The organism is Pelagibacterium sp. 26DY04 (genome assembly GCF_031202305.1).
In the GTDB taxonomy this organism is placed as follows: Bacteria; Pseudomonadota; Alphaproteobacteria; order Rhizobiales; family Devosiaceae; genus Pelagibacterium.
In genome coordinates this window covers 1137614-1194598 of the sequence record NZ_CP101731.1, presented here as the reverse complement: position 1 = coordinate 1194598, position 56985 = coordinate 1137614, and the positions used below count along the sequence as shown (strand labels likewise).

At 64.8% G+C, this 56985-nt stretch carries 54 protein-coding genes (2 of these 54 only partly in view); 12 read left to right on the top strand and 42 right to left on the bottom strand.

The window, feature by feature from the left end; all coding sequences use genetic code 11:
- Positions 1-605: the start of a glycoside hydrolase family 2 protein gene (locus NO932_RS05660; protein WP_309210124.1), read on the bottom strand. Its footprint begins 1867 nt before the window's first position; only the first 605 of its 2472 coding nucleotides appear in the window; its start codon is at positions 603-605; the stop codon falls past the left edge of the window.
- A gap of 127 nt (positions 606-732) precedes the next feature.
- Here NO932_RS05660 and NO932_RS05655 point away from each other — a divergent pair, with 127 nt between their 5' ends.
- Positions 733-1215 carry an isoprenylcysteine carboxylmethyltransferase family protein gene (locus NO932_RS05655; protein WP_309210123.1) on the top strand — a complete coding sequence of 161 codons (483 nt, stop codon included), beginning with the start codon at positions 733-735 and terminating at the stop codon, positions 1213-1215.
- A 5-nt stretch (positions 1216-1220) separates the two neighbouring features.
- Here NO932_RS05655 and NO932_RS05650 read toward each other — a convergent pair whose 3' ends face one another.
- Both NO932_RS05650 and NO932_RS05645 read right to left on the bottom strand, forming a co-directional pair.
- A complete protein-coding gene (locus tag NO932_RS05650) occupies positions 1221-3107 on the bottom strand; it encodes an ABC transporter ATP-binding protein (protein ID WP_309210122.1) in 1887 nt (628 codons plus the stop codon).
- Positions 3108-3170: 63 nt separating this feature from the next.
- Entirely contained in the window at positions 3171-5036 is a 1866-nt protein-coding gene (locus tag NO932_RS05645; RefSeq protein ID WP_309210989.1) for an ABC transporter ATP-binding protein, read from the bottom strand.
- 539 nt (positions 5037-5575) lie between these two features.
- Between NO932_RS05645 and NO932_RS05640 the strand changes: the two genes are divergently transcribed.
- Positions 5576-7186, top strand: coding sequence for an ATP-binding protein (locus NO932_RS05640; RefSeq protein ID WP_309210121.1), 1611 nt, complete (start codon positions 5576-5578; stop codon positions 7184-7186).
- On the opposite strand, the gene NO932_RS05635 is transcribed toward NO932_RS05640, so the two are convergent.
- The 8 genes from NO932_RS05635 to ccmI all read right to left on the bottom strand — a co-directional run bounded on the left by NO932_RS05635 (position 7183) and on the right by ccmI (position 17962).
- A complete protein-coding gene (locus NO932_RS05635; RefSeq protein WP_309210120.1) occupies positions 7183-10080 on the bottom strand; it encodes a bifunctional [glutamine synthetase] adenylyltransferase/[glutamine synthetase]-adenylyl-L-tyrosine phosphorylase in 2898 nt (965 codons plus the stop codon). The genes NO932_RS05640 and NO932_RS05635 overlap by 4 nt on opposite strands.
- A 15-nt stretch (positions 10081-10095) precedes the next feature.
- A complete protein-coding gene (locus tag NO932_RS05630; protein WP_309210119.1) occupies positions 10096-11514 on the bottom strand; it encodes an ATP-binding protein in 1419 nt (472 codons plus the stop codon).
- Positions 11507-12178 carry a response regulator transcription factor gene (locus tag NO932_RS05625; RefSeq protein WP_309162055.1) on the bottom strand — a complete coding sequence of 224 codons (672 nt, stop codon included), beginning with the start codon at positions 12176-12178 and terminating at the stop codon, positions 11507-11509. Before NO932_RS05625 ends, NO932_RS05630 begins: the two co-directional genes overlap by 8 nt.
- Before the next feature lie 103 nt (positions 12179-12281).
- Complete coding sequence (locus tag NO932_RS05620; RefSeq protein ID WP_309210118.1) at positions 12282-13808, bottom strand: Do family serine endopeptidase; 1527 nt, start codon at positions 13806-13808, stop codon at positions 12282-12284.
- 184 nt (positions 13809-13992) lie between these two features.
- On the bottom strand, positions 13993-14457 hold the full coding sequence (locus NO932_RS05615) for a cytochrome c-type biogenesis protein CcmH (protein ID WP_309210117.1): 465 nt from the start codon (positions 14455-14457) through the stop codon (positions 13993-13995).
- A complete protein-coding gene (locus NO932_RS05610) occupies positions 14454-16430 on the bottom strand; it encodes a heme lyase CcmF/NrfE family subunit (protein WP_309210116.1) in 1977 nt (658 codons plus the stop codon). Before NO932_RS05610 ends, NO932_RS05615 begins: the two co-directional genes overlap by 4 nt.
- Before the next feature lie 6 nt (positions 16431-16436).
- Positions 16437-16880, bottom strand: coding sequence for a cytochrome c maturation protein CcmE (gene ccmE / locus NO932_RS05605; RefSeq protein WP_309210115.1), 444 nt, complete (start codon positions 16878-16880; stop codon positions 16437-16439).
- 2 nt (positions 16881-16882) lie between these two features.
- Complete coding sequence (gene ccmI, locus NO932_RS05600; protein WP_309210114.1) at positions 16883-17962, bottom strand: c-type cytochrome biogenesis protein CcmI; 1080 nt, start codon at positions 17960-17962, stop codon at positions 16883-16885.
- Between the two features lie 139 nt (positions 17963-18101).
- On the opposite strand from ccmI, the gene NO932_RS05595 reads away from it, so the two are divergent.
- Both NO932_RS05595 and NO932_RS05590 read left to right on the top strand, forming a co-directional pair.
- A complete protein-coding gene (locus NO932_RS05595) occupies positions 18102-19160 on the top strand; it encodes a hypothetical protein (RefSeq protein WP_309210113.1) in 1059 nt (352 codons plus the stop codon).
- A complete protein-coding gene (locus NO932_RS05590; protein WP_309210112.1) occupies positions 19157-21133 on the top strand; it encodes an FAD-dependent oxidoreductase in 1977 nt (658 codons plus the stop codon). Before NO932_RS05595 ends, NO932_RS05590 begins: the two co-directional genes overlap by 4 nt.
- Here NO932_RS05590 and NO932_RS05585 read toward each other — a convergent pair.
- The 28 genes from NO932_RS05585 to NO932_RS05450 all read right to left on the bottom strand — a co-directional run bounded on the left by NO932_RS05585 (position 21128) and on the right by NO932_RS05450 (position 45587).
- Complete coding sequence (locus NO932_RS05585; RefSeq protein WP_309210111.1) at positions 21128-22321, bottom strand: hypothetical protein; 1194 nt, start codon at positions 22319-22321, stop codon at positions 21128-21130. The two genes, NO932_RS05590 and NO932_RS05585, sit on opposite strands and share 6 nt — an antisense overlap.
- Positions 22322-22504: 183 nt before the next feature.
- The gene (locus tag NO932_RS05580) at positions 22505-22975 is read right to left on the bottom strand and encodes a hypothetical protein (protein WP_309210110.1); all 471 of its coding nucleotides are present in this window, start codon (positions 22973-22975) and stop codon (positions 22505-22507) included.
- 92 nt (positions 22976-23067) lie between these two features.
- The gene (locus NO932_RS05575) at positions 23068-24435 is read right to left on the bottom strand and encodes a HAMP domain-containing sensor histidine kinase (RefSeq protein ID WP_309210109.1); all 1368 of its coding nucleotides are present in this window, start codon (positions 24433-24435) and stop codon (positions 23068-23070) included.
- Positions 24435-25094, bottom strand: a complete 660-nt coding sequence (locus NO932_RS05570) for a response regulator transcription factor (protein WP_309210108.1) — start codon at positions 25092-25094, stop codon at positions 24435-24437. The genes NO932_RS05575 and NO932_RS05570 overlap by 1 nt, the downstream gene beginning before the upstream one ends.
- A 23-nt stretch (positions 25095-25117) precedes the next feature.
- Entirely contained in the window at positions 25118-25417 is a 300-nt protein-coding gene (locus NO932_RS05565) for a hypothetical protein (RefSeq protein ID WP_309210107.1), read from the bottom strand.
- Between the two features lie 46 nt (positions 25418-25463).
- A complete protein-coding gene (locus NO932_RS05560; RefSeq protein ID WP_309210106.1) occupies positions 25464-25811 on the bottom strand; it encodes a type II toxin-antitoxin system PemK/MazF family toxin in 348 nt (115 codons plus the stop codon).
- Positions 25801-26037 carry an AbrB/MazE/SpoVT family DNA-binding domain-containing protein gene (locus tag NO932_RS05555; RefSeq protein WP_309210105.1) on the bottom strand — a complete coding sequence of 79 codons (237 nt, stop codon included), beginning with the start codon at positions 26035-26037 and terminating at the stop codon, positions 25801-25803. Before NO932_RS05555 ends, NO932_RS05560 begins: the two co-directional genes overlap by 11 nt.
- Before the next feature lie 57 nt (positions 26038-26094).
- Positions 26095-26850 (bottom strand): glycosyl hydrolase 108 family protein, encoded by a 756-nt coding sequence (locus NO932_RS05550; protein WP_309210104.1) that lies wholly within the window; start codon positions 26848-26850, stop codon positions 26095-26097.
- Between the two features lie 113 nt (positions 26851-26963).
- Positions 26964-27905: a DUF2793 domain-containing protein gene (locus tag NO932_RS05545; protein ID WP_309210103.1), complete on the bottom strand. Its 942-nt coding sequence runs from the start codon at positions 27903-27905 to the stop codon at positions 26964-26966.
- Positions 27902-31654, bottom strand: a complete 3753-nt coding sequence (locus NO932_RS05540; RefSeq protein ID WP_309210102.1) for a glycoside hydrolase/phage tail family protein — start codon at positions 31652-31654, stop codon at positions 27902-27904. Before NO932_RS05540 ends, NO932_RS05545 begins: the two co-directional genes overlap by 4 nt.
- A gap of 483 nt (positions 31655-32137) precedes the next feature.
- Positions 32138-32557, bottom strand: a complete 420-nt coding sequence (locus NO932_RS05535) for an NlpC/P60 family protein (RefSeq protein WP_309210101.1) — start codon at positions 32555-32557, stop codon at positions 32138-32140.
- Positions 32554-33432: a DUF2163 domain-containing protein gene (locus tag NO932_RS05530; RefSeq protein WP_309210098.1), complete on the bottom strand. Its 879-nt coding sequence runs from the start codon at positions 33430-33432 to the stop codon at positions 32554-32556. The genes NO932_RS05535 and NO932_RS05530 overlap by 4 nt, the downstream gene beginning before the upstream one ends.
- Positions 33429-34025, bottom strand: coding sequence for a DUF2460 domain-containing protein (locus NO932_RS05525; RefSeq protein WP_309210096.1), 597 nt, complete (start codon positions 34023-34025; stop codon positions 33429-33431). Before NO932_RS05525 ends, NO932_RS05530 begins: the two co-directional genes overlap by 4 nt.
- A 309-nt stretch (positions 34026-34334) precedes the next feature.
- On the bottom strand, positions 34335-34883 hold the full coding sequence (locus tag NO932_RS05520) for a phage tail tape measure protein (RefSeq protein ID WP_309210094.1): 549 nt from the start codon (positions 34881-34883) through the stop codon (positions 34335-34337).
- A gap of 1 nt (position 34884) precedes the next feature.
- Complete coding sequence (locus NO932_RS05515) at positions 34885-35079, bottom strand: rcc01693 family protein (RefSeq protein WP_309210093.1); 195 nt, start codon at positions 35077-35079, stop codon at positions 34885-34887.
- A complete protein-coding gene (locus tag NO932_RS05510; RefSeq protein ID WP_309210092.1) occupies positions 35076-35390 on the bottom strand; it encodes a gene transfer agent family protein in 315 nt (104 codons plus the stop codon). Before NO932_RS05510 ends, NO932_RS05515 begins: the two co-directional genes overlap by 4 nt.
- 9 nt (positions 35391-35399) lie before the next feature.
- Positions 35400-35813 (bottom strand): phage major tail protein, TP901-1 family, encoded by a 414-nt coding sequence (locus NO932_RS05505; protein WP_309210091.1) that lies wholly within the window; start codon positions 35811-35813, stop codon positions 35400-35402.
- A 1188-nt stretch (positions 35814-37001) separates the two neighbouring features.
- Positions 37002-37409: a DUF3168 domain-containing protein gene (locus tag NO932_RS05500; RefSeq protein ID WP_309210090.1), complete on the bottom strand. Its 408-nt coding sequence runs from the start codon at positions 37407-37409 to the stop codon at positions 37002-37004.
- On the bottom strand, positions 37410-37739 hold the full coding sequence (locus tag NO932_RS05495) for a phage head closure protein (protein WP_309162087.1): 330 nt from the start codon (positions 37737-37739) through the stop codon (positions 37410-37412).
- An 8-nt stretch (positions 37740-37747) separates the two neighbouring features.
- Positions 37748-38326: a phage head-tail connector protein gene (locus NO932_RS05490; protein WP_309210089.1), complete on the bottom strand. Its 579-nt coding sequence runs from the start codon at positions 38324-38326 to the stop codon at positions 37748-37750.
- 788 nt (positions 38327-39114) lie between these two features.
- Positions 39115-40347, bottom strand: a complete 1233-nt coding sequence (locus NO932_RS05485; protein WP_309210088.1) for a phage major capsid protein — start codon at positions 40345-40347, stop codon at positions 39115-39117.
- Between the two features lie 247 nt (positions 40348-40594).
- Positions 40595-41074 carry an HK97 family phage prohead protease gene (locus NO932_RS05480; protein ID WP_309210087.1) on the bottom strand — a complete coding sequence of 160 codons (480 nt, stop codon included), beginning with the start codon at positions 41072-41074 and terminating at the stop codon, positions 40595-40597.
- Positions 41071-41208, bottom strand: coding sequence for a hypothetical protein (locus tag NO932_RS05475; RefSeq protein ID WP_309210086.1), 138 nt, complete (start codon positions 41206-41208; stop codon positions 41071-41073). Before NO932_RS05475 ends, NO932_RS05480 begins: the two co-directional genes overlap by 4 nt.
- The gene (locus NO932_RS05470; protein ID WP_309210085.1) at positions 41208-41396 is read right to left on the bottom strand and encodes a hypothetical protein; all 189 of its coding nucleotides are present in this window, start codon (positions 41394-41396) and stop codon (positions 41208-41210) included. The genes NO932_RS05475 and NO932_RS05470 overlap by 1 nt, the downstream gene beginning before the upstream one ends.
- 466 nt (positions 41397-41862) lie before the next feature.
- Complete coding sequence (locus NO932_RS05465; RefSeq protein WP_309210084.1) at positions 41863-43020, bottom strand: phage portal protein; 1158 nt, start codon at positions 43018-43020, stop codon at positions 41863-41865.
- A 106-nt stretch (positions 43021-43126) separates the two neighbouring features.
- Complete coding sequence (locus tag NO932_RS05460) at positions 43127-44380, bottom strand: DNA-packaging protein (protein WP_375142873.1); 1254 nt, start codon at positions 44378-44380, stop codon at positions 43127-43129.
- Positions 44381-44414: 34 nt separating this feature from the next.
- Entirely contained in the window at positions 44415-44834 is a 420-nt protein-coding gene (locus tag NO932_RS05455; RefSeq protein WP_309210083.1) for a hypothetical protein, read from the bottom strand.
- 219 nt (positions 44835-45053) lie between these two features.
- The gene (locus tag NO932_RS05450; protein ID WP_309210082.1) at positions 45054-45587 is read right to left on the bottom strand and encodes a DUF4142 domain-containing protein; all 534 of its coding nucleotides are present in this window, start codon (positions 45585-45587) and stop codon (positions 45054-45056) included.
- Between the two features lie 202 nt (positions 45588-45789).
- Between NO932_RS05450 and NO932_RS05445 the strand changes: the two genes are divergently transcribed.
- Complete coding sequence (locus tag NO932_RS05445; protein ID WP_309210080.1) at positions 45790-48471, top strand: PQQ-binding-like beta-propeller repeat protein; 2682 nt, start codon at positions 45790-45792, stop codon at positions 48469-48471.
- A 5-nt stretch (positions 48472-48476) separates the two neighbouring features.
- Here NO932_RS05445 and NO932_RS05440 read toward each other — a convergent pair whose 3' ends face one another.
- Entirely contained in the window at positions 48477-48983 is a 507-nt protein-coding gene (locus NO932_RS05440) for a hypothetical protein (protein WP_309210079.1), read from the bottom strand.
- A gap of 83 nt (positions 48984-49066) precedes the next feature.
- On the opposite strand from NO932_RS05440, the gene NO932_RS05435 reads away from it, so the two are divergent.
- The 6 genes from NO932_RS05435 (at position 49067) to NO932_RS05410 (ending at position 54793) form a co-directional block, all read left to right on the top strand.
- Positions 49067-49864 carry an ion transporter gene (locus NO932_RS05435; protein ID WP_309210078.1) on the top strand — a complete coding sequence of 266 codons (798 nt, stop codon included), beginning with the start codon at positions 49067-49069 and terminating at the stop codon, positions 49862-49864.
- Between the two features lie 93 nt (positions 49865-49957).
- On the top strand, positions 49958-51436 hold the full coding sequence (locus tag NO932_RS05430; RefSeq protein WP_309210077.1) for an alkaline phosphatase: 1479 nt from the start codon (positions 49958-49960) through the stop codon (positions 51434-51436).
- A gap of 128 nt (positions 51437-51564) precedes the next feature.
- Positions 51565-52002 carry a hypothetical protein gene (locus NO932_RS05425; RefSeq protein ID WP_309210076.1) on the top strand — a complete coding sequence of 146 codons (438 nt, stop codon included), beginning with the start codon at positions 51565-51567 and terminating at the stop codon, positions 52000-52002.
- A gap of 176 nt (positions 52003-52178) precedes the next feature.
- The gene (locus NO932_RS05420; protein WP_309210075.1) at positions 52179-52856 is read left to right on the top strand and encodes an ABC transporter ATP-binding protein; all 678 of its coding nucleotides are present in this window, start codon (positions 52179-52181) and stop codon (positions 52854-52856) included.
- Positions 52853-54181 carry an FtsX-like permease family protein gene (locus NO932_RS05415; RefSeq protein WP_309210074.1) on the top strand — a complete coding sequence of 443 codons (1329 nt, stop codon included), beginning with the start codon at positions 52853-52855 and terminating at the stop codon, positions 54179-54181. Before NO932_RS05420 ends, NO932_RS05415 begins: the two co-directional genes overlap by 4 nt.
- A gap of 54 nt (positions 54182-54235) precedes the next feature.
- Positions 54236-54793 carry a copper chaperone PCu(A)C gene (locus NO932_RS05410; protein ID WP_309210073.1) on the top strand — a complete coding sequence of 186 codons (558 nt, stop codon included), beginning with the start codon at positions 54236-54238 and terminating at the stop codon, positions 54791-54793.
- A gap of 36 nt (positions 54794-54829) precedes the next feature.
- On the opposite strand, the gene NO932_RS05405 is transcribed toward NO932_RS05410, so the two are convergent.
- Positions 54830-55162, bottom strand: coding sequence for a nuclear transport factor 2 family protein (locus NO932_RS05405; RefSeq protein ID WP_309210072.1), 333 nt, complete (start codon positions 55160-55162; stop codon positions 54830-54832).
- A 58-nt stretch (positions 55163-55220) separates the two neighbouring features.
- Positions 55221-55685: a TlpA disulfide reductase family protein gene (locus tag NO932_RS05400; protein ID WP_309210985.1), complete on the bottom strand. Its 465-nt coding sequence runs from the start codon at positions 55683-55685 to the stop codon at positions 55221-55223.
- Positions 55686-55800: 115 nt separating this feature from the next.
- Here NO932_RS05400 and ilvA point away from each other — a divergent pair, with 115 nt between their 5' ends.
- On the top strand, positions 55801-56985 hold the 5' portion of the coding sequence (ilvA, locus tag NO932_RS05395; RefSeq protein WP_309210071.1) for a threonine ammonia-lyase, biosynthetic. 330 nt of this gene lie beyond the right edge of the window; 1185 of the gene's 1515 nt are visible here — the first part of the coding sequence; it begins with the start codon at positions 55801-55803; its stop codon lies beyond the right edge, outside the window.

Genomic DNA, 56985 nt, shown 5'->3' with positions numbered 1-56985 from the left:
CGAGCGAGAGGGACACGCCGCAGCTCCATCCGGCCATAGACCCCGATGGGCATTAAACAGATGCCCCAGTCCCAGCCCGCGTGGCAGGCTGCCTTGCGCACGAAATTAAGGTGGGCCACCTTCTGGTTCATGGCCGCATAGGGAATGGCAAACGGGTGCGCGTCGGCGCGAGCCTGAGCCACTTCGGGAACGGCGGCAAACGCTATGGTAAGCGTATTCTCGCCCGGCCGGACCTTGCCGGTGACGTCGATATCGTAGCGGATGAACTGGTTCTGCGTCTCGGCGATCGCCTCACCATTGAGCAGCACCGTGGCAAGGCAATCGACTTCGGAAAGCGTCAGCGTAAGAAAGCCGTCGGCCATATCGGCGGGCACATCAAAAGCGCGCTCGACCGTCCACGGGGTTTTGTACACCCAAGCGACCGCATCTTCATTCTGCCCGAAATAGGGATCGGGAATTTCGCCTGCTTCGAGCAAGGCGGTGTGCACGTCGCCAGGCAGGTGGATGTCCCCGCGCCAACCGCGTTCCGGCGCTGTGAGCGTGAAGCGTCCGCCAAGGTCGATGGTCTTGTAATCGATTGCAGTCCTGGGGTGGACATCGGCCATGGCGTTCTCCTCCTGGTGCTTGGGGCTGATTGTCGTGAGCGGCGAACGCCCATCCGAAAGCCTTCTACTCTACCCTCATCTCGCGCTAAAAGAGAAATCGGCGCAAGCAAACGCGCAGGAGGACACCATGCCCGAGCCCGAACGCGACAATCCGGGGCTGCCGCACCTGCCACCGACCTATCCGGTGCTGTTTCTCGTCGTGGCCGTGATCCTCGATTGGCTCTTTCCCATCGCCATTCTTCCCGCGCCAGCGTTCATGTCGTTAAATACCTTGGCCGGCGTTGTTCTTGTCGCCTTTGGTTTGGGGCTGGATTTCTGGGCCTATCGCGTGATGCAGGCAGCAGGAACGCATGCGGAGCCGTTCAAGCCCACGACGACCATCGTGTCGCACGGGCCATTCAGCTTTACGCGCAACCCGATGTATGTGGGGTTCCTTCTGGCCTACACCGGGCTGACGCTGATCTTTGCGCTCGAATGGGGGCTCTTTGCCCTACCCGTGCTGTGGCTGGTTCTCGACCGCGTGGTCGTTACGCGCGAGGAGGCATATCTCATGCGCAAGTTTGGCGCGACCTATGCGCATTATCTGACGCATACCCGCCGCTGGCTTTAGCTTGGCTATTCGGCGGCATTTTCGAGATCGAGGAAGCCGCCGGATTGCCGCCCCCAGAGCCGCGCATAGTGGCCGCCGCGCGCCAGCAACTCCTCGTGCGTTCCCTCTTCTACGATCCTTCCATGATCGAGGATCACGAGGCGGTCCATGGCGGCGATGGTCGAAAGACGGTGAGCGATGGCGATCACCGTCTTGCCTTCCATGAGCCGATCGAGCTGGCTCTGGATCGCCGCTTCGACTTCGCTGTCGAGCGCCGATGTGGCTTCGTCGAGCACCAGGATCGGCGCGTCCTTGAGCAGCACGCGCGCAATGGCGATACGCTGGCGCTGCCCGCCCGACAGCTTGACCCCGCGCTCGCCGACCTGGGCGTCATAACCGGATCGCCCGCGATGGTCCTGGAGCTGCATGATGAACTCATGGGCTTCGGCACCCTTGGCGGCCGCGATCATCTCCTCTTCGGAGGCATCAGGCTTGCCGAACATGATGTTGGCCCGGACCGAACGGTGCAGCAACGCTGTATCCTGGGTGACGACGCCAATATTGGCGCGCAGGGATTCCTGGGTGACCTTGGACACATCCTGCCCGTCGATCAGAATACGGCCGCTCTCGACATCGTAGAAGCGCAGCAGGAGATTGACGAGCGTCGACTTGCCGGCCCCCGAATGGCCGACCAGCCCGACCTTTTCGCCCGGTGCAATGGAGAGGTTGACGCCTTCGATAATGCCGCTCTCGCGGCCATAATGGAATTTGACGTTGTCGAAATTGACCGCCGCTTCGGTCACCTGCAGTGGCTTGGCATCGGGCGCATCGGTGAGATCGAGCGGCTGGGCAATGGTCTCCATCGCATTCTGGGCGACACCGAAATGGCGCATCATGCCGTTGAGCTGCCCCATAAGGCGCATCTGCATCATGTTGAGGCGCAGAACGAGGCTGAGGGTGAAGGCAATGGCGCCTACGGTTATGGCATTCGTCGTCCAGAGGTGGATCGAAAGCGCACCGAAAGCGAGAATCATAACCGCGCTCAAAAGACCCATGACGGCACGAAGCCCGCTCCCCAGCCGAGCCAGACGGGTCGCCGAAGCCAGGAACCGCTCGAAGCCCTTCTTGACGTAGGTGTCGTTATCCTCGGCGCTGCCGAACAAGCGCAACGTCTGGATGTTGGCGAAACTGTCGGTGATCCGGCCATTGAGGACCGAGGCATTCTCGGCGTTTTCGGCAGCGCGGTTGCGCATGCGCGGCACGAAATAACGCGCCATGGCCAACACCGTGCCGATCCAGATGACCACCAGCGCGGCCATGCGCCAGTCGAGCTGGGCGAAAAGGAAGATCGTCGTGCCGGCAAAGATCGTCAGCGCCCAACCGATCTGGATGACGCTGGCGACGAAATCGTTGAGCGACTGGGCGGCCTGGGAAACCTTGGTGACCAGCCGGCCCGCGAAATCATCGTTGAAGAACCGGATCGACTGACGCGAGACATAGGCATAGGTCTGCCAGCGCACCATGGTGGTGAAGCCGCGCCCGATGGTTTGCTCTTCAACGAGCGCCTGGAGCGCCGGCGCGATGAAACGGCCGACAACGACCACGCCCAGCATCACCGCCAGTTCAGTGCCATGCGCAGCAATAAAGCCGGTCCATCCACCGGCTGCATCGCTGGATTCGAGCAGGTCGATAAGCCGGCCCATGTAGAAAAAGAACAGGGCCTCAAACAGCGAAGTGAGGCCCGTGAAAGCAAGAACCGCCAGGTAAGGCGCCTTGGCCTGGCTGATATAGTACCAGAGAAATGCCCAGATCGTGTCGGGCGGCTGCACGTTACCCTTGCGGCCGAACGGATCGATCCATGTTTCGAAAACGCGGGAAATGCGCGCGGGCAGGCTGAGAGAGTCTTGCTTCATATCCGTCAAAATAAGACCTCTCCAGAATATATCAAGATATATCTTTAAGCCTGCCCGCCACGCTCATTGTGCAGCAACCTCTTCGGCCTCGGCATCGATGAAACCACCCGATTGCCGCGCCCACAAGCGGGCATATGTGCCGCCGGCAGCCACCAGTTCGGCATGCGTGCCCTGCTCGACCACCCTGCCTTCCTCGAGGATGATCAGCCGGTCCATCGCCGCGATGGTCGAAAGCCGGTGAGCGATGGCGATCACCGTCTTGCCTTCCATGAGCATGTCGAGCTGGCTCTGGATGGCGGCTTCAACCTCGGAATCGAGCGCCGACGTTGCCTCGTCCAGCACCAGGATCGGAGCATCCTTGAGCAGAACGCGCGCGATCGCAATGCGTTGCCGCTGCCCGCCGGAAAGCTTGACGCCGCGCTCACCCACGTGAGCGTCATAACCGGTGCGGCCCTTGGCATCGACGAGGCCGAGGATGAAATCATGGGCCTCGGCTTGCCGAGCCGCCGCATACATCTCCTCGTCGGTCGCATCCGGCCGGCCATATTTGATGTTGTCGCGCACGGAACGATGCAGCAGCGAAGTATCCTGGGTCACAACTCCGATATTGGCACGTAGCGAATCCTGGGCCACCGACGCAACGTCCGTGCCGTCGATGAACACATGCCCGCTCTGACGGTCATAAAAGCGCAGCAGCAGGTTGACGACGGTCGACTTGCCCGCACCCGACCGTCCGACAAGGCCGATCTTCTCGCCCGGGCGAATGTGCAGATTCAGCCCTTCAATCACCTTGGTGGACCCGTCATCGCCCTTTTTGCCGTAGTTGAAGGCGACATCCTTGAAGGCGATCTCGCCCTTGACCCGTTCGAGCCGCGGCGCGTCGGGTTCATCGGCGACCATGGCCGGGAGCGAGAGCGAATTGATGCCATCGCGCACCGTGCCGATGTTTTCGAACAGCGCCGACATTTCCCACATGATCCACTGGCTCATGCCCTGAAAGCGCATGACGATGGCGGCCGCAGCTGCGACCGCGCCTGCGGTCACCGTGTCGCTGAGCCAGAGCTGGATACCGACGAAGCCCACCGCGAACAACAGCAACGCGTTGAGCACGGTGATCGCCTGGTTGAGGATGGTGACGTAACGCATCTGGGCGTGGACGGTCTGGAGGAACTCATCCATCGCCTCATGGGCATAACTCTCCTCCCGGCTCGAATGGGAGAACAGCTTGACGGTCGCGATATTGGTGTAGCTGTCAACGATGCGGCCCGTCATCATCGAGCGCGCGTCGGCCTGGCGCTCGGAAATGCGCCCCAGTTTAGGCACGTAGTAATAGATGAGCCCGCCATAGGCGACGATCCAGACGACAAACGGAAGCGCCAACCAAATGTTGTTCATCGCCGCGAGCACCACCGCGCCGATGAAGTACACGACGACGTAGTTGAGCACGTCGAGCAGCTTCATCACCGTTTCACGCACGGCCAATGCCGTCTGCATCACCTTGGTGGCGATCCGGCCGGCGAACTCGTCCTGGAAGTAGCTCATCGACTGGCGGATCAGGTACCGGTGCGCCATCCAGCGGATACGCTGCGGGAAATTGCCCAACAGCGTCTGATGGATGATGAGATTGGAAAGCAGTCCAAGCACCGGCAGTACGACAAGCACGAACAGGCTCATCCACAGCAGCGTCGGCCCCTCATCGGTAAGGAAGGTCTCCTTGTTCGCTCCCGACAGCCAATCGATGACGCTGCCGAGAAAGCCGAACAACGCGATCTCGCCCAGGGCAACCAGGGTCGTGAGCACCGCCATGATGGCGAGCGGAAGTTTGACGCCCTGCATGTAGCGCAGACAGAACGCGACGATGGATTTCGGCGGCTGCGCGGGCGGCTGTGGCGGATACGGGTTGAGAAGATTTTCGAACCAGCGGAACATCGGAATTACCCGAGGGAAGAGAAGCGGCATTACCGTCGACGCCTTCCCACATGCGCAGACGGAAATGGGTCAAATAATTTAGCAAGCCTGAACTTGATAAATTCGCCGGTGGCGATCGTCAAGCCCATGCCGGAGACAAGGACGGCCCATCGCAGCCGCCCCCGACACCGGGAGAGCGCTTCGCGAGCCAATCAGATTACCACCTTCGAGCGCGAGTCGCATGGCACTGGCATGACAGAAGCCGCCCGAGGACCGCCGCGCAGTGGCACCGTTAACAAAGTGGAAATATTTTTCACAGGCGCTAAGTGACTCTGCCGACTCTACAATTTCCAGGCAAGCGGCAGGCGGCAAAAAATGCCTATGGACAAGAGTCAATGTGTTGATTCAAAGTCTTAGCATCACTCAATCGGTGGGGGCAGCCGCGAAAACCGGCTGGTTCAAGCATGGGATCGGCGGAGACATCCGGCGTCAGCGGAAAGGGATTCGAGGCACAGCCATCAGGTGCCACCCGTCGGATTTTGGCACTGCCCGAACTCTCATTGCCCACTCTTGCCGCACTCGTCGTCACCATAGCATCGGCTGCATCGTTCCTCGCTTTCGACATGGTGCGCACCGAGGCGGATTTAAGGGACCGAGCGGCACTTATAGCCACGCTTGCGGCAACGCAGATCAGTCCCGAGCAGCTTGACGCCTTGCCGCAAGACACCATCGCCATTCCACCCGCACTGGCCAGCGACGCCCATCTGGCCGTCAGCGACAGCCTGGGTACGGTCGTGTTCAGCACTGCGCCGGGGAGCGATCCCTTCAGCCTCGCAGACTACATCCATGCCGCCGCGCCTTTAGCCGACGGCGCAGGGCGGATCTCCGTCTTCGTTCCGAAAGGCAAGATCCTCGACAATCTGATCCTGAGCCATGGCTGGATCATCGCCGCACTGTTGACGGGGCTTTTCCTTCTGTTCCGCGATCGAGGCCGAAACGCTGGATCGGTCAACAACCTGAACCGCCTCATGCTCCCGGCGATCGAGGCCGTACCCTACGGTCTTGCGCATTGGCGCGAGGATGGGCGCCTGGTTTGCGCCAACCCCGCCTTTGGCCGCCTGCTACGGCTGCAATCGATCTGCACGACACCAGGCACGCCCTACTCCGCCGTCAGCCGAACCATCTCAGGCAAGATTTCCGCACGGCCGGTTCTTGATGTGGCGCGCCAGCGTGTCGTCGAAGTCGAGCGCAGCGACGGAACCGTAATCATGCTGGACGAACGCCCCTGCCCCTCGGGGGGGTTCGTGACCATCGTGACCGACATCACCGAACGCAAGGCCGCCGATCGCATGCTCAGCGCCATCCGCGAGGAGCAAAAGAGCCTCGCCCGGCGCTACCATGAAGAAAAGATAAGGGCGGAAGCATCGAGCCGTGCCAAAACCAGCTTTCTGGCCCATCTCTCCCACGACATTCGTACCCCGCTCAATCACATCATCGGTTTCGCCGACATGATCCGGCTCGAGACCTTCGGCCCGCTGGGCGATCCCAAATACAAATCCTACGTTGCCGACATCAAGCGCGCCGGCGAAAAGCTGCTGTCTTCGTTTGCCGAGATCCTCGAATACGCCGAGCTCGAAGGTGGCCGCAAAGCGTTAAAGCGCGAGCCCGTATCGCTAAGAGACCTGCTTTCCGGGTGCTCGGCGCGGTTTGAAAGCCGCGCGGCGCGAGCCGGCGTGAGGCTTGAAATCGCTGGCGAGGCGCGCGGCTGGCTTTCGGCGGATCGACACTATCTCGATCGCATGCTGGCCAACCTCATCGACAACGCCTTGCGCTTCACGCCCCAGGGCGGGCTCATCCGGGTAGCCGCCTGGCCGGCCGGCGACGGGGTCGTGCTCGAGGTCACCGACACCGGCACGGGAATGACCGAGGAGCAGATGTCGCGGCTCTCCCAGCCCTTCGCCCTCTCGGACGCTGCGTTCGCCCGCCAGCATGCAGGCATCGGCCTGGGGATCGCCATTGCCCGCGCCATTGCCGAACACAGCGGCGGAAGGCTGGCCATCGATTCACTCGAAGGGATCGGCACCACTGTGGCCATATCGCTCCCCTTGGCGCGGGGCGGGGAAATCCCGCAAGCTCCTGTTGCCATCATGCCCGACCGGGCTGCGGCCTAGCCCTTCATTTGAGCATAGAACTGCGCCGCAGCCGCGCTCACTTCGTCCCGCATCGCGGCTATGTCGGCCTCAAGGCGCGAGAAGTCCGGATAATTGGTTCGCCGCGCCACCAATTCCCGAAACGCGGGCGTCCATCCCTCATCCTTGAGCGGATCGATGAGGCAGGCGCTCATCAATTGCAGGATGTTGCTGTAGGTCGTGTGGATTTCGGCCAGCCGCTCGCCTTTGGCCAAAATTCCCGTTTCGCTTAGCTGCAGCAGCACGCGGACCGGTGGAGCTTGGGGAATACCAAGCGCTTCACCTTCGAGAAGCTGAGCGGTCTGGGCAATGAATTCGAGATCGACCAACCCACCTTGGTGGAGCTTGAGATCGAAGGGATGCCGCGGCGGGCGCTCCTTGGCCATGAGGGCGCGCATATCCAGAACGTCGCCGACGATCTTTGCCCGATCGCGCGGCAAGGCCATGATTTCTGCAATCTCGCCCTCGACGGTCTGAGGTAGATCCTTGTCACCGATGAAAAGCCGAGCCCGGGTCAGCGCCAAATGCTCCCAGGTCCATGCCTCGTCGCGCTGATAGGCGCGGAAGCGCCTGAGGCTGGTCGCCAAGGGTCCGGCATTGCCCGAGGGGCGCAGGCGCATATCCGCCTCGTAAAGCACGCCCTCGGCAGTGGGTGCCGAAATGGCGGCGATCAGGCGCTGGGTCAGGCGCGTGAAATATGTCGAAACGTCCAGCGCCCGTTCGCCATCCGAGCCCGCGCTTCCCTCGGGCACGTCATAGAGCAGAATAAAGTCGAGGTCGGATGTCAGCGTCATTTCCCGGCTGGCCATTTTGCCGAAAGCCAACAGGCCAACGCGGGCGCCGGGCACCGCGCCGTGACGTTCGGCGAAATTCTCCCGGACGGCCGCAAAGAGGCGCGCAAGCAGCGTTTCGGCCAAAGCCGTGAACTGCCGCCCGGCCTGTTCAGCCGACAGCGCGCCGCCCACCAGACCTGCCGCGATCAGGAATTTCTGCTCCTGACCGATGATGCGGGCCCTGTCGATCAGATCCTCGAAGCTGCGGGCCTCGGCAAGGAACGCATCGACGCTGGCGACCAGCGACTCCGAAGTCGCGATATAGCCGACAAAGGATGGATCGATCAGCCCATCCACCACATGGGCGCGATGGATCACCGCTTCGGCCAACCGAGGGGCGGAGGACATGAAATCGAGCAAAAGCTGGCGCAGATAGGCGTGATTGCGCAGCAGCGCGAACATCTGGACGCCCGCCGGAAGGCGCGTCAGGAAATCGTTAAAGCGAGAGAAAGCCACATCGGCATTGCCGCTCTCGGCAAAGGTCTTGAGAAGCCCCGGAATGAGTTCGGTCAGATGCTCGCGCGCCTTGGCGGCACGCGTGGCGGCATAGCCGCCATAGTGCCATTTGCGGATGGTTGCCGACACAGCGGCAGGGCTGGAAAATCCCAGGCCAGCCAGAGTTTCCAGCGTATCGGGATCATCGTCGCTGCCGGTGAAGACGAGATTGCCCAATTCGCCCGAAAGGCTCTCGCCTTCCGAAAATAACTCGGCGTAATAATCCGAAACGCGCGACAATGCGGTCCGATAATCGGTTTCAAACTGCTCACGCGTTTCATAGCCCATCAGCAGGGCGATCTCGGCGACACCGTCCTCGGTTTCCGGCATCACGTGGGTCTGCTCATCGCGCAGCATCTGCAGGCGGTTTTCCACCGCGCGCAGGAACCAGTAGGTCTGCTCGAGATCCTGCGCGGTGTCCTCCCCGATCCATTTGCCGGCGACCAGCGCCGCCAGGGCCTCGACCGTGGGCCGCACGCGCAGATCGGGGTCGCGGCCGCCGGCGATCAATTGCTGGGTCTGGACGAAAAATTCGATCTCGCGGATACCGCCGCGCCCGAGCTTGACGTTGTGCCCCAGCACGCGCTCGGCGCCGACCTTGCGGTGAATATTGATCTGGCGCTTCATCGCCTGGATGTCGGCGATCATCGCGAAATCGAGATGCTTGCGCCAGATGAACGGGACAAGCTCCTTAAGGAACCTGTTGCCGAGCGCCAGATCTCCGGCGCATGGCCGCGCCTTGATCCAGGCAGCGCGCTCCCAGTTCTGTCCCCGCGATTCATAATAGCCCAGCGCCGCATCGACCGAGATCGCCACCGGCGTCGATCCCGGATCGGGGCGCAGGCGCACATCGGTGCGGAAGACATATCCGTCCGCCGTCCGGTCCTGCATGATCGCTACCAGCCGGCGAACGATGCGAACATAGAACTTGTTGTGATCCGCATCGGACGGCAGCACCCCCTGATGCGGATCATAGAAGGCGACGATATCGATATCGGAGGAATAGTTGAGTTCCTGCCCGCCATGCTTGCCGAGCGCGAAGATGGCGAGGCCGGAATGGGCGGCATCGGCTTTCTCGGGCGGCAGCGCCAACCTCCCATCCCGCGCCGATTCAGCCATCAGGAAGTCGATGGCTGCCTCAAGCGCGGCATCGGCGAGGTCGGACATGCAGCGTGTCGTCTCGCGGGCCGACCATACGCCACCAATCTCGGCCACCGCAGACAGGAGCGCCCCCCTGCCCTTACCTATCCGCAGGCGCCGTACCAGCTCCGCCTCGTCGGTTGATCGACCGGCGCCGCGCATGTCTTCGATCAGCGCCACGAAGCTTTCTTCGGGCTCCCGCCGCAGCGCGCCAGCGAACCATTGCGCGTGCCGTACCGCCAGGTCACGCAGGTATGGGGCTGTCACAAAGATCGGAGCGAGTGTCGATGCCGCCGCTTCAACGGCGGCACGGTCCTTCGGATCGTTTAGGGCAGCGAGCACGTCGGCGCAGCCGCGTTCGTCGGCACCGCCTGGCAGCGGGCGCAGTTTTTGGCCAAGTGCCGTCATAGTCTCGCCGTCCCGCTAGAGAGGAAAAGTGATGACCGCTTTTGCACCCGGCTCATTGTTTTCGAACCGGACAGTGCCACCGTGGAGGCGCACGACTGCAGAAACGAGCGCAAGCCCCAGCCCGGCACCCGCTTCCGTACGGCTGGCCTCCAGTCGCGCGAAGCGTTCGAAAACGCGCTGGCGCTCGCTTTCCGGTATGCCGGGGCCCGTGTCGGCGACTTCAATGACGATCCTCCCGGTTTCGCGCTTCGCGGCCAGCGTGATGCTGCCCCCGTCCTCGGCGTTCTTGCCGTACTTTATGGCGTTTTCGACAAGATTCACAAGGGCTTGCCCGATCAGTTCGCGATTTGCCTGCATGCGGATTCCCGGCTCGATTCGTGTCTGCAGGCTGATACCGGCGTCTTCGGCGACGGGCGTATAAAGCTCGGCGACGTCGGCGGCGGCCTCGCTGATGTCGATATTGGAAAATGCTCCGGTCGACGTCCCCGCCTCGGCCCGCGCGATCAATAGCAGGGCGTTGAACGTGCGGATGAGCTGATCGGATTCGGCGATGGTCGTTTCCAGCGCGGCCCGCTGGGCAGCCGGATCGGCGTTCTCGCGCAGGGCCGCTTCCGCTTTGTTGCGGAGGCGCGTGAGCGGCGTCTTGAGGTCGTGAGCAACGTTGTCGCTTACTTCCTTGAGCCCAATCATCAGCCGCTCGATCCTGTCGAGCATGGCATTAAGGCTCGTCGCAACCGCGTCGAACTCGTCATTGCGGCCGGTCACAGGAACGCGCTCGGATAGATTGCCCGAGATGATCTTGTTTGAGGTGCCCGTTATGCCGTCGATGCGCCGCAGCACGTAGCGGACCGTAAAGCCGCCCGCCAGCACCGACAGCAGAATGATGCCCAGCGTGCCGGCAAAGAAAGTGCGCAGGATGATGGCGTTAAAGCCCCGCCGCTCCCCCACATCGCGGCCGATCACCAGGCGCAGGCCATTGGGAAGCTCCAGCGATTCGACAATCGCCGTCCCTTGCGTCGGCACCTGCTCTTCCGGGCCGCCATAAATCTCGCGGCCGCGCTCATAGGCAAGCTCGAACCGTCCCGGTTCGGCGAGAACCGCCGGAGGAAAATCGGTGACGTTGCCGGCGATCATGACGCCGGTAGGGTCGCCCAGATAGTAGATGCCCGGCCCCGGCCGGTCGGCCAGCCGCTGCACCGCAAAGGCAACGGCGCGGATACCGGACTGCCGCGACAGCAAGCGGATCTGCGCGATCTCGCGCTCGACGCTGCGGAACTGCTCGCGCTGAAGCTGGATGGTGCTCTGATAGGCGATCAGCGCCAGAAGAACGATGGCAAAGCCCACGAAGATGGCGATGAACATCGCCGTGAGGCGAACCGTGGTCGTCCGCCACAGGTTGCGAAGGCGAAACGAGCGCTGTGGCGCGTCACTCACGGATCACATATCCCGCGCCGCGCACAGTCTGCAGTAATTGGCGCTCATGGCCTTTGTCCACCTTGGCGCGCAGCCGCGACATGTGCACGTCGATCACATTGGTCTGGGGGTCGAAATGATAGTCCCAGACGTTTTCGAGCAGCATGGTACGGGTGACGACCCGCCCCGCATTTTTCATCAGATATTCGAGAAGGCGGAACTCTCGCGGCTGCAGCACGATCTGCTCGCCGCCCCGCTCGACCTTGCGCGAAAGCCTGTCGAGCACGAGATCGCCCACCTGATAGGACGTCGCCGCCTCGCTCGGGGCCGAACGGCGCGCCATGACTTCGATCCGCGCGAGAAGTTCGGAGAAGGCATAGGGCTTGACCAGATAGTCATCGCCGCCAGCGCGCAATCCGGTCACGCGGTCGTCGACTTCGCCGAGCGCAGAAAGGATCAGCGCCGGCGTCTGGTCGCCTTCGGCGCGCAGGGATTCGATGATCGACAGGCCATCGCGGCGCGGCAGCATGCGATCAACGATCAGGACATCGTATTCCATGCCTGAGGCCATGGCGAAGCCGGTCTCACCATCGCTCGCGTGATGGGCGATATGGCCGCATTCATCGAGCGCCTGAATGAGATAGGACGCTGCTTCGCGATCGTCTTCGATGACCAGGATTTTCATGGATTGCCCCCGATGCCCCAAGCCGCCGGCGAGGCGATACACCCTCACCGGCAAGCGAACAGGAACAGCATCGGGGCCGAGCGTAGCCCGGCCCCGATCGTTATTATTCTTGCTCTTGTACTTCGGCCTCGAGCGGGATGCCCACAAAGCGTGCGACGCCATCGCGGGAGATGCGCAGCGAGATCGCCGATTTGCCCTCCTCGCGCGCCGCATCGAGAGCGGCAACGAGGTCTTCAGGCTGGGAAATGGCACCGCCATTGGCCTGTTCGATCACATCGCCGGGCATGACGCCGCGCGCGGCGGCCGGGCCCTGCGGATCGACGTCCTCGATCACCACGCCTTCCCCATCGGGATTGGGAGCAACGGCAACACCGATATAGGAGTTGGTCGCCTCAGGATCGGCCTGCTCCTCCTCGGCGGGAGTTTCGGGCGCGGCTTCCTCTTCCTCGAGACGGTCCAGGGTAACGGTGATGTCGAGTTCCTCGCCACCGCGGATCACGCCGAGCACCACATCGGATTCGGGCGAACGCTGGGAGATGACGCGCGAAAGCTCACGCGCATTTTCAACGCCCTCGCCATCGACCGAGACGATCACGTCGCCCGATTCGATGCCGGCATCAGCGGCCGGGGCCCCTTCGATCGGCTCGGTGACCAGTGCGCCATTGGTGTTGGCGAGCCCGAGCGCGTCGGCAAGATCCTCATTGAGATCCTGCAGCGAGACGCCAAGGAAGCCGCGGGTCACAAAGCCATTCTCCTGGAGCTGGGAGATCACGCTCTGGGCGAGCTGGGCGGGAATGGCGAACGCGATACCCACATTGCCGCCCGAGGGCGAGAAGATGGCGGTGTTGACGCCGACGACCTTGCCCTCGGTATTGAACGAGGGGCCGCCCGAATTGCCGCGGTTGACCGCCGCGTCGATCTGGAGGAAGTCGTCATAGTAGGAGGCGTTGATGTCGCGGCCACGGGCCGAGACGATACCGGCGGTCACGGTGCCGCCGAGACCGAACGGGTTGCCCACGGCAACGACCCAGTCGCCCACGCGGGCTTCATCGGTCGCAAATTCCACGAAGGGCAGATCGTCCCGCTCTTCATGAATCTTGAGCAGAGCCAGATCAGTGCGCGGATCGGTGCCCACCACGTCGGCGGCCAGTTCGGTATCGTCCTCAAGCAGCACCGACACTTCGGTGGCGTCCTGGACGACGTGATTGTTGGTCACGATGTAACCGTCGGGCGAAATGATGAAGCCCGAACCCATCGCCTGCATGAATTCGCGCGGACGGTTGGGACGGTCGTTGGGCCCGTTGAACGGTTCCTCGAACTGATCGAAGAAGCGGCGCAGGGGGTGGTCTTCGGGAAGATCGGGGAATTCGAACTGGAAGTTCGGCCCGCCCTGGATCTGCTGCATGGGCGCTTCGACGCTCACCTGGACCGAGACGACAGCCGGCGAAACCGATTCAACGAGGTCTGCAAAGCCGGTCATCGGCGGGTTGCCCACCTCGGTGCCCACCTGCTGAGCCTGGGCGGGTTGCGTGTTCACGAAACCGGCACCGAGCGTACCGGCAGCCGCAACCATCGCCAGCGCGGAGGCGGCGACCAGCTTGCGGGTCGGTGTAGAAAGCATTTTGGCCATGGAAAAGTCCTCTCTCATACACACCTTGGGTTTGGTGTTGCGGTGTATGTAGTAAGTCGCGTCTTTCCGCGCAGTTGCGCCTACATTAAAACTTCGTAATGGAGCGGGCGGAAGTGTGGCTTTGAAAAAGCCGTTGGCGGCAGGCGCACTGCCCCGCCGGTTGGCCCCATCGCATGAGGACCGCTCAGCTCTTGCGAAGCTTCTCGAGCGCCCTGGCCTCTTCGGCAGACAGCCCCTCAGGCGCAGGCACGGGCTTTCGGCGGCGCACCGCCCAAATGACCAGCGCGATCAATCCACCGATCAGAAGAATGGGAGTGGCGACCCAGAGAATGATCGTATGGCCGGCAAAGACCGGGCTGAGCAGCACGAACTCGCCATAGCGCGCCACCACGAAATCATAGACTTCGGTGTCGGTATCCCCAGCCACCAGCCGCTCGCGAACCAGCACCCGCAGGTCACGCGCCAGCTCGGCATCGGAATCGTCGATCGACTGGTTCTGGCAGACGAGGCATCTCAGGTTTCCCGAGATGGAACGCGCCCGTTCTTCGAGCACCGGATCGCTCAGAACCTCGTCGGGCTGCACCGCCCCGGCCGCCATGGGCGCAAGGAGCGCCGCAAGCATCAGCAATCCCGCAACGAGACGCTTCATTCCGCCGCCTCCGCTGCCCGTTTCCTGGCCCCAGCCGGCGCGCCGATCCGCATGCGGCGATCGCTGAGGGAAAGGAAGCCGGCCCCGGCCATGATGACCGCGCCCAGCCAGATGAGCAGCACATAGGGCTTGTGCCAGAGGCGCACCGCGCGCCCATCCGCGCCGAACCGCTCGCCGAACTGCACATACATCTGGCTAAAGCCGTAGGTCCGGATACCCGCCTCGGTGGTCGGCGTGCCGCTCACCGCATAGACCCGGCGTTCCGACGTCAGCGCGCGTTCCCCACCCCAGGGCGAGGTGATGGTGAAGCTGCCCTGCTCGGCAGTGAAGTTGGGGCCGCTCACCTGGGCCTCGCCCTCATAGGTTACGGTGTAACCGGCAATTTCCATGGCTTCGCCGGGACGCATGGAAGTTACGATCTCGGTCTGGAACGCCGTTGCGCATACAATGCCGATGACAGACACGCCGACGCCGAAATGGGCGATCGCCGTCGACCACGCGGTCCGGGGCAGTCCCTTGAGCCGCGCCCAGCTCTGGCCGAGTTTGACGCGGCCAATCGCGGCACGATCGGCCAGTTCGGCGATCGCACCCACCATCACCCAGATGCCGATGCCGAGCCCGATAGGCGCCAGGCTGACCGGGAAGCCCATGAACCCGAAGACCAGCAGGGTCAGCACGACGGTCACGATGATCGCCGCCATCAGTCTCTGACCGACGGCGACGAGGTCGCCGCGCTTCCAGGCCAGGAACGGCCCGAACGGTATCAACAACAGCAGCGGCACCATGAGGGCCCCGAACGTCAGGTCGAAGAACGGCGCGCCCACAGTGATGCGCTGGCCGGTCAGCGACTCGAGAACCAGCGGATAGAGCGTGCCGATCAGCACGCCGGCCGTTGCCGCCGAAAGGAACAGATTGTTGAGGATGAGAGCGCCTTCGCGGCTGATCGGCGCGAACAATCCGCCATGCCTCAAGGCCGAAGCACGCAGCGCAAAGAGGGCAAACGCGCCGCCGATGAACAGGCCCAGCATGGTCAGGATCACCATGCCGCGGGTCGGGTCGGACGCAAAGGAATGCACCGATGTCAGAATGCCCGAGCGCACGAGGAACGTGCCGAGCAGGCTGAGCGAAAAGGTGATGATCGCTAGAAAGATCGTCCAGATTTTGAGCGCGCTGCGCTTTTCCATGACGATGGCCGAATGGAGCAGCGCGGTGCCCGACAGCCAGGGCATGAAGCTGGCGTTTTCCACCGGATCCCAGAACCACCAGCCGCCCCAGCCCAGCTCGTAATAGGCCCAGTACGAGCCCATGGCGATGCCAAGGGTCAGGAACGCCCAGCTCGCCAGCGTCCAGGGCCGCACCCAGCGCGCCCATGCCGCATCGATCCGGCCGGAAACCAGTGCGGCAACGGCAAAGGAAAAGCAGATCGAAAAGCCGACATAGCCGAGATAGAGCAGCGGCGGATGGATCGCGAGCCCGATATCCTGCAGCACCGGATTGAGCTCGGTCCCATCAATCGGCGCGGGATCGACACGCCAGAAGGGATTGGAGGTGAAGAGCACGAACCCCGAAAACGCGGCCACCATCAGGCCCTGATTGGCCAGCACCAGCGTCTTGAGATCGCCCGGCAGATTGCGCCCGAAAGCGGCCACCGCGGCGCCGAACAGCACCAGGATCAGCACGAAAAGCAGCATCGAGCCTTCGTGGTTACCCCAGACGCTGGTGATCTTGTAGAGCATCGGCTGGAGCGAGTGGGAATGGGCCACCGCAAGCTCCAGCGAAAAATCGGAAACCGCGAAGGCCTGGACGAGCGCGGCAAAGGCCAGTCCCACCAGCGCGAACTGCAGCACCGCCGCCTGGGACACGAAACGCTGGACCAGCTCGCTTCCGCGCCAGAACGCAAAGCCGATGCCGGCCTGCGCGATGGCGAGAACGAAAGCGAGAATAAGCGCGAAATGTCCCAGCTCGATGGTCATGGCCGATTATCCTTCCTCGCCCTGCCAGACGCCCTGCTCCTGCAGGGAATCCGCCACTTCGCGGGGCATGTAGTTTTCGTCGTGCTTGGCCAGCACGTTGGTGGCCAGGAAGCTTCCGTCAGCCTGCAAGCTGCCTTCGGCCACCACGCCCTGCCCTTCGCGGAACAGGTCGGGCAGGATGCCGGTGTAGTGGGCGGTCATCTGGCCGGCTCCGTCATGGACGACGAACGTATTGCTTTCGCCTTCCTGTTCCCAGCTTCCCTCGAGCACCAGCCCGCCGAGCCTGATGGGCGTGCCCGGGGCAATTCCCGCCTCGGCGATCTCGGTGGGCGAATAAAAGAACACGATCTGGTCGCGCAGCGCGGTCAGGATCAATCCCGCCGCCAGCGCGAGCACCAGGCCCAGCCCGGCTATGATGCCAAGGCGCTTTTGCTTGCGTGTCCAGGCCATCTCTACTCCGTCAATCCAATCTCGCGCCCGAAATCCTCGAGCGCAACCCGGTCCTGCCCCGAAAGTGCGGCGAGCGCGCGTTCGAGGTCCTCGCGCGCCGCGTCCTCGCCGTCAAGCTCAAGCCGCGAGCGGACGAGCTGCGCCCATTCCTCGGCGGTGCCGCCCTCATCATAGAGCCGCGCCGCCAATCCATCCACCATGCCGCGAATCATCACGTCCATGGTCGCATCGGGCTCGCTGTCGCCCAGCGTTTCGCCCTCGATCCCGGCCTGGGCCGTAGCCAATCCGGCTCGCGCGGTGCCGATCCAGGCCTCCTCGCCTGTGCCGAGCGCCAGCAATTCCTGCCACAGCGAAACGGCTTCCTGGTATTCCCCGGTTCCGGTCAATACACCTGCGAGATAGAAGCGCGAGCGGATGTGCGTCGGATCGGCCGCCACGGCGCTTCGCAGCAATTGAAGCGCCTCGTCGGTCGGCTCGCCGTTGTTGTCCATGATCAGGGCTTCGGCCAGGCTCGATTGCCGATCGGCGGTCGGGGGTTCGAGCGCCAGCACGCGCCGCCATGCATTGGCGGCCTCGGCAAAACGCCCCTGTTCCATATAGATCGGCGCCAGCACCAGCCAGCCGCGCACGTCGTCGGGCGTCTGAACCATCTGCGCCTCGACGGTCGCGATCGCCGCTTCGAGATCGAGTTCTGCTTCCGCCGGCAAGTCTCGGCTGGCGAGCGGCATCGCAGGCAGATCGGCGCGGCCGATCCATGCGTAAAGCCCCAGGCTGACCGCCGCGACCACAGGCAGCGCCGCAAGAACAATGGCCCTGCCCCCACCCAGCTTGGCCGGGGAGGGATTTTCCTTCTCATATCGGATGACTTCGCGCGCCAACTCGGCGCGTGCGGCGGTCGCCTCGCTCTCGGACAGCCGGCCCGCAGCAAGATCGGCATCGATTCCGTCGAGCTGGTCGCGGAAAAAGGCGTGCGAGGCGTCCGTCGTCTCCGCCGTTTCCCTGGCTCGGCCGACGCCGCGCAGGCCGAGGATCAGCACGCCAATGATGACGAGAACCAGCAATATCGCGAAAATCCAGAACAAGTGTGAGGCTAACCCTTGAAAACCAATGAGATACCGTTTCTATAGGCCAATCCCGCGCGGATTGCAGTCAGGGAATTGGCGCGTTTTTGACGCACCCGCTATCCGCCGCGCGGCAGGTTGAGAGGCCGGCCCGACGCTTATGACCGAGCAATCGAAAACCATTGCCGTGGTCGGCGCCTCGCCATTCGCGTGGCTTCTAGCAGGCCTGTTGGCTGCTGACCACTCACGAGCCGTTGTGCTCCTCGGCCCACCCCCCAATCCACACCTCCTGCGTGCCGTCCCTTCCCTCACGCTTGCGCCGATCGCCCGTCCGCAGACGTGGTCGCTGCTGCGCGCCCACACCCGCCCGGCCGTTCGACGGCTGATGCGAATTGCTCCGGGTATCGGCGAGCGAATAGACATGCAGCTCAGCGCCCGCTCGGCGGATGCCGCCATCGCGCTGGGCCACATCTATCGCACCGCCGACGGCTTCGGCTTTCCCATCGACCCGCCCGTCAGAACCGGCTCCGCTTCCGTTCTCACCCTGCGCGACGTCAGGGCGTTCAATCTCTCGCTTCTTCTTTCCGCCGCCCCCGCCTGGCTCGCCTCGGTCAACGTCGCCCTGGTCAATTCGACGGGCGCGCTCAAGCTCAAGCGCGACGGCAGTGCGAGCTTCGGAACCACGACAATCGATCAGGTCGTCCTGGCCGATGACGCGGCGATCATCGATTGGCTCGAACCCGATGAAATCGCCCATTTCGCCCGTATAGAGCAATGGATCGGCATCGAAACCGCGCCCCAGCGCCACCATCGCTACCGGGTGGGCCTGGACCTCGATAGCGGCGCGATCTTCGCCCAGGCCGGCGATGGTATCGTCCGCGCGGCGGCCCGGGACGACGACGCGCTGGGGATAGCGCGCATCGCCTCCGCCCTGCCGTTCGATCCCGCCCCCCGCCTCGCGGCCCGCGCGCATTTCCGGCGTCTCGCTACTCATGATGGCGCTCCCGTGCTGGGCCCGACCCGACGCGGGCGACTGTTCGTCGTCGCCGGCCTCGGCCCGCTCGATATCGTTCTGGCGCCGCTTGTTGCCACCATCATTGCGGAAAAAGCGACAGGTACGGACGCCCAGTGGGCAGCCGCGCATGGCACCGACCGCAGGCAGCCGCGCCGCGATGTCGCCGAAGTGGTGCCCGGACACCTTCCTGGGGGTGGAGCATGAGCAAACCGGTCCGGCTCGGTGGGCAGTTGCCGCCCGAATTCTCCCGTCCCGTGATCGACCGGTCGCGCCCTCTGCGCTTCCGGATCAACGGTTACGCCATCGCCGGTTTCGAGGGGGACACGGTATTGTCAGCGCTGCTTGCCAGCGGGGTCGGCTCGGCCGGCGTTTTCGCGGGGCACCCCATCGCCCTCGATGAACATACCGCACCCGCCATCGCGCCTGCGGGCCAGGAGGATCGGTCCGATCTCGCCATGCCCATGGCCCTTTGCCCGGCGATAGACGGCGCGTCGCTGGTAACCCTTGGCCCAGGACCGGACAGGCCCGCATCCGTGCTCAGGCGCCTCCTCATGCGCCGGCGTGATTCTCTTGGGCTTGTCTATCGCTCCGGATCGGCAGATCCGGGGAGTTGGATCGATGTGCCGGCTACCCGCACGATCACCACCGACATCGCCGTCGTGGGCGGAGGCGTGGCGGGTCTTTCCGCTGCCCTTGCCGCGGCCCAACGCGGTCTACGGGTCTGCCTCGTTGAAAAGGAAGCCACCCTGGGCGGGCTGTCGGTGTTCTTCGGCAAGGCCGATGGCGAACCCGCGCCCGAGGATATGATCGGCGAACTCACCACCAAGATCGGATCGTCGGGATTGGTGACCCTGCTTCTGGGCACCCTGGCTTTCGATTTGAGCAATCACCGGATCGAGGCCGTCCGTGTTATCCGAAACGGCGCGGCCCCCCAGCCCGAGCGTATCTCCATCACCGCCGAAACCGTCGTGCTCGCCACCGGCGCTGCTGGCCGTATACCGATCTTTGCGGGCAACCGTCTCCCCGGTGTCGTCGAAGCAAGCTTTGCCTGGCGCATGGCTGCTCGCTACAATGTCTGGCCCGGCGATAACGCGCTCATCCACACTGCCACCAATGTCGGCTACCGCATGGCTTTGCTGGGCGCGGCCAGCGGCAAGGAGATCCTGCGCACTTCCGATCCTCGTATCGATCCGCAAACGCGTTTCATCGAATTCTGCAAGGCCTACGGCTATCGCCTCGGTTGGGGCGTGGCCGTCGCCGGCGCCATGCCGTCGGGCCGAGGTCTCGCGGTTGTCACGGCAGATGCTGAAACCGGTGCCATTACTGACGATCCTGCCGTTTGCGACCGCCTCATCGTTTCAGGCGGCTGGCAGCCCGATCTTGATCTTTGGGTGAAAGCCGGCGGCGAGGTTGCCTGGGCCGGCGGCACGCAGCGCCTCTCCCCCAGCGGAACGCTCGACCGCATCGTGCTCGCCGGCAGCGCCGCGGGCTATGCCAGCCTTGCCGGGTGCGTCGATCATGGACGCATCGCACTCGAAGTCGCGCTGGGCGGTCTGGACCGGCCGGCGGACGACCCCCAGATCGACCCAATATTCGAAACTCCGGACGGGGTCTTGACCGTTGCCGGACCCGTCCGGTCCAACCAGCCACCCGCCTTTGTGGCGCCCGGTGCCACGCGCGTGCTTGATGCGCCCCGCACGCGCGGTTGGGGCAGCCTCGCCGCGCTGGCCTCGGGAAAGCCGCTTCCGCCCTGGGGCGCGCTCACGCCGCTCGAATTGGCCGGCGCCATAGCGGCAGGGCAGTTCAATCCCGCCTTTGCCGCCGCCCTGAGCGCCGAACGCTGCGTCCTGCCCCGTGCGCTTGTGCCCTCGGATGCGCCCCATCCCCCTCACCGGCATGCCGCAGAGGGCGTTCCGCCCTATCTCGAACACCGGTTCGCAAGCGCGCAAGTGCAGAAGACGCTGGTATCGGACGAACCGCGCCGGTTCGATCCCGGCTGCCTCGTCTTCGCCAACACCGATCACTATTCCCCGCTCGATGCCGTGGGCGTCATCCTTTCGGGAGAGCCCGGCGCCCTGCGCGCATTGGTGGCGGAAGGCCGCATATCCGACGACGGCACGGTCTATATCCGGGACGGCCAAAAGGCCATCCCTGCCCGCTTCGATCGATCGCTATAGCGGTGCGGTCCGCCGTTCGGCGTTGTCGCGGGCCCGGCGCAGAATCTCGGCATACTCCGCATTGAAACGGATTTCGGCCATCTTGATCCCTGCTTCAACCCGTTCGCGCGCCGCCGCGTCACCGGGATTGGCGCGGTAGTGATCGAGCGCGCGGGTCACCAGCACCTCCACCGCCTGCCCCGTCTCGGTCCAGGCTTGGTCGAGCAACGCATTGACCGCTAGCGAATCCCGCGATTGCCGCACGGTCGTGAGCAGATAGAGCCCGTTCAGCGCGGCAAGAACCTGATCGGCGTCGACCCGGTCGTTGCCGTCGCGCGGCCGGCGCAGGGCCTGACTCACATTGATGGTGATTTCCTTCATCGGCCGTTCGAGCCGCTCCGAAAGCTTGCCGATGAGATCGGCAATGATCGCGCCCCATACCGACCGCCGCTCGATCTCCAGGGTGGAGTTGATCGCGCGCATAAGGCGGTGAAATCGGTCGATCGATCTGCAGACGAAATCGATATCGGAAAAGAGATTGGACTGACCCGCCAGCTTGCCGATCTGGCCTTGGGCATGGCTGAGCACCGCCTCGACAAGCGGTGAATAGCCGGCATTGGTAATGCGGCTTTCCGAATTTCCGCCTGCGATGACCACCGCTGCTGCCATGGCCCGGCTCGGATTGGCCATCTGGCCGACCATCGCCTGCATCCACAGTGCGCGAGTTATGGGGTTGGTGATCGAGATCGACTGAAGCGCGGCCGCCAGTGTCGCTTCATCGGCGATGGTCCCCACCGCCACGCCGAACCGCTCCGCCTGCACCAGCAAAGGCCGACGGCGCATGGCCACGATGACGCTCGGCAGTCGCCTGCGCGCCTCTTCGCCGCCCATCTGCATGGAGTTGCGCCGTTCGAGTTCGCGATCCTCTTTTTCGGCCGCTGCGTTCTCCTTGAGCCGACCGAGCAGGTCCGGCAGCACCTCATCGAAGGCCTGGAGCGGATCGGCGCCCGCTTCGATGGCATCGCCCAGCCGAGCCGCCTCGGCCTGGGCGATGTCGCGCGCCATCCAGGCCCATATCGAACTGGCCGCATCGCGTTCGATCGCTCCGGAAAAGAAATGGAACACCGGCGGTTCCACCAGCACGCCCGAGAGTGCGGCCAGAAATGCGTCCCGCGCGGCATTCATCCGGCTGTCTTCACCAGCGGGCATCCGCTGTGAACTCTTCGCGCCATGAAGTTTGTCGGCAAGAGGCATGAAAATTCGAGCTGAGTTGGGAGCGGGGAATCGAAGCTCCGACTCTAGACGCAGGCGGTAAAAAAATCTTTGTGGCGCCTTAAAAAAATCGGGCGCCGCAATCGCGACGCCCGATATCGGTATTGGTACGGGTCGGATTTAAGCCGTAACGCTCCAGGCGCCGTCGACTTCGCGGCAGGCCGTGCCAGACCGGGTGTAGGTCTGCCCGTTGAGCGTCACGCGATGGGAAAATTCGCGGCAATCGAGATTGTTGACGCGAACATAGGGGCCCACCGAAACCTGCCCCGAGGCGCCGCCGGAGGACCAGGTGCGCGGGGCGCCGGGACGGCCGAACTGGAGCGCATAGAACTGAGCATCGTTGGCTGCGCTGCGCTGGGCGGTGCTGAGCTGGCCGAGCGCGGCGCCGTCGATATAGTCAAAGCTGCCCGGATCGAGACGCGCCTGCTGGATCGGCGTCGAGTCGGTCGGCTGTACGGGCTCGGGCGCAGGCGTCAGGACCGCCGGCTGCGGCGTGGCAACCTGGCTGGGCGCCTGGAACGTCGTCGTGCGGCTACAGCCGGCCACCACCAGCGCCAGCGAAACAAGTGCAATGGCCCTCAACATTTTCATTTCGCAATACCTTTCAATAACGGACGTATTCCGGTCCTCGTCGTTTCTCTTGTCGGCCATTAAGGCCAAATTGCGTTCGGCACGGGCACCTCTCAGCCCTGTGTCCGGGCCGCCGTTCGCGCAGCCGGCAGCCGCAGGGTAGCATTAAGACCACCAAGGGCCGATCGGCTTAGCGTCAAATCTCCGCCGTAGATGTCTACCAGTTCCTTGACGATATCGAGCCCCAGCCCGCTCCCGGGCGTTTTTTCATCCAGTCTGACACCGCGGCGCAACACTTGCTCCGCTTCTGCGTCCGTCAGACCCGGTCCATTGTCTTCAACGACAATCGTGACGCTCCGGTTCCCGGAATCCCCGCTCTCCCGCGCCGAAAGCCGCACTTCCGAACGCGCCCATTTGCAGGCGTTGTCGAGGAGATTGCCCGCCATCTCCTCGAGATCGCTTTCGTCGCCCCGGAACCAGGGCACAGATTTGGGCAGATCCACGGCAAGATCGCATTGCTTGTTGAGCTTGGCCATTACCCGCCCCAGCCTTTCGAGCACCGCCCGCGTGTCGGCGCGCTTGCCGACCACGCTCGAGCGCGCGGCGAGCCGCGCCTTGTCGAGATAGGTGGCAACGATCCGGCTCATATTGTCGGTTTCGTGCAGTACCGATTTTGCCAGCGTGGACTTGCCGCCATCGGCCTCGTTGCGCAGCACGGCAAGGGGTGTCTTGAGTCCATGGGCGAGATTGCCCACCTGGGCCTGCGCCCGCGCGATGATCTGGGTGTTGGAGCGCAGTAATTCGTTGAGTTCTTCGGCGAGCGGCGCGATCTCCTGGGGGTATGCGCCCTCCACGGTGGGTCTGTCGCCCTCGCGCACCGCCTCGATCGCCTCGCGCAGCCGCTCGATGGGCCGCAGGGCAAAGCGGGCGATCATGCCGCTCATGGCGGCAAGAATGATACCGACAACGGCCAGAACGATGATCGCCTGCCCCCGGAAGGCATCCACGCGACCTTCCACGTCGGAATAATTTCCCGTGACGGTGATCACGAACCGCCCGATTTCATCGAGCGTGATCCAGCGCTCCACCGCCCTAAGCGTCTGGCCGTAATCGTCGGCAATAAGGCCCGACCGCGTGCCTTGCGCGTTGAAAGCGCCGGCCAGTTCAGGCAGCACCGTTCCGACCATGGAGGGAGAAAAATTGACCAGCGCTCCGGCTTCATCGCGCACTTGCCAGTACCAGCCGGAGGTCGGGCGCGAAAAGCGCGTATCGGAAAGCCCGATCTCGCTTGAAGCCGGCGAGTCCTCTTCCAGAGTCTGCCCCACCAGCGATGAAATCTGGAAATCGAGGCTTTCGTTGAGGTCGCGGTCGAGTGCCTGGGAATAGAGCTCGGTCAAAAGAAAGGCGGTCGCGACCAGCGCGACGACCAGCCACCCGGCCGACAGCCAGAACAGCCTGAAGGCGATGGAGCCCTTCTTCATCAATCCGCGAGAATCTGATAGCCGAGACCCCGGATGGTCTGGATGAGGTCCTCGGGCAGCTTCTTGCGCAAACGTCCAACGAACACTTCGATGGTGTTGGAATCGCGGTCGAAATCCTGATCGTAAAGATGCTCGGTCAATTCGGTGCGCGAAATCACCTTGCCCCGGTGCATCATGAGGTAGGCGAGCAGGCGGAATTCGTGGCTGGTCAGCTTGATCGCCTGCCCGTCCACGGTGACCCGGCCCGCCTTGGTGTCGAGCCGCACCGATCCGGCGGTGATTTCGTTCGAGGCGTGCCCTGCCGCCCGCCGCACCAGCGCCCGCAGCCGCGCCAGCACTTCTTCCATATGGAAGGGCTTGGCCACGTAGTCGTCGGCGCCAGCATCGATGCCCTGAACCTTGTCGCTCCAGCGATCGCGCGCGGTCAGCAGCAGCACCGGCATCATCCGGTTCTCGCGCCGCCAGGCTTCGAGCACGGAAATCCCATCCATGCGCGGCAGCCCGATATCGAGCACCACCGCGTCATAAGGCTCGGTATCGCCCAGGAAATGGCCTTCCTCGCCATCGGTCGCCGTATCGACGACATAGCCGGCATCTGTCAGCGCCTGGCAAAGCTGCCTGTTGAGATTTTCGTCGTCCTCGACAACAAGGATACGCATATTTTGCCCGCCCGCTCTTTTATCTATTGCGCGCTCAGTGTCAGATTGCGCGCCTGCCCATCGGCTTCGAGCACCGCAAGCACATAAACCGGGCCGCCGCCCTGCTCGCACACCTTGACGCTCAGCACCTCGGTTGAAGGATCGATCCCCTCGCGCGAAAGCACCGCCGCCACCGGCTGAATACGCCCCTCGGCCAGCGCCGCTTGAATGGCGGAATTGTCCCAGCACGCCCCCTGCGCCGCAACAGGCATCGCTGCCAGCGGAGACAGGAGGCTCAAGGCCAGGACCAGCGATGTGAGTCGGATCAGGAGGGTGCTTTTCATACGCCCAGTTTTAGCGATCGATTGCTGAACTGCAAATGAACGTTGGTCACTCTCCCTCGAGCAGGGCGTTGACACGCGCAAGAACTGCATCGCCAACCTCAGGGCAGGCGCAGATATACTCTGCGTTTCGCGCCTGCCAGGAGAGCGACTTCAAGTGATCGGAGAGAATGGCCCCGCCCACCTTGTACCCTTCCGGCATCAGCACCTCGAAAGGATAGCCCTTGACCTGGTTGGTCATCGGGCAAACCACGAACAACCCGGTCAACCGGTTGTAGTTCGCTGGCGAAAGCACGAAAGCAGGCCGCCTGCCAGCCTGCTCCCGCCCCGCCTGTGGATCGAAATCGAGCCAGACGACATCGTACCGGTCAGGTACGTAGGGACGGCTAGATTTCATTGCCGACCGCTTTACCGGTGGGCGTTTCGCTGTGCAGATTGTCTTGGCTGACCTCGGCCAGCAGATCCGCCAGCTTGATGCGCCCGCGAGCTGGCCGCACGACAAGCGCACCGTCTTCCACCGAGAGATCGACCTTCGACCCCTCGGTCACGTTGAGCGTTTTCGCCATGGCGGCGGGAATTCGCAGCGCGTAGCTGTTTCCCCATTTGGCGACCTGGCTGTCCATGTTCGTCTCCAAGTTCGATATCCACTGTATATACGTTGGATATCTCGGAAAGACAACTCACACCTTCCCCAGTTCGCTCTTGAGCCCCCGCCGCAAAAAGATCACCGCGAACGCTTCCATGATCAGTTGCGCGCCCGAATACTCGCCGAAAGCGGGAACCTCGATCCCCAGCGCCTGCGCGATGCCGGCCGCCAGCATCAGCGCGCCGACAATGTAGGTCTTGTAGCCATCGAGAAAGGCCATGTCGTAAACTCCATCGGTTGGTTGAGAAGGAACAAGAAGCGCGATATCGGCGAGCGCCGCCGCGCGCACATCGGCGACCCGGTTCGTCCAGCCGCGCCCGAAGGCCGCCCAGTGCGCCAGCCGCTGCAGGAAGCCCATCCGCTGGTCGCAAAGCGCCTCGACCAGCGCGCGCGGGTCGCGCTTTTGCACGGCGGCGAGGGTTATCGGTCCGACGAACCCGTCCTGCACCACGCCCACCAGCGCCTGCAGCGTCTTCACCGCGCGGTCGGGTCCGGAATTGACCGCGTAATCGAACACGGCCAGGTCCACCCCCGCCGGCAACGATCCCGCCTTGCAGCGCTCCCAATAGAGCGCCTTGTAGATCGCCGACGCCTCGTTCCGCGTCAGTGCCTCGACCTCGCTCCTGGGCAAATCCCACCAGGGTTCGATTCCCCGCCAGCGGGCCAGCGTCTTGTGGGTGATCCCCATATTGGTGGCGCCGCCGGGGTCGGAGGGATGGTCGACGAACCCACCTTCATGTTTCAAAATCTGCGCAAGGCAACGGGTCCAGCGCGAAGCCGGCATAGGCATTTTCTCCTCGTGATTGTGTTTGGATAGGGCCGGCGCTTCACCCCCACACCGTCATCCCGGCCTCGAGCCGGGATCCAGTAACCGGCAGCGCCGGGGCCGTGCGCCGAACGCCGTTAGCCATTGTCCGAAAAGGACAATTCGATCCAGTCGGCCCCGCGCCTGACAAGCATCAGGCTGTCCTCGAAATTGTCGAGCACACGGTCGCCCCCGAGCTTCAAATTTCCCGCCCCGTCGCGAAACGTCAGCGTTCGCCCCGCCGAGCCGGTGACGATCAGCACCGCCCCGTCAAATCCCCCCGAGACCGTCTGAACCTCGCCCGAAGCCCCGCTCTCGGGCGCCGGCACCACATACCCGGTCGGCGCCGCCAGGACGCCGCCGGCGACGGTCGGGAAACTCACCGTGCAACCGGCAAAGCTGCCGAACGTCGCAAAGCCCGAGCCCGCCGACAGCGTCATCGCCGTCGCGAACGCCGCCCCATCGCCACTGACCTTGAACGCAAAGTCGTCATTGCCGGAAAGCCCGATCTCGGCCCGTCCCGACCAGCCGGATTGGAAAATGACCGTCGCGCTGTCAGCCTCCGCCTCCTTGTTGAGCGTCAGCCGCACATCGCCATTGCCGCCCTCACCCGCGGCGACGGCGGTAAACAGCGCCGCCTCGGAGCGCACCGCCAGCCGGTTGGTCCCGTCCGGGTCGGTTCCGACTCCGAGGCCGTCGACACTGTGCAGCAGCGGCCGCCAGCCGCCCCAGCGGAACACCACCGGCCGCCCCATGCCCTTGTCCCAGGCCAGCCATCCTTCGGCGGGCGTTGCGAACCGCCATCCGCCGTCGGTCCAGGTGGCGATCTCCCCGTCCCGCCCCTGCCAGGCACCCGTCGCGCTAGCCCCGATGGCGTAGGCCGCCTCCGCCGGCTCCTCCGGCGGCACGGTTTGCGCAAGGCCGTCGAGCCGCAATTGCACCAGCGCGTCGAGCAACAACACCGCCTCATTGTGCGTGATGTGCTTTTGCGCCTGTTCGGACGCAATCAGCGGCAATCCAAGCCGCTCGGTTTCACTCATGAAAACACTCCCCGTGCCCTATGGCCCGGCCCCAGCACCGGACTGATCTGCTCGACGGCGAACCCGAACGTCGCCGGCAAACTCCCGAAATCCGCGATCTGCTCGACGGCCGAATAAATCAATTCAGCCCCGCCCACCGTCATCGCCCGCACCTGTGCACCCCCATCGAGGATCGAAACCCGATACCGCTCGGGCGAAAAATCGAGCGGCACGTCTGCAAAGGTCCAAGCGTTGCCATCGATCCGGCTGCGCCGGACCCAGCTCAGCCTCACATCTCCGCTCGCCACATCGCGTCTGGCGGCAAGGTGGGCCGGCGCCAGCGGAAGCGCCGCACCGAAATCCACATCCACGGCAAGCTCCACCCCTTCGGCATCCCGCGACCCTGCATAGGCCCGAAACGCCCGCCGATCGCCCAAAGCGCCGTGCGGGGTTGCCACCCGCAGGCAGTGCCGATCGAGCACCATCACGCGGTTGCCAATCCCAGCCACCCCGGATCGCGTCGTATCCAGCCCGCGAAGCAGTCCCGTCAGCCGATAGATCGCAGGCCCGACAAGCTCCGCACGCTCGAACCCGACGACCTCCCAGTGCCCCGCATCGGTCAAAACCGCCAGCCGGTTCGCCGAAGCCAGCACGGTCTGCGGCTCCGCCGATGCCAGATGCCCGCCATAGAGCCTCACCTCCAGTTCCCCGGCCCGATCCCAAACGCCGCGCGGCCCTTCCCCCAATTCCAGCGTCAGTTCGCCCAGCGTACCCGGCGCGGTGAGCACTCCGAGCTCGCTGCCCGTCCCGGCATCGCGCAGGCTGACGCTTCCCGGCCACGGCTCGGCAAATGCTGCCGCCACCAGTTCGGTGCCGCCATCGGCCGCCGGCAGGTGCGCCACCGCGATCACTGGCGTCACCGCAATCGGCGGCCGCATCTGCGGCACCCGCCGTGGCGGAGCGGCAATCGTTCCCACGACGGTTTCCCCACGCGCCGAGGCCGATACGCTACGCATCGCCCCATCGCGCACGGCATCGACGACGAACGGCCCATCCGCCACGCCATCGACGCCGATCAAATCCCCCGCTTCGAGCGCCATCAGCGATGGCGGCAGCGCCAATTCCAACGTGTCTCCGGCCCTGCGCATCGCGCCCAGCATTCCCTCGGCCACCGCCCGCGCATCGGCGGGATCGAGCACCAGCCCGGTCTCCGCGCCCGCATTGCGCTCGCCTTTGGGCGAAACCGCCAGCACCGAAGCGGTCTGATAGTCTCGGTCCCTATCGAAGTAATTGAGCGTCAACCGCCCGGCCATTTCCGCCGGATCGCTCCGCTTGCGCGAGAGCAGCGCCCCATCGGCCGCCGCCAGATCCTCACGCGCAAGCGTTGCAACCTCCCGCGCATCCCCGCGCCGCCACGCGATGCCCTGGTCCGTATCGAGCACCGCCAGCCCCAGAGCCTCGACCAGGCTTGCCGACGCATCGCGCAAGCTGGCGACGGCCTCCACGCCCAGCCCCCGAACCAGCGGCGGCTTTGCGTCGATCCGGCTCACCGTCACGCCGAAATCCTTTGCCATGGCGGCGAGCAGTTCATCGGCTCCTGCCGATCCCAAGCGGCCATTGAGCCAGTGCCCCGTCTCGTAATTGGCCGCGTCCGACCACACCTCGGCCATCCCCGGAAACGCCGGATAAGGCCGGGCGTCCCAGCACCAGAGATAAATCCTGCCGGTGTCGAGCATGGGCCCGCCATAAACCGGCGAGGTCGGATTGTGCGCCGCCTCACGCCAATAGTGATGACACGCCCTGAGCGCCTGCCGCTGGACCAGCGGATCGGGCGTCCCGCTCGAAAAGGGCGGACGCGCATCCTCCGCGCTCTTGGGGTCACCAAATGCATTGGGCGCGTTTGGCCCCTTGTCCACCGCCCCGCATCCGAGCTCGGTCAGCCAGTATGGCTTTGAAAACGGCACCCACGCCGTAGGCGTCTCGCTGCGCACGCCGCCGATCCGGTCGTGATGCGGCAGGCTCCAGAAATTTTCCAGGTCCTTGTAGCGCCAGATCCAATCTTCCCCATGCGCCCCGTCGCTGATCGGCGAGCGCACCTGCGCCTCCCGATCGGCCTGGGACGCATAGAACCAGTCATACCCCTCGCCGCCCGCGATATTGCCCTTGAGATAATCGAGATCGTGGATCGACCCCGCCACCTCGGCATCCTCGTGGCTCTCCCCGTCCCGCCAGTCGGCCAGCGGCATATAGTTATCGATGCCGATGGCATCGATATTGTTATCGGCCCAGAGCGGGTCGAGATGAAAGATCTTGTCCCCCGGCGCATCGTCCGGTTGCAGCCCGGAATATTCCGACCAATCCGCCGCATAGGTGATCTTGGTCGCAGCGCCGACGATGGCACGCACCTCTCCCGCCAACCCGCGCAGCGCGTCGACGAATGGAAAGCTCGAAGCGCCCGAGCGCACCCATGTCAGCCCCCGCATTTCCGACCCGATCAGCATCGCATCGATCCCGCCCGCATCTCGGCCCAGCCGCGCATAGTGCAGGATCATCTCGCGATACCCATTGCCCATGAACGCCGCCACCTGCCCGGCGGCCGCGCCCGTGCCGTCCGGCGATCCTTTAACACCGGGCGCCGGGTGACAGGTGATCCGTCCCCGCCACGGATAGGCCGACTGCCCGGCCCCAAGCGTATAGGGATCCACCAGCCCATTGGCGTGAGGAATGTCCATCATCACGAACGGATAGAGCGTCACCTTGAGACCGCGCGCCCTCAAATCGGCAATCGCCGCCTTCACCGCCGTATCGGACGGCGTCCCCCCATAGGCCGGCCCGCCCTCATGGCTGCTCACCACATTGGCCGCACCCCGCGAGCGTCCGGCCACCGACCAGCTCGCGCCCTTGACCTCCTTGTCCCGGCCTTCGACCCGAGGTTCCACCAAACACTCGCCGCACCGCAGATCGGTGCCGAACCAGGAGACCACCAGCCCCACATGTTCGAGGTTGGGGCACAGCGCCACCAGTTCGTCGATCGAGATGTCCCAATCCGATCGCGCCCCACTCAGATGGCAGTTCTCCGCCTCGCTGCGCCCCGGTCCCAGCACCCGCACCCGTGGCCTCGGGTCGTAGCCGAATTCAGTCGATCCGGGGATCACGCACACCGCGCGGATATCGCGCTCCAAATCCCCCACGGGCCGGCAGATCTCCACCGAGATATTGGGAATGCGGTTGCCGAACGGGGTCAAATCCAGCCGCTCGACCACCAGGTAGCAGATACCGCGATAAGCCGGCGCCGCCCCCTGCCGCGCCATGATGAACCCGTCCGGCTCCTGGTCGTTCGTTCCGCGATAGAACCGGATATCGAGCCCATCGGTTTCCAGCAGCTTCCCGTCCGCCCAGATGCGCCCGAGATGGGCCACCTCGCCCTCGCACAGCGCCAGCGCGAAGCTCGCGGCGATGGTGTCCTCTTCGGCACCCCGCCCGAACCCCTTGATCCCCGAACTCTCCGCCGCGATCCGCTCGAGCTCGGTCGCCCAGATGATATTCCCCGACACCCGACTCCAGCCATAGATTCGCGGGATCGGCCCGCCTTCGCTCGATCCCGTCAGCCGTACATCGCTCTGGGCCCGGCTCGGCCGTTCCCCGAAGAGCGCATTGTCGACCGCACCCCCGGCCAACGCCCCGAGCGCCCGCCCGATCGTCGCCCCAACCGGCCCCCCGATCGCCCCGCCCACGACCTGCCCAGCCACTGAAAGCGCAAGTGTCGCCATGAAATGCCTCTCTATTCTGATCGAATTCGCCCGATCGCCGCTCGAACATTCAGCGTGTCACCTGGGCTTGTCCCGGGCCAGATATGCGCCGCTCCGCGTTCCGTCCCTACCTCTCCCCTCGTCGTCTTCGGGCTTGACCCGGAGACCCGCAAGGCTGCCAAGCGGTGCGGCAGAGGTGTTTTCCAAAACCTCTCCTGCACCACCGGCAGTGCTGCGGATTGTCGGGTCGAGCCCGACAATGACGAATGGGAGAGGACGCAGAACTCCACCGGTTTAGCTGAAGCTCGCCGCCGCGCCCCACTCCGCCGTCATCCCGGCCTTGAGCCGGGATCCAGTACACTCCAGCGCGTGAAGCACGAACCACACCGCTGCCGCTTGCTGCCCCCGGAATGACCCGTGGTTGTAGCCCCGGCCCACCACCTCAGCCTGCCATTCCGGGCCTTGTTCCCGGAATCCAGCAGCGTCCCGCCCGCCACCACCGCCTCACGGAAACCGAAACACCCCGGCTACCCGCCGCGCCCAGCTTTCCCCCATCGCCACCTCGACCACCCCCAGATGCTCCTGGGCATGCACGAACCGCTCCGGCCCCACCATCACCCCGCAATGGCGCGCCGGCAGGTGCCGCATCAGCCGAAACAGCACCACGTCCCCGGCCTCCACCGGTCCCTCTTTCGCAATCAGATACCGCCGCGCCCCGACCTCCAGCGCATCACCGATCGCCGGATCGCGCCAATCGGCGCCATAAGCCGGCACCGCCCCCGGCTCGCCGCCGTAAAGCGCCCGCCACACACCTCGCACCAGCCCCAGGCAATCGGCCCCCGCGCCCCGCAATGCCGCCTGGTGCCGGTAGGGCGTCCCGATCCATCTCCGCGCTTCTTCGGCAATCGCCTCGCCCCGCGTCACGGCACGATCCTGCCGCCATCGAGCCGATCCCCGCTCCCCGGATAGCGCAGCACGAAATCATTGCCCGGAATGTGCGGAAATCCCTGGAAATTGACGGCATTGCCGAACTTTTTCCCACATGTCGCAAACTGCTTGTCGCACCCGGCGTAAACCGTGAGCGTGTCGCCCACCTCCACCCAATCCTCCACCGGATGGTCGAAACCCAACCTCGCCCCGTCCTGGCGCACCACCGCGTCCTCAACTCCAACCCGCCTGCCGGACGTCCACCGCGCGATCCCCTGGCCGAACCACCCTTGGGCAAAGCCGTCGAGCCCGCTCACCGTCACACTCGCCGCGCCGGACTTGCCCGTCACCACCGCATGCGCCCGATACTCCGCCTGTTCGATATCCACCCCGCACCGCCCATCCCCCAGCCGCGCATCGCACACATGCTGGTAAAGCCGCCCCCTGGGCACATTCAACGCATGCTGCCCGGAGCGCAGCTCGGCCCGAAACACCCCATCCTCGCGCGTGATCTCACCGATCGTATCGGTGCGGATCAGCGCCCGCTCGTCCACCTGCCGCCAATTGACCCGCCAGCTCTCCACCCGCGCCCCGTCATAGCGGCCCAGCGCGATATCGTCCTCGGAGATGGCCGCCGAATGCAGCACGCCCAGCACTTCGGAGGTCTGGGTCTGCGCCCCCAGCCGCTGCACCGTCTCCCCGCCATCGAGCCCATGCGCCGGCCGATATTCCGTTCCCCCGAACACCAGCGCGACGTCATGGTCGGTGAACCCCAGCACCACCCCATCCGCCCTTACGATCTTCCAGCACCAGCACAGCGTCGTCGCCCCGCTCGCGATATGTGCGGCAAATCCTTCCCCGAACCGCCTCATTCCCCGATCACCTCGATCACCGGAACATGAGGCGCGACCGCCGCATCGAACCCGCTCAATTCGATATCGAGCCGGTCGGTATCGAACCGCACCAGCACGTCGAATTCGAACCCCGCCGTCACCACCGCGCCCTTGGCCGGCGCCGCCTCCAGCGTCACCACCCCGGTCAGCAGATCCACCGCGAACGCCGCCGCAACCCCATCGACGGCAACGCTCACGCTCCCCGCCACCGGCTTGGTGATCGGCCGCAGATACGGATCGAATTCCGCCCCATAGCGCTTTGTGAGCTGGAACGCTTTCCGCTCACCATCCCCGATCCCGATCTCCTGATCGGCCGCCTGCCAATCCAGCGCGTCCCGCCACAGAAACGAATGAAACCGCCCCCGCCGCTCCTCGAAGAATTCGAGCACCGCCGCCATATCTGCCCGCGATTTGATCCCGTAACCGGCATTGTACCGCCGCCGCGCATGCGCCCACCGGCTATTGCGCTCCTCGCGCCCCGAGGCGAGCGTCACGATATCGGTCGCCCGCTCCGGCCCACCCTGCGCCCCCAGCGCAATATCGAGCGGAAACCGCACCTGATGAAAAGCCATTGAAAATCCTCTTGAATTCTCGCGCAAAAGGGTGCTCCCAAGCAGCGTCGGCGGCCCTTGCCATCCCGCTGCCACGCGCTACCCTTCTCCCCTGGTGGGAGAAGGTGGATCGGACCGCTGGGTCCGAGACGGATGAGGGGGGCGCCGAGTTTCCACACAAGCCCTTGTTCCCCGCCGAAGCTCAGCGCCCCCTCTCCCACCAGGCCCAAGCGCCCGCGCCAATCTTTCCTTCGCTCCTTTGGGGAGAAGGTGGCCGCGAAGCGGTCGGATGAGGGGCGCTGAGCCTCGGCGATCACCACCGCCGGAAACCTAACTCCCCCGCGTCCCCCGCCGCACGGCCCGCAGCAGCATCGCGCTCACCTCCGCTTCCGCCGCCGCAAAGCTGCGCGCATCGCTCGCAGTCACGTTGAAATTGACCGTCACCGCCTGTCCGCCGCCCGCCGCCACGCCCAGCCGCCCATCGGCTCCGCGCCGCAGGGGCAAGATCGCTTCCGACCCCGCCTCCCCGGCCAATCCCCATTGCCCTGCCATGGGAAAATAGGTCGGCGCCGAAAGCACCCCGCCCTTGGCAAACGGCCTCACCGGCGCCAGCGCCGGATTGATCCCGGCGAACAGGCTCTCGATCCCCCCGCTCACCAGATCCCCGAACGGCCGCAGCGCCGCCTTGAGCGCCACGTCGGCGAAGGCCCGCCCGATATCGGCCAGAAGCGTCCGCAGCGACCGCCCCTCGCTGATCGCCCCGCGCAGCGACCGGGTCAGCGACGATCCCACCGCGCTCCCCAGATCGCGGATGCGTTCGAGCTCCACCGAAACGTCCGCCAGCTCCGCCTCGAACGCCTCGCCAAACAGTTCAGCCATCTCACTCTCCATCCGGATGCAACGCCATCAGCCTTTCGAGCGCCCCGCGATCGAGCGGCGCTCCCGCCCCGCGTCCGGTCACCCCCGCATGCGCCGCCGCAAGCTCGCGCGGCGTCATCGCCCAGAACTGGCGCGGCGACAGTTTCAGCACCCCCAGCCCGAACGCCATCGCCGCGTCCCACGGGAACCCGCTCACACCGCCTCCCCGAACGTCGCCTTCAAAAGCCGCACGCAGATCTCCGCCGCCCCCTTCAATCCACCTTCGATCGAAAGCCGCGCCAGGTCGTCATCGCTCACCGCATTGCCCGCCCCGCGCAGCCCGGCCCCAAGGATCGCCGTCAGATCCCGCGCCGAAACCCGACCCGCCGCAAACCGCTCGACGAGCCCGTTGAGGTCCCCCGCCTGCAGCCGCGCCTCCAGCTCGGCCAGCGCGCCCAGCGTCAGGCACAGCGTCCGCGTCTCCCCGCCGATCAACGCGTCGATCTCGCCCCGTTGCATATTGGCCATCCCCACCTCCTAGACCGCGCTGAAGGTGATTTCGCCGGCGCTTTCCAGCGCCAGCTCGAACGTCACCTCGCCCGCATGGTCGCCGGCAAATTCCAGCGCCACGATCTGGAACGGCCCTTGCACCGTCCCGAAATCGGGCAGGATCAATTGCCAGTCGCGGATCGTCCCGGCAAAGAACAGCGCCCGCACCTGCGCGTCCGAGGCCCGATCCTTGAAGATCCCCGACCCCGAGATCGCCGCCCGCTTGATCCCCCCGCCTTCCAGCAACTCCCGCCACCGCCCGGCGCTCTCGGCATCGGTCGTATCGACGCTCGCCGCATTGAACGCGATCTGCTTTGTCCGCAGTCCCGCCACCGTCATAAAACTCCCCGACCCTTCCGGATCGAGCTTCAAAAGCATGTCCTTGCCACTCTGGGCCGTCATTGGTGTGTTCCTATGTTGAAAATCGAAATGCCATTTGCTCGAGGCCAGCGCCGCGCACCCCTCACCTCGGCCTTCTCCCCTCAAGGGGAGAGGGAGGCTCCTTCCACCAACGCTCGCGCCAATCCCCCTTCTCCCCGCCGGGGAGAAGGTGCCCCGCAGGGGCGGATGAGGGGTGCGCTGAGCCTCAACAATCACCGTTGTGGCCGCTGATATGCCGAGCCCCCTCATCCGACCGCTTCGCGGCCACCTTCTCCCACCAGGGGAGAAGGGTAAGAGGGACAAACGCTACCGTGCTTGTTATCCCCAACGCTCCCCAAGACCCCCTTCTCCCCTGGTGGGAGACTTCGAACCGTCCTTTGGCCAATCGTGCCGGTGGCACGATTGGAGGTGAGAAGGCCATGAGAGCTACGCTCGAATGGCCGGGGATGAGGGGGGCGCTGAGCTTGCGTCATCGCAAGAGCCGAGAACGGCGCGCATACCTTGCCCCGGGTCAAGCCCGGGGTGACACGGTTGGGGTGGGCAGGGCACAGCCCGGCCTCCGGCCCTCAACACGCTCCACCGTCGAGGTCTCCAGCATCCCAACTGCTTATCCCCATCATCACCCCACCCCCAACCGTCATCCCGGCCTTGAGCCGGGATCCAGTACACTGAGCGCCTGAGCCCCAGCCGTAGCGCTCCCCCAAAAGCCCCCTTCTCCCCCGGTGAGAAGGCCATGAGAGCGGAGCCTGCCCCTCGCGAAGGTGGGGGCTCGAATGGCAGGCCCCGGAGGGCCGATGAGGAGGGCGCTGAGCCCGCCTAACGCACCCCGTTCCCGCCGAGGTTCCGCGCACCTTCGGGCACCCTATCCCTCAAGGGGAGAAGGCAGCCCCCAGCAGCGCGCGAGCAAACCCGCACACGCTTGCAAAACGAGCCCCCCTCTCCCCTTGAGGGAGAGGGGCCGGGGGTGAGGGGTGCGCATCGGCAACGCCGATGCGTCAGCCGCAAGGCTGACAACCTCACCACCAACCCCGAAACCGACCCTGCTCCAGAAAGCTGACGCCATGAAAACCCCCGCCGCCCGCCCCAAAAGCCCCCTTCTCCCCCGGTGAGAAGGCCATGAGTGCGGAGCCTGCACCTCGCGAAGGCGGGGGCTCGAATGGCAGGGGATGAGGGGGCGCTGAGCCTGCCTCACGCGCCCGCGCCTGGAGTTCACCCCACGGGCTCTGAATAAAACCGCAGCTCCACCGCCGCCCGCGCCCGGCCGGTGGCGAAATCGATCGCGGTTTCGGTCCGCACGTGCCGGCGATGGGTCACCGCATGGTCCCCCGCCTCCAGCACCCCGCGCACCGCCACGGTTTCGATCCGATGCGCAATCTGCAGCGCAGCCGAACGCGAGGGCTGCGGGCTCCAGCAATGGACCGTCAGCCGATGCTCCATCCCCGGCGCATCATCCCCATCGCGCGGTGCCGCATCGTGCCGCAGGATGGTCACGTAAGGCGGCTGCATCCCGCGCGGCGGCGCATCGAAGATCGCCCCCTCCCCGATCAAAAGCTTGAGCGGCCCATCCGCCGCCCAGGCCGAAACCAACGCGTTCTGAATATCCTGAAGCGCCGCCATCTAACCCACCATCGCGGTTTCGACGCACAGGCACGAAAGATAGGCCCGCCGTCCGTTGATATCCTCGGCCTCGACCACTTCGAGCGCCCGCCCGCGATAGACGATCCTGTCGCCCGGCTTCACATCCTTGCGAAACCGCATCGTCACCGCATGGGTCGATGTCGCCGCGCGCCCGTCGCCCTCGCGCATGATCCGCGCCGAGCGGGCCCGCACCCGCGCCCACACCGATGTGATCGGCAAAAACAGCGTCTCGTGCCCGCCATCGGGCATCAGCGCCATTTCGCGGCGCTGGAGTTGCACCCGGTCCCTAAGCGTGCCGACCGGCGGCATCTCGCCCCTCACAGCCGCACCCGGCGATAGGCGGAAACCAGCCGCTCGAACCCGGCGGGCACCGCCGCCCCGGCGCCCGAAACCAGCACCGCATCCCGGTTTTCGTACCAGTACGCCACCAGCGTCTGGATCGACTGCACCAGGTCCGCCGGCACATCCTGCGGCTGAGTTCCGAACCCGGCCAGGTAATCGATCTCGATCCCCATGCGCCGCCGCAACACCGGCGCGCCCTCGATCGCCGCCGGACAGATGATCCGCGCCGGGACGGCCTGCCCGTCGGGCAGGAACTGCTCGCGCCCGATCTGATGCACACCGCCCTCGGCGTCATATGCGCGAATTTCCGTCAGCGAGATCATCGGCGACACCGGCAACCGGATCGCCCGGTTTTCCGGCCAGTCGTCGAGCACCACCCGCCAGCTCTGCTCCAGCAGCGCCCGGCTGGTCATGCTCTCCACATGCACCCGCGCCGCCACGATCAGCGCCTCGATCAGCCCGTCCTCGGCCTCATCCTCGACGCGCAGATGCGCCTTCATCTGCCCAAGCGAAACCGGCTCCTGCGCGGGCCCCGCCAGAAGGTATGACGTCATTGTTGTTCTCTTTGATTTTGTTGGGTTCTAAGGACGAACCCGGTTGTGGCTCATCCCAATTTCGGTTTTCCAAGCGCTTGCTAGGTTCGGCACTCCCAATCAAGGAGGCGGAGATGCCCTACAGACGGCGCAGAGGAAAAGACACCTGGCACTGGTGTCGGAACTGCTCGAACTGGCCGACGACGGACTACGATCAACGCGATACGAAGCCTTCGAGCGGCGAGCTTTGCAACGAGTGCCAAGCCAAGGAAAAGGCAGGCACTTGCTCCAAATAGTGGGTCGGGATAAGGGGTGCGTTGAGGTTGCGCCGCCGCCTAAGCCAGCGTTCCGCCTACGCCCCTCCGGTCTAAAGGGATCGCCGCTTCCCCCGGCAAGCTCAGCCCCCTCATCCCCATCCCTTCTCCAACCAGGGAGAAGAGGATTCTCCTTGCAGCGCCTATGCTTCTGCCGAAACGCTTGCCCAGCGCTACCCTTCTCCCCTGGTGGGAGAAGGTGGATCGCCCGAAGGGCGAGACGGATGAGGGGGGCGCAGCGCTCGAAAAATGCGCCTAAGCCACCCCGGTCTAAAGGGATCGCCGCTTCCCCGGCAAGCTCACCCCCCTCATCCTCATCCCCATCCCTTCTCCAACCAGGGAGAAGAGGATTCTCCCTTGCAGCGTCTGTGCTTCTGCCGAAACACTTGCCCAGCGCCACCCTTCTCCCCTGGTGGGAGAAGGTGGATCGCCCGAAGGGCGAGACGGATGAGGGGGGCGCAGCGCTCGAAAAATGCGCCTAAGCCAGCGTTCCGCCTAAGCCACCCCGAACTTCAGCAGTTTGATCGCATCATAATCGGCAATCCCGCCGCCTACGCGCTTGGTGGTATAGAACAGCACATAAGGCTTGGCCGAATACGGATCGCGCAGGATGTTGACCCCCTGTCGATCCACGATCAGATACCCGCGCCGAAAATCGCCGAACGCGATCGAAAGGCTGTCGGTGTCGATATCGGGCATGTCCTCGGCCTCGACCAGCGAGAAGCCCATCAGGCTCGCGCGCCCCTCGGGCGAAGCCGCCGGCTGCCAGAGATAGTTCCCATCCGCATCCTTGAGCTTGCGCACCGCCCCTTGCGTGCGCCGGTTCATCAGCCAGGTCGCGTTCTGGCGATACCCCGCCTTGAGCGCATAAACGAGGTCGATCAGGCTGTCGGACGGGTCGCCCACATCGAAACCGGCATCGGTGCCCGTCGCCACATAGCCCAGCTTCTCCCAGGCCCAATCGCTTTCATCCACCGCCTGGGCGTTCAGGAAACCCGACGGCTTGTTGACCCCGTCTCCGGTGATGAACGCCGTCGTCTCTTGCTCGGCGAAGGCTGCGTTCACCTCCTCGGCGATCCACTGGCCCACATCCACCGCCGCATCGTCCAGAAACGCCTGCGTCGCCGCCGGCATGGCGTAGAGTTCGGTGGTGGGGAAGGTCAGCTCGTCGATCACCTGCGAACTGGTCTGGCTGCGAGCCGCCGTCTCGCCCACCCAGCCGACCTGCGGTCCGGTCACGGTGATCGGCTTCTTGTAGACAGAACTTGACACCTGCCGCACGCCGCAAATCGCGCGCATTGGCGAAACTGCCGTCAAAAGCTTGGCGATTTCCGTCTCGGTCTCGGCCGGCACCAGATAGCCGCCATCGGGATTGGACCCCACCGACAGCGCCTTTTCCTCGCCGCGCTTCACATAAGCAGAAAACGCATCCTTATACTCGTCGCCCTCGACGCGCCGCCCGCCCTCGAGCGCCGGCCGTGCCTTCTCCACCGCCACACGGTCGAGCGCCGATTTGTGCCCGTCGAGAATGGCGTTGAGCCGGTCCAGCTTGCCCTCGAGCAGCGTATCGGCGCTGCCACGTTTCTCCAGTTCGCCGAGGCGCCGGTCGTTGGTGGATTTGAACTCCTCAAACGCCGACATGAATTCGGCAAAGAGCGCATTGACATCCCCGCCAGCCGGCATCGCCGCCGCCTTATTCTCAAGGCGCGGTTCAATAGTCTTTGTCATCGATTTTCCTTATGTTTCCTAAATTGTTAGCCGAAGCACTGCTCGCCTGTTCATGCTTCACACTCTTCCCTCGTCGTCTCCTGCCCCTCCCACCTCGTCGTCTTCGGGCTTGACCCGGAGACCCGCAAGGCTCCCGCAAATTCAGAAGACGTGAGGCAACAGACGCCGCGAAAAGCCCAACCTCTTCAGCGGTTACGGCAGTCGCGGGTTCTCGGATTCATCCCGGCGCTGACGCAGCGGCCCTACCCTACTGTGTTCTCAGCAGTTTCGTCGCCGCTCCGAGCGTTGCGGCCAGATCCGATGCGGCCGAAATCCGCGCCGCCTCCATCATCGGGAAGGTGACGATGGAGATTTCCCAAAGGTCCACGGTCCACAGCCGCCGCGTCCCCGTCCTGCCCTCGCGGGTCGCCCGCACCGCGCGGAACCCGATCGAGAGCCCGTCGATCGCCCGCTGCGCGATCAGCGCCCGCAGGCTTGCCGCTCTCGGCACCCCGTCGAGCAGCCGCCCGGACACCTTCAGCCCGAACTCGTCCTCGACGATCTCGTCCCAGAGCCCGATCGGCTCCTTGGGATCGTGCTGAAACAACAGCCGAACCCTGTCGGTCCCGCGCGCCCGGAGGCTGTCGCGAAAAGCCCCTGGCATCACGATATCCCCGCCCCCATCGACCCGCCCGAACACCGAGGCATAGCCCGAGAACCGCCCATCGGCATCGATGGCGACGCTCATCGCGCCGTCTCCTGTTTGCCCTGCGCCGCCTTGGTCGGCCGGCGCGCCAGCGTTCCCGCCAGGTTCCAGGCGAATTGCCTGAACACCTGGGTCGCTTCATTGCCCGAACTCTTGCCCGTCTTGCGTCTCCCCATCAGTCCTTATCCCTGAACAGTCGATTGAGGTGGGCGATTTCGGTGACGAATGCGTTGTACTGCTTGTTGGCGGCAGCCAGCTCGCGCAACAGCAACAGCGCCGCCGTACTGGCCCCGCTCGCCCACATAAACAGCGCCAGATGCGCCAGGTCCCCCTTGGCGAGCACCGTTGAAATGATCTCGTCCATTTTCGATTTCCTCTTCGAAGACCGCCGCAGCCCTGTATTGCTGCAACCTCAGCGCCCCCTCATCCGAGCCGGCTACGCCGGCCCACCTTCTCCCACGAGGGGAGAAGGGTATTGGTGTTCATGGAAGCGCCGGCGCCTACCAAACGCCGCGCTCAGCCCTGCGGCTTCCCCACAACACTCGTGCCAATCGCCCCTTCTCCCTCAAGGGGAGCTTCTGCAAGACCTGAAACACTGCCAAGAAAGCCCCCCTCTCCCCTTGAGGGAGAGGGGCTGGGGGTGAGGGGTGCGCATCGGCGCAGCCGATGCGTCAGCCGCGAGGCTGACCTTTCACCGCGTCCGACGCCTCACAGGCGCCGAAGGTTGTCCCCACGCCCGCAACAAGAGCCCCCCTCTCCCCTGGTGGGAGAGGGGCCGGGGGCTGAGGGGGGCGCTGAGCTTCCGCATCAAACCCCGCCGGCCAAGTTCCTCACCGCCTCCCAAACCCCAGCAACTCCCGCTTCTCGTCATCGGTGAGGAAATCGGCATTCCCCACCCGCTCCCAATCCTTGGCCCGATCGGACGCCAGCGCTTCAACCATGTCGAAATCGGCCACCAACTCGACGCCCCCAAACGCCGGCGACAACCAATGTCCCAGCGCACCCGCCACCGCGTTGACCAGCGGGATCACCGTCTGCCGCCACAACGCCCGGCTCGCCTCGGCATAGTTGGCGTATGTGTTGTCCCCTGGAATCCCCAGCAGCATCGGCGGCACCCCGAAGGCCAAGGCGATCTCCCGCGCTGCCGCATTCTTGGCTTCGAGAAAATCCATGTCGCGCGGGGTCAGCGCGATCGCCTTCCAGTCCAGCCCGCCCTCGAGCACCATGGGCCGCCCCGCATTGAGCGCCCCGGTGAATCCCTCCTCGAGCTCCCCCTTGAGCCGCTGGTACTGATCCTCAGTCAAATTCCCCGCCGCCGCATTGTAAACCAGCGCCCCCGATGGCCGCGCGGCGTTCTCCAGCAGCGCCCGGTTCCAGCTCGTGGCCGCGTTGTGCGTCTCGAGGCTCCCCTGCGCGGCGGCCAGCGGCGCCAGCCCATAATGGTCGTCCAGCGGATCGAAAAGGCTCAGATGCAACACCCGCGCCACCGGCTCGGTATCGAGCATCAGCCGCTGAGTCTTGCCGCCCGCGGTGTAGGCATACCCGACCGGCCACCCATCCTTGCCCGCGATCACCGCCATCCGGTCCGGCCGCAACCCATAGAGCCCCTTCACCTCCCCCTCCACGATCGCCGCATCGAGATAGGCGTTCCCCGCGATCTGCAGATAGGAAAAGACGCTTTCGAGCAGCGCCTTCCCATCCTGCCGCCGATTGGGCCTTCCGAGCAGGTCGAGCAGCGGATGCTCGCTCAGAACCCGCTCCCCGTCATGCACCTCCAGCGGCACCCGCGCCGCGCTCTCGGCCACCAGCCGCACGCAGCGATAGACCACCGGATTGCGCGCAAATCCCTCATTGGCCAGCGCCACAAACCCCTTTCGCGCCCCGCCGCCGATCCCGAGCGGGGAAAGCGTAAACAGCGTCTGCGCCGCCTTGGCCTCGATCGGCGCACGCGTCCGCCCGCCCTTGAGGCGTTCAAGCCAGTTGGCCATGGTTTCATCCCTGTCTGGATTGTCTTTCGAGGACCGCCGCAGCATCCCCATCATACCCAAACCATACCCCACCACCGTGACGCGGGGATAAGTTCGGGCAAAATTTCTAAACCCGCACCCTCGGCACCGGCCCCTCGCGCAGCAGCAATTCCGTCACCGCCCACACCAGCGCGTCCAGCCGGTCGGGCGAGTGCCCCTCGGCCAGCCCGTCCGGCCCGAAGGCGCACAGCTCGTCCTCGAGTTCGGCGAACATCCCCGCATGCTTCACGCGTCCCTGGGCATAGAGCGCCGCGACCGGCTCGGCCCGCACCCATTTGCCCCGGCTGGCCCGCACGGCGCGCACCGGCACGCCGGCATCGACCTGGCCGAGCACCTGCCCCACCAGATCGCCGCCCTGGTTGACCTCGGCGACGATCGCATCGGCGGCGAACTCGTGAAACGCGGTGACCGCCACGCGCGCCCATCCCACGGGCGAGGTGCCCTTCACCGTCCGGTCGGCCAGAACCACCGCCCGGTCGCCCCACCGCCCCGCCACGACGATGCCGCAGGCGTCGGACGTCTTGCGCCCGGTCACCGGCGGGTCGACGGCCACCACCACGCGGCTCAGATCGGGTGCTTCCCCGATCCGCCCCGCTTCGATCTGCGCCCGGTTCCACAGCGCCCCCGGCATTTCCTCGACGAACTCGCCGTCAAGCTCCTGCCGTCCCAAAACGGTGTCGTTATAGCGCGCCACCACGGCCTGGAGAAATGCCGGGGCGAGATTGTCCCGGTTGGCCTTGGTGGCCATGCGCGTCACCACGGTGTTCGGATCGGCCATCAGACGCTTGAGCAGGCGCGTGGGCTTGGGCGTGGTCGTCACCAGTTGACGCGGCCGCATGCCCAGCCTCAGGCCGAATTGCAGCATGTCCCACGCCGCTTCGGCCTTGGGCCATTTCGCAAGCTCGTCGCACCAGGCGGCGGCAAATTGCGGCCCGCGAAACCGTTCCGGGTCGTTGGCCGGCATCAGCCAGGCCTCGGCCCCGTTGGGCCACACCAGCACGGCGCGCGCCTTGTCCAGGCGCGGCCGCTCGGCACGGCGATGGACCGAGAGGATCCCGGAGACGCCCTCGACCATGATTGCGCGCGCCTCGGCCATGGTTTCTCCCACCAGCGCGATGGGCGAAACCGGACGCGGGGCGGCCACCAGTTGGCGAACCCATTCCGCTCCGGCGCGGGTCTTGCCCGCCCCGCGCCCCCCGAGCATCAGCCAGGTCGTCCAGTCGCCCTCGGGCGGCCGCTGCATCTTATGGTTCCAGATGGTCCAGTAGCATTTGAACTGTTCGGCCTCGCCGGGGGTCAGGTTCTCGGCCCGCTTCACCATCGCCGCCTTGCGGGCGGCGGTCAGGGGCGGCAGCCTATTGTTCGACGTCAAGCTCTTGGATCCGCTGGACGAGACGTTCGCGAATGGCTTCGAGCTCGGGGTCCATGCGCACCCTGCCCGAACGTGCCTTCTTTTCCGCCACCTCCATGGCCCCGATCCTGTCGATCGCCTTGGTCATGGATTCGAGCATCCGCATTTCGGTCGCGTTCATGGGTTCCTCGTTCATTTTCTGCTCCATCCGGGCAATCTGGCGCTCGATCAGGGACAGCATGCGCTTGAGCAATCCCCGCTTGCCGGTCACTGGATTCCGCAATGTCCAGTTCTCTTTGCGCCGGTGATAGTTGAGTTGGTTGCGCTTGATTGCATGGGTGGCGACGAGTTCGTCGATGGGCACCTCCCCCGCCTCGTATTCCGCGCGTATCCGCGCCCAGTCCGGCTCCGCCGCCTCGGTCATCGCTTCGATCCCCGCTGAATTGAAAAGGTTCGGTGAGATCGGCGCTTTTGCTGAAGCATTCAGCGCCCGGAAGCACAGTGGAGGGGCCGTTGCTGCCGGCCGCGCCAATCTCACCGTGCCACAACCATACCCCACCACCGTGACGCGGGGATAAGTTATATGAAAAAGGCCCGGCCGCCTGAGCAGCCGGGCCTCGGGAAGAGGCGTTGGCCAGCCGCGTTACATGCCGCTCATGGCCTGGACGTGCTCGAGATGCATCTGGAGCGTGGGCAGGGTTTCGGTGGCGAAATCGCGCAGCGCGCTTTCCTCGCCTTCGGTCGAAAAGCCTTCGAACAGGGCGACGGCTTCTTCGTGGGCCGTCACCTGGGCTTGGATATAGGCCTGGTCGAACGCGGCGGCATCGGCCGCCGCAAGCTCGTCATATTGCGCCTGGTGCTGCTCGTTCATGGCATCGGCCGGGGTTACCCCGTCCTCCTGGGCGGCGGCCATCATGTTCTCGCCCGCCATCGTATGGTCGGCGACCATCTGCTCGGCAAAGGCGATGACCTCCTCGTTCTCGCTCGTTTCGAGCGCCAGTTCGCTCGACTGGATCTCGAACATGTTGGACGAGGCCGCCATGTCGGCGAATTCCTGCGGATCGGTAATCGGCATCGGCGCGGCGGGGGTTTCGGTCGCGGCTTGGCCCAAGACCCCGGCGGCCGGGGCCAAAAGCGCGGCGGCCAAGCCCAGGGCGGCAAGAGAAAGCGGTTTCATTTGGGGGAACTCCCTTATTGGTGATCTCGACCAAACAGGTTCGCCCAGGCGGCGTTCCTGTCCCGTAACATGGATTGGCCTCCCCGCCCCGGCATCCCGTCAGGGACAAGGCATCCGCCCTCACCACAAGTTCGCCTTTTTCTCGGAACTCTCGCCGTTCTTCGGGATTGTGCCCCTAGCCATTTCACCGAAGGAGGGAACCATGCAGGACACGCATCGCGCGCGCCGAGGCTTCGGCTTTTGGGCCGCAATGGTCATCGGAGCCATCGTTCTCATCTTCGGATTGCCGATTTTCGGCGGCGGCATCTGGCTGGCCTCCCTGGGCGGGTCCTGGTACTACATTTTCGCCGGCCTGGGCCTTCTGCTCACCGCCTTCTTCCTCTTCCGCCGCTCGATGCTGGCGGTCTGGATCTATCTCATAACCTTTGTGGGCACCGTCGCCTGGGCGCTGTGGGAGGTCGGCCTCGACGGCTGGGCGCAAATCCCGCGCCTCGTCGCGCCCACCGTCGTGTTGATCCTCATCCTCGCCCTCATCCCCGCGCTACGCGGGCGTTTCGCCACCCCGCGCGGCACCGCTGCCGCCGCGGTCGGTGGATTGTTCGCGCTGGTCACCTCCATCGCCGTTCTCAACGTCAGCCAGCAAGGCATTGCGGTCGCGCAGGAAGAAGCCCCGGCCGAGGACGCCCAGCAGGCCCTGCCCGACGATGCGGGAGAAGCGCCAGCGGGCCAGGCACCGACCGTGGAAGAACCCGCCACCCAGGCGCCCGCCACCGAGCAGGCTCCCGCGCCCGATGCCCAGGAACCGACGCCCGCCGCCACTCCGGAACAGACCGGCGAAGAAGCCGCCACCGAAGAAACCACTCCCGAGCAACCGGCTCAGCCCACCACGGAGCCGGCGGCGACCAGCCCCACCGGCGTTCCCTTGCGCGGTGTCCTGGAAATGCCCCAGACCGGCGCCGACTGGCCAGCCTATGGCGGCACCCATCACGGCACGCGCTATTCCCCGCTCACCCAGATCAGCCCCGAGAACGTCGCCCAGCTCGAACGCGCCTGGGAGTTCCAGACCGGCGTGATGCCGCCCGAGGATGCTGACGAAAGCCAGCGCTGGTCGCCGGAAAACACCCCGCTCAAGATCGATGACGATCTCTACATCTGCACCCCCACCAATGTGGTGATTTCCATCGACGCCCGTTCGGGCGAGGAGGAATGGCGTTACGATCCGGGCATCGCTCCCGAAATTCTCTCCATCGGCGCCTGTCGTGGCGTCGCCTATTTCGAGGACCCCGAGGCCGGTCCCGATGATTTCTGCGCCCGCCGTATCATCTCGGGCACCGAAGACGGGCGCCTGTTTGCCCTCGATGCCGATCTGGGCGAGCTCTGCACCGATTTCGGCACCAACGGCCAGATCGATCTCGAGGACGGCCTGGGCGACACCGTACCGGGCTGGATCGGGGTCACCTCCGCTCCCACCATCATTCGCGGCATCGTCGTCGTGGGCTACAACGTCAACGACAACGAGGCCGAGGACGCCCCGTCCGGTGTCGTGCGCGGCTATGATGCGGTGAGTGGCGAACTCGTCTGGGCCTGGGACCTGGGCAACCCCGACAATCGCGGCGCTCCCCCCGAAGGCGAGGTCTACACCCGCGGCACGCCCAACATGTGGACCACCGCCGCCGCCGACGAAGAACTTGGCCTCGTCTACCTCCCGTTGGGCAATTCCGCCGTCGACTATTACGGCTCGAACCGCTCCGAACTCGAAAACGAATACGCCACCTCGGTCGTGGCCGTGGACGTCACCACCGGCGACGATGTCTGGCATTTCCAGACAGTCTATAACGACGTCTGGGACTACGATTTGGGCAGCCAGCCGGCGCTGGTCGATTTCCCCACCGAGAACGGCACCGTTCCGGCGTTGATCCTCTCGTCCAAGCAGGGCGAAATCTACGTCCTCAACCGCGAGACCGGCGAATCCCTGTTTGAAGTCGAGGAGCGCGAGACCCCTCAGGGTGGCGTGGAGCCGGACTATATTTCCCCAGTCCAGCCCTTCTCGACCTACCACTCGTTGGCCATGGACCCCATCGAGGAACGCGATATGTGGGGCATGACCCCGCTCGACCAGCTCTGGTGCCGTATCCAGTACCACGACTCGTCCTATGAGGGCATCTACACCCCGCCCACCACCGATGAGTGGTACGTCCAGTATCCCGGCTACAATGGCGGCCAGGATTGGGGCGCCATGGCGGTCGACCAGGAGCGCGGCATCCTGATCGCCAACTACAACGACGTTCCCAACCGGTTGCGCCTCGTGCCGCGCGCCGAGGCCGACGAAGCGGGCATGAGCACCGCCATCTTCGAAGATGGCGTGGGCGGCGATCCCCAGATCGGGGCGCCCTATGCCATCGACATCAATGTCGGCTGGCGCGACGATTTCACAAAGCTCATGTGCAAGCAGCCTCCCTATGGCGGCATCCGCGCCATCGATCTGGCTACCGGGGAAACCCTCTGGGATCAGCCTTTCGGCTCGGCCCGCGCCAACGGCCCGTTCAACCTCCCGACCTTCCTGCCGTTCACCATCGGCACCCCCAACAATGGCGGTCCGGTCGTCACTGCCGGCGGGCTGATCTTTGTCGCCGCGACCACCGATAACATGATCCGCGCCTTCGATATCGAAACCGGCGAGGAACTCTGGAGCGACGTCCTCCCCGCCGGCGGACAGGCCACCCCCATCGTCTATGAATTCGATGGCGTGCAATATCTCGTCATGATGGCGGGCGGTCATACGCCCATGGAAACCCCGCTGGGCGACCACGTCATCGCCTGGACGCTCCCCGGCGGCAGCGAGCAGGCCGGAGAAGGCACCACGGGGGATTCGGAAGCGCCGTAACCGCCTTATCGAGCCTCGGGATCGCTCCCGGGGCTCTCTTGTTCCACCGGCACGCGCGGCGCGCAATAATAGAGCGCCGTATTGATCGCCCGCAGCGATCCGGAAAGATCGATGAAGCGGAAGCCCTCTCCCTCGTCATCCTCATGCCGCAGGTAAACGAACGTTCCCTGCCGCAGCCTTTCCTCCAGCCATGCGGCATCAGCATCCGGGAAACGCGCGCCATAGGGCGCGTCGCTTACCTGGGCTTGCGCCGCATGGTTCTCGCGGTCGACCGTCATCACCCAGCGCCCGGCGTCGCCTTGCTCACGGCTCGAATGCACATGCACGCCAACCGAAAAGTCGTCCTCGCACCGCACCGCCAGGCAGACATAGTCCTCGGCCGTCGCTTCCCGATCGCATCCCATCGCGGCGCGATCGCCTTCTCCGGGCAGCGGCGAATAGCCCCATCCGGGCTCCTGGCCCGCAATCGGCGGGCTTGCCAGCCCCAGGATCAGCAGCACGGGCGCGCGCATCTCATCTCCCCTTGACCATTGGCAGCGATTGAGCTTTGCCTGTCGCGGCCATATTCGACCGGATCCGGGGACAACGTCCAGCCATGCGCGGCAAGCTTGCCATGTTTCTCTCCTCCCGCCGCTGGGAGCAGTTCATCATCGCGGTGATCATTCTCAACGCCGTCACCCTGGGGCTGGAAACCTCGCCCGAGGTAATGGCCATCGCCGGCCCGGCCCTGATGGCCCTCGATGCGGCGATCCTCGTCATCTTCGTGGTCGAGATCGCGCTGCGCCTTTACGCCCATGGGTTCAAATTCTTCCGCGACCCCTGGTCGATCTTCGATTTTGTCATTGTCGCCATCGCGCTCATCCCCTCTTCGGGCCCGTTCACGGTGCTGCGCGCCCTGCGCATCCTGCGCGTCCTGCGCCTGATTTCCGTCGTGCCCTCCCTGCGCAAGGTGATCGGCGGCCTCGTCGCCTCGCTCCCCGGCATCGGCTCGATCTTCGTGCTCCTGATGCTGGTCTTTTACGTCTTCGCGGTCATGGCCACCAAGCTCTATGGCGCGACCTTCCCCGAATGGTTCGGCTCCATCCCCGCTTCGCTCTACACCCTCTTCCAGGTGATGACGCTCGAGAGCTGGTCCATGGGCATCGTGCGCCCGGTCATGGAAGTACATCCCGAAGCTTGGATCTTCTTTGTCCCCTTCATCGCCTGCACCGCGTTCACCGTCCTCAACCTCTTCATCGGTGTCATCGTCTCGGCCATGCAGGAAGAGCATGAATCGACCGCCGAAGCCGACCGCGCCGCGATCCATTCGGAAACCGAGCTGGTCCTGGCCGAAGTGCGCGCCTTGCGCGCCGAAGTGGCCGAGTTGCGCCGCGATCGCGCGTCACAGGGCTAGTTATCCACTGTCATCGAACCGTCACCGACGGGTGACCTGACCGTCACACAACGCCAATAGCGTCCCGCCGACCGAAACCCCATGGAGGCAACCATGTTTCGTCGGACGCTAGTGTCTTCCCTCGCCATCGCGCTCTGCGCATCCACCGCAATCGCCCAGGACCTGCCGCAGGCCGAAAGCGATTACTTCACCGCCGGTCAGGATCTGATCGCCGAGCGCCTCGCTCTCGAGCCCAACACCAACACCGCCAAGAACTTGATCCTGTTCGTGGTCGACGGCATGGGCGTGAGCACCAATTACGGCATCCGCCTGTTCGAAGGTCAGCAGCAGGGTCTGCTCGGCGAAGAGCACAACCTGCCGCATGATCTGTACCCCAACAGCGCGATCATCAAGACCTACAACATCAACGCTCAGACCCCCGACTCCGCGCCGACCGCCGGCGCGATGAACACTGGCGTCAAGCAGGTCTTCAACACCATCAACCTCGACGAAACCGCCATCCACGACGATTGCTCGAGCGAAGTTCCGCTGCGCCTGTTCTCCGAAATGCTTTCGGACGCCGGCCGGTCCGTCGGCGTCGTTTCCACCGCCCGCATCACCCACGCCACCGGCGCCGCGGTCTACGCCAAGACCGCCAACCGCAACTGGGAAAGCGAAGCTCCTGAAGGCTGCACCGACATCGCGACCCAGCTCGTCGAGCAGATGGAAGCCGGCGTGATCGACATCGCCCTCGGCGGCGGCGCCCGCGCCTTCGCTCCCGAGGGAACCGAGATCCCCGTTGGAACTGGCAACCGCGTCGATGACGTCAACCTTATCGACCGCGCGGCCCAGTTCGGCGCCCAGGTCGTCTACAATGCCGAGGAACTCGCCTCGGTCGACCTCAGCCAGCCGGTTCTCGGCCTCTTCACCAATTCGGACATGAGCTACGAGCACGATCGTCCGGAAAACGAACCTTCGATCGCCGACATGACATCGGCTGCCATCGAAGCGCTTCAGGCCAATGAAGAAGGCTTCTACCTCATGGTCGAGCCCGGCCGCGTCGACCACGCCAGCCACGGCGGCAACGCTCACCGCACCTTCACCGACGGCGTGGCGTTCGCCGAAGCCCTTCGCGCCGCCGACGAAATGACCGACGACGAAGACACCCTGATCATCGTCACTGGGGACCACGAACACGCCATCGTCTTCAACGGCTATTGCGGCCGCGGCACCCCGATCACCGGCCTGTGCTACGACGTGGCCAGCGGCCAGGTCGAGCACTCGGACGAGCTGGTTCTGGCTGCTGATGGCCTGCCCTACACCGTTGTCGGTTTCGGCAATGGCGCCGGTTCGGTCCTGGTCGAACAGGAAGACGGCACCTATTCGGGTTCGCGTCCCGAGCTGACCCAGGAAGAAGCTCAGGATCCCGATTACCTGCAGCAGGCCCTCATCCCGGCCTCCTCGGAATCGCACTCGGGCGTCGACGTCGGGCTCTGGGCCAAGGGCCCCTGGGCGCACCTCTTCGGTGGCACCATGGATCAGGAAATGATCTTCCACGTCATGAACCACGCCGTCTTCGGTTCGGCCGAATAAGCCTTCTCGGTTCACGAAATCCGGAGGGGCCGGCTCGCCGGCCCCTTTTTCATCCAACTGTCACACTGGCTGGCAACCCGTCTGCTAAACCTTCGCCAACCCGAACACAAAGGCAAAGGAGATCGTCAATGAACCGTCGCGGATTCTTCGCCACCGCCACCGGCGCCGTCGTCGCCGCCCCTTTCATCGCCACCCGCGCCATGGCCGCCGAGCCGCAGGTGCGGCTGCGCGAGCTTTACAACAACGACATGAGCTTCACACCCTTCGCTCTCGAGCATGAAGGCCAGCGCGTCGCCATCGAAGGCTTCATGGCGCCCCCGCTGAAGGCCGACAGCGAGTTCTATGTGCTCACCAACCGCCCCATGGCGGTCTGCCCGTTCTGCTCGTCGGAAGCCGAATGGCCCAACGACATCCTCGCCGTCTACGCCCAGCGCGTCGTCGATGTCATTCCCTTCAACGTCAAGATCGTCACCCGCGGCACGCTTACGCTGGGCACCTATACCGACCCCGAACTGGGCTTTGTGAGCCGCGTCCGGCTCATGGACGCCGTGCAGGAACGCGCCTGAGCCACCACACGGCGGTCCGGTTGCCGCTGAGTCCAATCGGATCTTCAGCGCTTCCCCACAACACGCTGAATTCCGGGCCTGCCCCGGAATTCAGCAGCAGCCTGCGCCCCGCCCCTAAACGTGCCTGTCCACCCCGGCCAACCAACGACTCTACGCTCCGGCACCCGCGAGACACAATGACCCTCGGCCTTTCCATCACCGACCTTGCGGTCAAGGCCTCCTCTGGCCGCACGCTCCTCAGCGTCCCCGCCCTCACCCTCACGCCCGGCACATGTCTTGGCGTGCGCGGCCCCTCGGGCGCCGGTAAATCCACATTCCTTTTCTCGCTCGCAGGGCTCACCGAGAACGCCACCGGCACGATCCGCTGGGGCGATACCGATCTTCTCCCGCTTTCATCCGAAGCGCGCGCCAAATTCCGCCGCCGCACGGTCGGCATGGTGTTCCAGGATTTCCTGCTGTTCGAGGAGCTCTCGGCCACGGCAAACGCCGCCCTCCCCGGCGCCTATGCCAGTCGCTCGCGCCAATCCGCCATCACCGAGCGGACCCGCTCCGTCCTTGACCGTCTCGGCATCTCCCACGGCGCACGCACCGTCGAAAGCTTTTCGGGCGGCGAACGCCAGCGCGTCGCCATAGCCCGCGCCCTTGCCGCCGATCCGGCCATCATCCTCGCCGACGAACCCACCGCCAGTCTCGACCGCAAAACAGCTGACGCCCTGGTCGACGACCTCGTCTCCCTGGTGCGCGACACCGGCAAAACCCTCGTCGCGGTCAGCCATGACCCCGCCGTCTACACCCGCATGGACCGCGTCATCGAAATCATCGACGGCCGCATAGCCTCGGACGAAACGGCATGAATCCTCTCACCCCGCTTTACCGCTCCATCGAATGGATGCCCGTCGCCGCGCAGGATGTCTTGGTGTTTATCGTCCTCCTGCTCCCCGCCCTGATCGTCGGCGGGCTGGTGCTTTTCGGCTATCGTCCGTTCTCGCTGGTCCGCGCCATGCTCTGGCGCTTCCGCTGGACCAACACCCTCTTTATCGCCCTGATCGCCATTTCCGTCGGCATCGGCGTCGGGCTGATCGCCCAGGAGCGCGGCCTGCGCCAGGGCACGGCCCGCGCCGCCGATCCGTTCGATCTGGTGATCTCCGCCCCCGGCAGCGAGATCACCATGCTGTTCGCCGCCGTCTATCTCCAGCCCTCGGACGTGCCTCTGCTCTCGGGCGATATCTATGACGAGATCGCCACCACTCCCGATGTGTCGCTGGCCGCACCTATCGCCTTTGGCGATAGCTACGACTCCTTCCCCATCGTCGGTTCCACCGCACAATTTGTCACCCACATGTCCGAGGCCTTGGCGGAGGGCGAGATGTTTGCCGCCCATGCCGATGCCGTCATCGGCGCCCGCGTCGATCTGGCAATCGGTGATATCTTCGTCCCCCAGCATGGGGTCGGCGATGCCGTCGAGGAAGGTGCGCACGACCATTTCGAGTATCGGGTCGTGGGCCGCATGCAGCCCACCGGTTCCCCATGGGATCGCGCCATCATCGTCCCGGTCGAAGCGGTTTGGGAAATCCACGGCCTTGCCAATGGCCACGCCCCCGAAAATGCCGACCAGCTCGGCCCGCCCTTCGACCCCGACTATTTCCCCGGCACCCCCGCCGTTCTGGTGTCCGCCGAACAGCTCTACGCCAACTACGCCCTGCGAGCCCGTTTCCAGACAGCGGAAACCATGGCCTTCTTCCCCGGCGCCGTCCTGGCGGGCCTGCATTCATTGATGGGCGATGTCCGGCAGGTGATGAGCGTCATGGCCATCGTCACCCAAATCCTCGTTACCGCCGGCGTACTGGCCGGGCTCGTCATCCTCACGCGCCTCTTCGCCCGCCGCCTTGCGCTGCTGCGGGCGCTCGGCGCCCCGGCCCGGTTCGTCTTCTCTGTGGTCTGGTCCTATGCCGCGACCCTGATCTTTGTCGGCGCGATCGGCGGCATCGCCGTGGGCTATCTCGCCGCCAACGTCATCTCGCGCATCGTCACCCAGCAGACCGATATCCTGGTCAACGCCACCCTTTCGTGGCCCGAGTTCCACCTCGTTGCAGCTTTCGTCAGCCTCACCGTCATCCTGGCCCTGGTTCCTGCCTTCATCGCGCTGTCACGACCCGTGGCTACAGATCTGCGCAGTTAGTTTATAACATTCAGCGCCGTAGAACGGCGCGACGAATCAAACTGGAGCACGATCATGATCAGAGCCGCCCTGCTTTCCCTCGCCCTCTTGGCCACGCCGGCCTTTGCCCAGGAAACTCACGACGAGCATGCCGAAGAGCATCACGAGGAACATGGCGATCACGCTCATGACGATCATGAGGAACACGGCCACGAAGAACACGACGATCATGTGGCCGAAGCCGACGGCATCCGCGCCGTTCACGCTTGGACCAACGCCACCGAAGGGTCCGCGGCTCTGGTTTATGTCGAGATCGAAAACACCTCCGACGCGGATGTAACCCTCACCGGCGGCGAAACCGAGCTTGCCCAGTCGGTGGAACTGGTCGGCCTGCAGAATTCGGGCGGCGAGCTCTCCTACGTGCCGATCCCCGAAATGCCGATCCCGGCCGGTTCGGAAATGCTCCTCTCGCCCAACGGCCTTGCCCTGCAGCTCAACGGCCTCACCGAGCCGCTGGTCGAAGGCGAACATTTCCACATCGATATCGAATTCGGCGACGTCCACCTCGACACCGCCGTCGAAATCGAATCCGCCACCGCCACCCAGCACAGCCACGCCGGCCATCAGCACTGAGGTGGAAGCGGGGCTCGTGCGAGAGCCCCGCTTCGCTTACCTGATGGTCAGTGCAGCAATCTTGTCCCCACGCAATTGGAAGCTGAATTGCAGATTGACCGGGCTTCCGGGAAAGTTCCCCGCCACCGGTCCTGCCAGAATCCAGCGTCCCGCCTGTTCGTGCGCCGAGGTTGGAGAAAAAATCGCCTTAACCGCGACTGTGTTGTTTTCAATCCAGGCTCTGATCTCTTCCTTGCCTTCTGGCTGATGTCCGTCACCGGAATCGTCCACTGTCGCATCATCGGCAAAGGGTGCTGCCATGGCGTCGGCATCGAGATTGGCTCCCGCCTCGATATAGGCGGCAATCGGTTTGGGCAGGTCGAAACTCATCTGGGTCTCCATGGTGGGAAATATTAATTGGCCATTGGATCGCTCAACGACAAGAGCATCATTCCTCCAACAGATCAGTCACTTCCCCGGCCTTCACTGCATCGCCCCAATCCACCGCGCCCTGCCGCCGCCACAGCACCTCTCCGGCGCCATCGACCACCACCGTGCTCGGATAGCCCAATATCGCGAAGACGCTCCCCACATTCCCCTCGACTTGCCGCCAGCTCGAAAGCCCCACGCCCAGATTGTCGAGAAACGCCGCCACGCGCCCGTACTCGGCCGTATCCACCGACACCAGCACCAGCCGCTCGCCCAGCCCCTCCGCCTCGGCAAAGGCTTGCAGCTCGGGCAGTTCCTCGCGGCACGGCGCGCACCATGTCGCCCAGAAGTGAAGGATCGTCGCCCCTTCGACAAGCTCACCCAGCAGCACCGTTTCCCCGGTGCCGTCTTCCAGCGTCACAGCGTCCAGATCGGCGCTCATCGGCCGCGCCAAGACACCGCTGCCCCACGCAAGTCCGGCCACAATCGCCAAGATCGATATCCTTATCATCGCTCGCACCCTATTGCCGCCCGATGACCGCCCGGTGACACACAGCCGCTTCCGGGCTAAGAGGAGCCAACCACCGAAGGCCCCGCCCATGCATGATATCATCCGCGCCATCCTCTCCTCCTCGGTTTACGACGCCGCCGTCGAAACCCCGCTGGAAAAGATGGGCCCGCTTTCCGACAAGCTCGGCCGCCCGGTGTTCTTAAAGCGCGAGGATCTGCAGCCGGTCTTTTCCTTCAAGCTGCGTGGCGCTTATAACAAGCTCGCCTCTCTCACCGAGGCCGAAAAGGCCAAGGGCGTCATCTGCGCCTCGGCTGGCAATCACGCCCAGGGGCTCGCCTATTCGGCCACCCGCATGGGCCTGCGCTCGGTCATCGTCATGCCCACAACCACCCCTTCGATCAAGGTCGAAGCCGTCAAGCGCCTGGGCGGCGAAGTGGTGATCCATGGCGATGCGTTCGATGACGCCCGCCTCCACGCGCTGGCGCTGTGCGAGGCGGAAAACCTCACCTTCGTCCATCCCTATGACGATCCGGATGTGATCGCCGGCCAGGGCACCATCGGCGTAGAGATTCTGCGCCAGCACGGCGGCCCGCTCTCCGCCCTCTATCTGCCCATCGGCGGCGGCGGTCTTGCCGCCGGCGTCGCGGCCTACGCGAAATTCCTGCGCCCGGAGATCAAGATCATCGGCGTCGAACCCGAAGACGCCGCCTCGATGAAAGCCGCGCTCGCTGCGGGCCGCCCCCTGCCGCTGAACGAGGTCGGCATCTTCGCTGACGGCGTCGCTGTCAAGCAGGCGGGCGAGCGGACGTTCGACATCCTCAAGGACACGCTGGACGATATCGTCACCGTCTCCACCGACGAGATCTGCGCCGCCATCAAGGACATCTTCGAGCACACCCGCGCCATAGCCGAACCAGCCGGCGCGGTCTCGCTCGCCGGCCTGCGCAAGCACGCGCCATCGCTTCAAACGCAAGGCGCCGCCGTCGCCATCTGCTCGGGCGCCAACATCAATTTCGATCGCCTGCGCCACGTCGCCGAACGGGCCGAATTGGGCGAGCGCGCCGAAGCGGTCCTCGCCGTCACCATCCCCGAAAAGCCGGGCGCCTACCGCGCCTTCATCCGCCTGCTGGGCGCCCGCGCGGTCACCGAGTTCAACTACCGCATCGCCCCCGGCAACAGCGCCCACATCTTCGTGGGCATCGGCCTCAAGCGCGGCGAGGCCGAGAAGGTCGAAATCATCGCCATGCTGCGCGAGCACGGCCACACCGTCCTC

What these genes read in the sequence shown, in the direction of transcription:
- NO932_RS05655 (WP_309210123.1), top strand. Translation starts at nt 733, where the DNA reads ATGCCCGAGCCCGAACGCGACAATCCGGGGCTGCCGCACCTGCCACCG.
- NO932_RS05650 (WP_309210122.1), bottom strand. Translation starts at nt 3,107, where the DNA reads ATGAAGCAAGACTCTCTCAGCCTGCCCGCGCGCATTTCCCGCGTTTTC.
- NO932_RS05645 (WP_309210989.1), bottom strand. Translation starts at nt 5,036, where the DNA reads ATGTTCCGCTGGTTCGAAAATCTTCTCAACCCGTATCCGCCACAGCCG.
- NO932_RS05635 (WP_309210120.1), bottom strand. Translation starts at nt 10,080, where the DNA reads ATGACGGCACTTGGCCAAAAACTGCGCCCGCTGCCAGGCGGTGCCGAC.
- NO932_RS05625 (WP_309162055.1), bottom strand. Translation starts at nt 12,178, where the DNA reads ATGAAAATCCTGGTCATCGAAGACGATCGCGAAGCAGCGTCCTATCTC.
- NO932_RS05620 (WP_309210118.1), bottom strand. Translation starts at nt 13,808, where the DNA reads ATGGCCAAAATGCTTTCTACACCGACCCGCAAGCTGGTCGCCGCCTCC.
- NO932_RS05615 (WP_309210117.1), bottom strand. Translation starts at nt 14,457, where the DNA reads ATGAAGCGTCTCGTTGCGGGATTGCTGATGCTTGCGGCGCTCCTTGCG.
- NO932_RS05610 (WP_309210116.1), bottom strand. Translation starts at nt 16,430, where the DNA reads ATGACCATCGAGCTGGGACATTTCGCGCTTATTCTCGCTTTCGTTCTC.
- ccmE (WP_309210115.1), bottom strand. Translation starts at nt 16,880, where the DNA reads ATGGCCTGGACACGCAAGCAAAAGCGCCTTGGCATCATAGCCGGGCTG.
- NO932_RS05595 (WP_309210113.1), top strand. Translation starts at nt 18,102, where the DNA reads ATGACCGAGCAATCGAAAACCATTGCCGTGGTCGGCGCCTCGCCATTC.
- NO932_RS05590 (WP_309210112.1), top strand. Translation starts at nt 19,157, where the DNA reads ATGAGCAAACCGGTCCGGCTCGGTGGGCAGTTGCCGCCCGAATTCTCC.
- NO932_RS05585 (WP_309210111.1), bottom strand. Translation starts at nt 22,321, where the DNA reads ATGCCCGCTGGTGAAGACAGCCGGATGAATGCCGCGCGGGACGCATTT.
- NO932_RS05580 (WP_309210110.1), bottom strand. Translation starts at nt 22,975, where the DNA reads ATGAAAATGTTGAGGGCCATTGCACTTGTTTCGCTGGCGCTGGTGGTG.
- NO932_RS05575 (WP_309210109.1), bottom strand. Translation starts at nt 24,435, where the DNA reads ATGAAGAAGGGCTCCATCGCCTTCAGGCTGTTCTGGCTGTCGGCCGGG.
- NO932_RS05570 (WP_309210108.1), bottom strand. Translation starts at nt 25,094, where the DNA reads ATGCGTATCCTTGTTGTCGAGGACGACGAAAATCTCAACAGGCAGCTT.
- NO932_RS05565 (WP_309210107.1), bottom strand. Translation starts at nt 25,417, where the DNA reads ATGAAAAGCACCCTCCTGATCCGACTCACATCGCTGGTCCTGGCCTTG.
- NO932_RS05560 (WP_309210106.1), bottom strand. Translation starts at nt 25,811, where the DNA reads ATGAAATCTAGCCGTCCCTACGTACCTGACCGGTACGATGTCGTCTGG.
- NO932_RS05555 (WP_309210105.1), bottom strand. Translation starts at nt 26,037, where the DNA reads ATGGACAGCCAGGTCGCCAAATGGGGAAACAGCTACGCGCTGCGAATT.
- NO932_RS05550 (WP_309210104.1), bottom strand. Translation starts at nt 26,850, where the DNA reads ATGCCTATGCCGGCTTCGCGCTGGACCCGTTGCCTTGCGCAGATTTTG.
- NO932_RS05545 (WP_309210103.1), bottom strand. Translation starts at nt 27,905, where the DNA reads ATGAGTGAAACCGAGCGGCTTGGATTGCCGCTGATTGCGTCCGAACAG.
- NO932_RS05540 (WP_309210102.1), bottom strand. Translation starts at nt 31,654, where the DNA reads ATGGCGACACTTGCGCTTTCAGTGGCTGGGCAGGTCGTGGGCGGGGCG.
- NO932_RS05530 (WP_309210098.1), bottom strand. Translation starts at nt 33,432, where the DNA reads ATGAGGCGGTTCGGGGAAGGATTTGCCGCACATATCGCGAGCGGGGCG.
- NO932_RS05525 (WP_309210096.1), bottom strand. Translation starts at nt 34,025, where the DNA reads ATGGCTTTTCATCAGGTGCGGTTTCCGCTCGATATTGCGCTGGGGGCG.
- NO932_RS05520 (WP_309210094.1), bottom strand. Translation starts at nt 34,883, where the DNA reads ATGGCTGAACTGTTTGGCGAGGCGTTCGAGGCGGAGCTGGCGGACGTT.
- NO932_RS05510 (WP_309210092.1), bottom strand. Translation starts at nt 35,390, where the DNA reads ATGGCCAATATGCAACGGGGCGAGATCGACGCGTTGATCGGCGGGGAG.
- NO932_RS05505 (WP_309210091.1), bottom strand. Translation starts at nt 35,813, where the DNA reads ATGACGGCCCAGAGTGGCAAGGACATGCTTTTGAAGCTCGATCCGGAA.
- NO932_RS05500 (WP_309210090.1), bottom strand. Translation starts at nt 37,409, where the DNA reads ATGGCGGCGCTTCAGGATATTCAGAACGCGTTGGTTTCGGCCTGGGCG.
- NO932_RS05495 (WP_309162087.1), bottom strand. Translation starts at nt 37,739, where the DNA reads ATGCCGCCGGTCGGCACGCTTAGGGACCGGGTGCAACTCCAGCGCCGC.
- NO932_RS05490 (WP_309210089.1), bottom strand. Translation starts at nt 38,326, where the DNA reads ATGACGTCATACCTTCTGGCGGGGCCCGCGCAGGAGCCGGTTTCGCTT.
- NO932_RS05485 (WP_309210088.1), bottom strand. Translation starts at nt 40,347, where the DNA reads ATGACAAAGACTATTGAACCGCGCCTTGAGAATAAGGCGGCGGCGATG.
- NO932_RS05480 (WP_309210087.1), bottom strand. Translation starts at nt 41,074, where the DNA reads ATGAGCGTCGCCATCGATGCCGATGGGCGGTTCTCGGGCTATGCCTCG.
- NO932_RS05475 (WP_309210086.1), bottom strand. Translation starts at nt 41,208, where the DNA reads ATGGGGAGACGCAAGACGGGCAAGAGTTCGGGCAATGAAGCGACCCAG.
- NO932_RS05470 (WP_309210085.1), bottom strand. Translation starts at nt 41,396, where the DNA reads ATGGACGAGATCATTTCAACGGTGCTCGCCAAGGGGGACCTGGCGCAT.
- NO932_RS05465 (WP_309210084.1), bottom strand. Translation starts at nt 43,020, where the DNA reads ATGGCCAACTGGCTTGAACGCCTCAAGGGCGGGCGGACGCGTGCGCCG.
- NO932_RS05460 (WP_375142873.1), bottom strand. Translation starts at nt 44,380, where the DNA reads ATGGTGAAGCGGGCCGAGAACCTGACCCCCGGCGAGGCCGAACAGTTC.
- NO932_RS05455 (WP_309210083.1), bottom strand. Translation starts at nt 44,834, where the DNA reads ATGACCGAGGCGGCGGAGCCGGACTGGGCGCGGATACGCGCGGAATAC.
- NO932_RS05450 (WP_309210082.1), bottom strand. Translation starts at nt 45,587, where the DNA reads ATGAAACCGCTTTCTCTTGCCGCCCTGGGCTTGGCCGCCGCGCTTTTG.
- NO932_RS05445 (WP_309210080.1), top strand. Translation starts at nt 45,790, where the DNA reads ATGCAGGACACGCATCGCGCGCGCCGAGGCTTCGGCTTTTGGGCCGCA.
- NO932_RS05440 (WP_309210079.1), bottom strand. Translation starts at nt 48,983, where the DNA reads ATGCGCGCGCCCGTGCTGCTGATCCTGGGGCTGGCAAGCCCGCCGATT.
- NO932_RS05435 (WP_309210078.1), top strand. Translation starts at nt 49,067, where the DNA reads ATGCGCGGCAAGCTTGCCATGTTTCTCTCCTCCCGCCGCTGGGAGCAG.
- NO932_RS05430 (WP_309210077.1), top strand. Translation starts at nt 49,958, where the DNA reads ATGTTTCGTCGGACGCTAGTGTCTTCCCTCGCCATCGCGCTCTGCGCA.
- NO932_RS05425 (WP_309210076.1), top strand. Translation starts at nt 51,565, where the DNA reads ATGAACCGTCGCGGATTCTTCGCCACCGCCACCGGCGCCGTCGTCGCC.
- NO932_RS05420 (WP_309210075.1), top strand. Translation starts at nt 52,179, where the DNA reads ATGACCCTCGGCCTTTCCATCACCGACCTTGCGGTCAAGGCCTCCTCT.
- NO932_RS05415 (WP_309210074.1), top strand. Translation starts at nt 52,853, where the DNA reads ATGAATCCTCTCACCCCGCTTTACCGCTCCATCGAATGGATGCCCGTC.
- NO932_RS05410 (WP_309210073.1), top strand. Translation starts at nt 54,236, where the DNA reads ATGATCAGAGCCGCCCTGCTTTCCCTCGCCCTCTTGGCCACGCCGGCC.
- NO932_RS05405 (WP_309210072.1), bottom strand. Translation starts at nt 55,162, where the DNA reads ATGAGTTTCGACCTGCCCAAACCGATTGCCGCCTATATCGAGGCGGGA.